This window comes from Thermostichus sp. MS-CIW-38 (assembly GCF_054058415.1).
In genome coordinates this window covers 1-48,560 of sequence record NZ_JBSSAH010000021.1, presented here as the reverse complement: position 1 = coordinate 48,560, position 48,560 = coordinate 1, and the positions used below count along the sequence as shown (strand labels likewise).

Below are 48,560 nucleotides of genomic sequence, written 5' to 3'. Positions count from 1 at the left end.
TGGCCAGGAACTTCTTGAGTTTTCTCTATCTCGTCAGTGCTCTCTTTTGGCTCAAATGAAAGATCAACACAACCTAGTTTGAATCGAAATGACTATAGATCTTCGGCCAGTGGGGTTTCCGACATGTCTTCCAGGCTCAGTTGCACCTGCCGCTGCAGCGCCTGAATCGCTTGGTATTCCTGCTGGATGCTGGCCTGGTACTGGGCGGCCAGGGCAGTGTTGCCTTCGGAAAAGGCTTGATCCCACAGTTGGGTCCAGTAGCGGTGGCGCTTCTGGCGAATTTCCAGCTCCATGTTGGCAATGGCGGCCCGCACCACCATCTGCGGACGCATCAGGGCTACGCGGGTATTTTCGTCCAACCAGAGCAGATGGCTGAGGCGCTCGTTGAGCTGCTCATCTTGGGCACAGAGGGTGCGCAAAGCCGTCAGCAACGTCTCTTCTTGCTCTTCCAGCTCCGGCTGAGCCGAGATCAGCTCCAAGATCCGCTGCCACAGCTCCCGGTGGGGGCGAAAACTAAATTGCAGCTCTCGCTCCAGCAAAGTTTGCCGAATTTCGCGGCGATACTCGCCAAAATGCAGAAAGATCTGCAAAAGATGGGACTCAGATTGCAAGAGTTTGGATCCCTTATTGAGGGAAGGTTGCCGGGGTTTGGCCCAGCGGTACTGCCGCACGGCTCGGCGCAGGTCTTCTTCCAAATCTCGACTGAGGCGACCGTTGCCGCGGCTGAGCAATTCTGCCACTTTGTGCAAATACAAAGAGCGCCATTGTCCACCCAAACCGGCCAGCAGTTGCACAAGGGCTTGACGGGCCTGCTGAAAATCGGTGGCCCGGCTCAGATCCCGACCGGCCAACACCTGTTCAATTCGCCAATCCAGCCACAGGGGGGCCTGCTCAATCAGGGTTTGCAGTTCAGAAACCGCTCGCGTCGGCGGGGCCGAGCTCTTGTACTCCCGCAAAAACTCGTCGGCATCTTTGCCCTCAGGAAGGGTGAGAATGCGCAGCTCAATTTCTCCGCGCCGCGCTTGTTCTTCAACGGCTTCAATGGCTCGGTTGGCGGCGTTCAAACCGGCCCGATCCGCATCAAAATTGAGGATCAGCCGCTTCGATTGGGTGTAGCGCAGCAGGGTCTTCACCTGGTGGGGCGTCAAAGCGGTGCCCATAGCGGCTACGGCATAGGCAACCCCCGCCTGATGCAGGGCGATGACATCGAAGTAGCCTTCCACCACCAGGACTTGATCGGCCTTGGCAATGGCATCGCGGGCAAAGTTGAGGCCATAGACCACCTGGCTTTTGTTGAAAAGCTCTGTTTCTGGAGAGTTGAGGTACTTGGGCTGTCCTGACTCCCCCAAGGCTCTGCCGGCAAACCCGATCACCCGCCCCTGCACATCGAAAATGGGCAGCATGATCCGGTTGCGAAAGCGGTCGTAGTGGCCGGATCCCTGCTGGCGGGGAACCAGCAATCCAGCCTCTTCTAAAAGTTTGACCGGTTGGCGCTTGTGGTTGACCAAGTATTCGTAGAGAGATTGCCAGCCGGGGGGAGCAAAGCCGATTTGAAATTTTTGCAAAGTTTCTTCGCTCAGGTGGCGGCTGTGCAGGTACTGGCGGGCGGCGGATCCTAGCTGGGAGCGGAGGGCATGCCGATAAAAATCGGCAGCCATGGCCAAAATCTCCAGCAGCTTTTCCCGGTGGGAGAGCTCCCGCTCATCAAGGGATCCCAAGGGCTGCGCCTCGGGATTGCGGGTGGGCAGAGGTATGTGGTATCGCCGCGCCAAGTGGCGCACGGCCTCAGCAAAGGAGAGATGCTCGGTCTGCATGACAAAGCGCAGCACATCTCCCCCTGCCCCGCAGGAGAAGCACTTGTAGATCTGCTTGCTGGGGCTGACCTGAAAACTGGGTTTGTGGTCGTTGTGGAAAGGGCAAAGCCCAACGAAGTTCTTTCCCTGCTTGCGCAGCACCACTTTTTCGGCCACCACTTCCACGAGGTCGGCCTTTTGGCGCACCAACTGAATGAAATCGGGGGGCAGACCGCTCATGGCTTCGGGGGATCCTGACCTTATAGTAGCCGGGGGAAACTCGACAGGCTGTCTTTTGACCTGGCCCAACGGGCTTGGGATAATGGGCGGGCCTTAAAGGCTAGTTTTCGGTCAGTCCCTGAGATGAAAATGCGAATGATCAACCTTTTTATCGGGCTTTTGGTGGCAGTATTTGCCCTCTTTTTAGGCCCGCAAATGGCTTCTGCTGAGCCTGATTTGGCCTTGGGAGCCAAGGTCTTTCAGGCCAAATGTGTGGGTTGTCACTTGAACGGGCGCAACACTTTGGTGGCAGCGAAAAACCTTTCTCTGGCGGCTCTTCATGAGTACCACGTAGACACCCCTGAGCTGATCCAGGCCCAAGTGAGAAACGGCAAAGGGGCCATGCCGGCTTTTGCCAAGATTCTCAAGCCGGAGGAGATCGAGGCGGTGGCGGCCTACGTTTTGGATCGCGCTGAGCACAACTGGAGTAGAGGCTAGTGTCCAAAGAGAGGACTCAAGATCCAGCCCTGCTCCAGGGGAGACCAGTGGAGCGGCTGCCTCACGAGCAGGGATGTGAAGGACAGGGATCCCGCCGCAAAATCTTGTCGGTTGGCGTGGGAGCCCATGGCTTGGTGGCGGTGGGCATTTCCGCCCATGGGGTGGTGGCCATCGGCGTGGTGACCCACGGCATCCTCTCTGTCGGCCTGGTGGCTATGGGAGCGCTCTCCTTCGGGCTGGTGTCGATGGGCTTGGCCAGTGCCGGCCTGGTGTCGATGGGCCTCTCCAGTTGGGGACAGCACAGCATGAGCATAACGGAATCCCACGGATCCCATCACCATCCCTAGGTTTTGACCAACAAACACTGCATTTTTCTCTTTCTCTACAGGTTTGTAAGGAGCATCTGCGAATGTTCAGTCTGCAAAGTTACTTGACCCTGGCCAAGAAATCTCTGCTGGCCCTGGGAATGAGTTGTTTGCCCCTTTCTTCTGCCTGGGCCCATGTCACCGTCCATCCCAAAGAGGCCACGGCGGGCAGCTATGCCAAGCTCACCTTTCGGGTGCCCCATGGCTGCGATGGATCCCCGACCGTGCGCCTGCGGGTGCAGATCCCGGAGGGATTCGTCTCTGTGAAGCCGATGGTGCATCCCCTGTGGAAAATCGAGACGGTCAAAAAGCCGCTGGAGACCCCCTATGAGTCGCATGGGAAGATGATTACCGAAACGGTTGCCGAGGTGATCTGGAGCGGCGGCTCGCTGCCCGATGAGTTCATGGATGAGTTCAGCATCAGCCTCAAGCTGCCGAATCGCCCCGGTGAGGTCATCCCCATCCCAGTGATTCAGGAGTGCGAGCAGGGCATGTACCGCTGGATTCAGGTGGCTCAGCCTGGCGAGGATCCCAACAGTTTGCCGGAGCCGGCTCCGCTGCTGAAGCTGACGGGTGGAGACAGTGGACATGGGCACGGCCACGGGCATGGACATGGGCATGGTCACGGTACCCGCTAAGCGGTCTGCTTAGGAGCATGTTTCATCCCAAAAGGGGTTTTGCTTGGATTTGGTCTGGGATCCTCTGCCTCTTGCTGTGGCTGGCCGGGATCCAGGCCGTTTTTGCCCATGCCAGCTTGCTATCCACCTTCCCGGAGGATGGGGCAGTGTTGCAGGAAGCTCCGGCCCAGGTGCGGCTTGTTTTCAATGAGCCGGTGCAGATCACACAGCTCCAGGTTTTAGACAGCAACGGACGAGCTCTGCCCTTGGAAAATCGGGTGACCAGGGGTGAGGCACCGCAGGGGGATTTGCCGCAGGGGATCCCCGAGGGAGTTTACATCGTCAGTTGGCGGGCCATTTCTGCCGATTCCCATCCGGTGAGTGGATCGTTTGCCTTCCAGGTGGGGGCAGCCGATCCTGGGCAATTGCAGGCGGCGAGGACAGCTCACGCCCAAGGAAGGGATCCCTTGTACTGGCCGCTGGTGGGGGTACGCTGGGGGATCTACTTGGGCAGCCTTTTTGTGGTGGGGGTGCTGGGCTGGTGGCGACTGTTGCGGGGGCAGCGGAGCAGTTTCGCCGATTCCGATCGCGTCAGCGGGGCGGAGCCCTTATCTTGGGCTTTTGCGACAGCTTGGATCACCCTCAGCTTGACCGTGGTGGCCTTCAGTCTGCATTTGGCCCAGCTCTACCCTTACTTTAATGGGCGAGAGCTGCTGCGTGTGATGCTTTCTCCCTACGGTTGGGGTACAGGACTGCGGCTGGTGGGGCTAGGGATCCTGATCTGGGCCTGTGAGGGAGGTGCCGTCTGGGCCAGCGGTATGGGGTCGGTGTTGGTGCTCGGCTCCTTTTTGCCCATTGGCCATGCTCTCACCAGTGAGCATCCGATGGGGACAATGGCGCTGCTGGGGCTGCATCTGGCCGGTTCAGCTTTCTGGTTGGGAGGGTTGTGGGGGCTGGAGCGCCTGCTGGGCAAGGAATCTGCTCCCTACCCATCTGTAGGCATCATCCAACGGTTTTCTGACGTGGCCACCTGGGCGGTACCGGGGCTTATCCTGGCGGGGGTGGGGATGGGTGGGATCCACCGCGGCTGGCACTGGGATCATCCCTACGGCCAGTATCTCTGGGCCAAGCTGCTGCTGGTGCTGATGATGGTGGGGCTGGGCGCCCACAACAAGTTTCGGCTGGTGCCGGGATTACAGCAAGGTGGACAGGCCGCGGGCCGGTCGCTGCGCCGGATCGTCCGCCTGGAGTTGGTGGGGCTGATGCTGGTGCTGGCCTTGACCAGCTTCCTGGTGGCCCAGGCTCCTCCCAGTCATGGAAGGCACGGCATGGGATCCCCCCTGGAATCAGGTTGGCAGACCAGTTGTGAAGAGAGCTTGAACTGGCCGGAAGGCAGCCTGCACCTGAGGATTCTGCCCTGTCGTCCTGGGGAAAATCAAATTCGGGCTGAGGTGAAGGGAGTCCCGGCCCAGGAATTGACCCTTGGGTTTTCCCTGCCAGAACACGGGATCCCCCCTCTACGCCGCACTGTAGCGCCGGATGGGCCTGGCCAATTTGTGGTGGAAAATGTGCCCCTAGCCCTGGCGGGGGAATGGCAGATCGAGGTGAGACTGCTGATCAGCGATTTTGAAGAGCGGCGAGGTCAGATCGCGGTTTCTCTCTGACTGAATTGTTACAGACATTGAAGATCGCGAAAAGAAAAAGCTGAAAAAGACCCTGGATAGGAGCTGTGGGTTGCTCCGCCCAAGGGCGTCGGCCTGTGGCAGAATCGAGCCAGCTCGTAGTGGCAAAAGGCTGCGCCGCTCAGGCGACTGGCTTGGCTATGGAAGACAAGATCAGAGCGGGAAGTGTGCTCAGGGGACGCTATCGCATTCTCCATCCCCTCGGGGAAGGAGGGTTTGGCGTAACCTACAAGGCGGTGGATCAAGACACCTTCGATAGCCCTTGCGTCGTCAAGCGCCTTCGCCCCCTCTCCACGGATCCCTATACGTTGGCCACGGCTCGCAAGCTCTTTGAACGGGAAGCCAAGGTTCTCAACCGGCTCAACCACTTCGACCAGGTGCCCCGCCTTTTGGCCCACTTCGAGCAGGATCAGGATTTTTACTTGGTGCAAGAGTTTGTTGCCGGGCATGATCTCAGCCAGGAGCTGATCCCGGGCAAGCCGCTGAGCGAGGCCGAGGTTTTGAAACTGTTGTGGGATATTTTGGAGATCCTGCGCCATGTACACGCCCACCAGATCGTCCATCGGGATATCAAGCCGGCCAACCTGATGCGCCGCGATGCCGATGGCAAGTTGGTGTTGATCGACTTTGGGGCAGTCAAGGAAGTGGGGCGGTTGGTCAGCCATGCCCCCGGCCAAACTCAGTTGGCGACGGTGATTGGCTCGGTTGGCTACATGGCGCCCGAACAGCTCAACGGCAAGCCCCAGCCCTGCAGCGACCTGTACTCCGTAGGGGTGCTGGCCATCCAAGCCCTCACCGGTCGTCCTCCCCATAAGATCCGGGATGATCCCCGCACCGGCCAACTGCTCTGGCGGGATTTGGTTCAGGTCAGCGAGGAGCTGGCCGAGATTTTGGATCGCCTGATCTGCCCCCACTGGCAAGAGCGCTTCCAGTCCGCTGCTGAAGTGTTGGAGGCGCTGCGGCCCCTGTTGCCTTTTCCCCAAGAGGCGACGCTCGGCGATGTTTCGGTGGATCAGGTTTTGGTGACGCGCCTGTTGGCCCGCGCACAGGAGAAAGCCCGCCAAGGGGATTTCCAGGGGGCGATTGCCGACTGTACGTTGGCCATTCAATTGGATCCCCAAAATAGCCGCGCCTACAGCCAGCGGGGCAGCGCCCGCTACAAAAGTGGGGACTTGGCAGGGGCCATCGCAGATTACACCCAAGTCATTCAACTGGCAGGGGACGCCCGCGCCTATTTCAACCGCGGCATTGCCCGCTACCGGCTGGAGGACTACGAGGGAGCTGTTGCCGACTACACCCAGGCTCTCGGCCTCAACCCACAATGGGCGGTGGCCTACTACAACCGTGGCAATGCTTACCGGCAACTCAATCAGCAGCAGCAGGCCATCGAAGACTATTCGCGGGCCATTGAGCTCAACCCGGAAGATGTGCGGGCCTATTTCAACCGCGGCGTGGTGCGCGGCCATCTGGGAGATGCGCAGGGGGCAGCAGCCGATTTTTCCGAGGTGATCAAGCGGGACCCTCAGGACGGGGAAGCCTACTTCAACCGGGGAGTGGCGCGGGTCCAGTTGTCAGATTTGCAAGGGGCCGTCGAGGACTACACCCAAGCGCTGCAGTTGGATCCTCGCCACGGCAAAGCCTATTACCACCGGGGCCTGGCCCGACAAGCGTTGGGGGATCCCCAAGGGGCCGTTGAAGATTTTTCTCAGGCCCTATCCCTACGGTCTGCTGAGGCCACTGAGCTACCTGAGGCAGAGGCGGCAGCCCAGGCGGATCTCTACTTGCAGCGGGCGATGGCCTACCTGAGCAGCAACGCCCTGGAGTCGGCGCTGGCCGATTGTGAACAGGCTCTCCGCCTGGATCCTAAGCTGTCGCGGGCCTATCTCTGCCGGGGCTTGGCCCGTCAGGGGCTGGGGGATCCCGGCGGCGCTCTGGCAGACTTCAACCGCGCCCTGGAGCTGGATCCCCAAATGGCCAAAGCCTACCTCAACCGGGGCATTGCCCACCTGGACTTGGGCAACATTGAAGCGGCTTTGTCCGACTTGAACCAGGCCATTGCTTTGGATCCCCAAGATGCCAGTGCCTACAGCAGCCGCGGGCGAATCCATTGGCTGTTGGGGGATCCCCTAGCGGCTCTGCGGGATTATACAGCTGCCCTGGAGCGGGATCCGCAGAACCCTCAGCTCTACCTCAACCGCGGCCAACTCCATGTTGAGCGGGAAGATTGGCCGGCAGCCTGTGAGGACTTCTCGCAGGTGTTGCAGTGGGCGGCGAGGCCTGGGATCCCACGCGGGCCGGAGCTGCTGGTTAATGCCCATCTGCGCCGCGGTATGGCACGGCAACGCTTGGGGGATTGGCAGGGAGCGCTGGCCGATTTCGACCAAGCTCTGCAAGGGGATCCTCAGTCGGGCTTGGCTTATTTCCATCGCGGCCAAGTGCGGGCTGCTCTGGGAGATGGGCTGGGGGCCATCCAGGATTACCACCAGGCTTTGGCGCTGGGGGTGGCAGTGGCCGAGGCGGATATCCGCCGAGATCTGGCGCGGGCCCAAATCCAGACGGGAGATCTGCAGGCGGCCTTGGAGCAGTTGAACGAGGCGGTGCGCTTGCAGCCGGAACGGCGGGATCTGCGCCAAGAGCGAGCTGAGTTGTGCCGACAGCTGGGCCGGTGGCCAGAGGCCATTGCCGACTACGACGAGGTGTTGCGGCAGGATCCTCAGGACTGGACGGCTTGGCTGGGACGGGGCATGGCCCATGGACAGGTGGGCAACTGGGATTCCGCCATTCAGGATCTCAGCCGGGTTTTGCAGCAGGATCCTGACCACAGGGAAGCGCTGTGGCACCGAGGACAAGCTCTGCAGCAGTTGGGTCAGACCGAAGCGGCCTTGCAAGATCTAAACCGTCTGCTGCAGCGGGATCCCCAACACAGGATGGCCCGCTTGGCCCGCGGCTCTCTGTTGTTGACGTTGGCGGTGCGCGGCACCGATGGCCCTACCAACCGTGCGGAGCAGGATCGCGTCAGCGGGACGGAGTCCTTGGAGCTGGGGTACTACGCGCAGGCTGAATCCGACTTCGACCAAGTCATCCAGGAAGAGGCCCAAGACGGGGAACAGTCCCGGCAGCTCTATCTGGAGGCCCACCTGAAGCGGGCCCAAGTCCGCCGCCTGCGCCACAACCTGGAGGGGGCAATAGCCGATTGGGATCGGGTCTTGGAGCTGGCCAGCCCAGGGGATCCAGAAGTGCTGGTCACCGAAGCCCTGTTGTATCGGGGCTTGTGTCGCCAAGAGAGGGGGGATCTGGCTGGGGCGTTGGCCGATTTCACGGCGCTGATCCAGCAGCAACCGCAGGCTTCTCAGGCTTTTGCTTTGCGGGCAAGGGTGCATCTGGCTTTGGGGGATCAAGAGGCGGCATTGGCGGATCTCAACCAAGCTCTGAGCCTCGACCAGAACTGGGGGGTGGCCGATGCTGCCCTGGCCTACCGTCAACGGGGGGATCTACACCGGCAGGCCAATTGCCCTGAGCTGGCCATTGCCGACTACACGCAGGCCCTGGCCTTGAACCCCCAGGAGCACTCTGCTTTGCTCCACCGAGCTCTCCTGTGGGATGGCGAGGGACAGACGGACAAAGCGATAGAAGACTACACCCGACTGCTGCAACTGGAGCTGGATCCCCAGGAGCGGGTCTGGGTTTTGAACAACCGCGGCTGGGCCTACGCCCAACAGGGGGATTTTTCGGCGGCCATCCGCGACTACGACCAAGCCATAACACTCTGCACTGCTGACGCGAGCGATAGGGATCCCTGCCACCTCAAGGCCCACCTCAACCGCGCCCTGGCCCGGACTGCCCTTGGGGATTGGCAGAGAGCCTGCCAGGATTTCCAGGCTGCCCTCCAGATGCAAGGGTACGAAGGTCGGCTTTTGGAAGACGTTATCGCTAGTTATTTCAAAATAGGTTGAGACACTTCCCAAAGGCTCCGCGCCGTCGCCGCGGCCACCTCCAACCTCTCTTAGAAATCGATGGGATTTGAATGGACAGTTAGAGGGATCGGCTCAAGCCCCCTCCGCCACTTCTCCCGTCTCGGGCCGCAGCAGCGGAAAGGCAATGACATCGCGAATGCTGGGGGCATCGCACAGCAGCATTGTCAAGCGGTCGATCCCCACGCCCAGGCCACCTGTGGGGGGCAGGCCGTATTCCAAGGCGGTGAGAAAGTCTTCATCCAGAAAATGGGCCTCTTCATCGCCGGCTGCCTTCAGGGCTGCCTGGGCCTCCAGCCGCTGCCGCTGATCCACCGGATCGGTGAGCTCTGAGTAGGCGTTGGCCGTCTCCCGCCCCACGATGAACAGCTCAAAGCGCTCTGCCAACCCCGGTTTGCTGCGGTGAGGCTTGGTGAGGGGACACACCTCCAGGGGATAGTCCAGAACAAAGGTGGGCTGGCGCAGGTGGCTCTCACAGCAGTGCTCAAAGGCTTTGACCAGCAACTTGCCAGGGGAGTCCTGGGGTGAGAGATCGGGGATCCCTTGGGCGGCCAAGGCCGGCAAGAGCTCTTCAGGGCATCCCTTTTCCACATCGATGAAAATGCCAGTGGCCTCCTCCACCAGCTCCTGCATCGTCACCCGTCGCCAGGGAGGGGTGAGGTCGATGGCTTCCCCTTGGTAGGTGAGCTGCAGGGATCCCCGCACCGCCAGGGCGGCGTTGCAGACCAGGGTTTCCGTCAGCTCCATCATGGTGTGGTAGTCGGCGAAGGCTTGATAGGCCTCTAGAGAGGTGAACTCCGGGTTGTGGCGGGTGGAAATGCCTTCGTTGCGAAAGACCCGCCCAATTTCATAGACCCGCTCGATCCCGCCCACCACCAGCCGCTTCAGGTGCAGCTCGGTGGCAATGCGCAAGTAGAGATCCAGATCCAGGGCGTTGTGGTGGGTAACAAAAGGCCGCGCCTCCGCCCCGCCGGGGATCACCTGCAACACTGGCGTCTCAATTTCCACAAAACCTCGCTCTTCCAGAGTCTGCCGCAGGGAGCGGATGATCTGGGCGCGGTCGAGCAAGGTCTGCTTGACCTCAGGGTTGACGATGAGATCGACGTAGCGCTGGCGGTAGCGTTTCTCCACATCCCGCAGGCCGTGCCACTTGTCCGGCAGCGGCAACAGCGCCTTGGTTAGCACCTGGTACTCGTCCACCCGCACCGACAATTCCCCTTTTTCGGTGCGCTTCAGGCAGCCCTTGGCCCCCAGCCAATCGCCCACGTCGAGGAGCTTGTCCAAGTTCTTGAAGGCCAACTCCCCCATCTGCTTCGTCAGCCGTTGCTTCTCCAGGTAAAGCTGGATGGTGCCGGAGCGATCCTGAAGGGTAAAGAAAGCCAGCTTGCCCATGACCCGCCGCGCCCGGATCCGCCCGGCCACCGCCACCTGCACATCCTCCCGCTCGCCGCCGGGCTCTAGGTCGGCAAATTGCTCCTGCAGCTCGGCAGCCAGATGGGTAACAGGAAAAGAATAGGCATAGGGCGGGATCCCTTGTTCCCGCAGGTGTTGGGCTTTTTCCAGGCGGGCGGCCCGTTGGGCGGCTTCGCTGCTGCTGGGGAGAGTGGACATGGCGGTGGATAGGCAATGGACAATGGAAGCCCCGTTAGGGACGGGATTTTTCAGGCTGCCGGCGGTGCGATCGCGTTAGCGGGACGGAGTCCTTTGCCGTGGGAACGCAGCAGCTCCAAAAGGGCTTCGGCCCGTTGGCGTTCTGCCTCAGCGCGCTGTTGTTCCAGAGCAGCCTTTTCTTCGCCGGTGGGCAAAACCTGCCCCTCCCGATCACACCAGCGTAGCCATTCGGTATTCACGACCTCAAAGGATCGCTGCCAGAGGGTTAAGCCCAGCCCGATCGCGTTAGCGGGACGGAGTCCTTTCGCGTTAGCGGGACGGAGTCCTTTGTCCTCCAGCCATGTGGACGCGAAGGGGACAAACTCACCTCCCCGCCGCTGAAAAAGGGCCAGAGGGGATCCCTGCAGTTCCCTTAGTTGCCGCAAGGGAGAGGCTACGCCCGCTGTGCGATCGTAGACCGCGTAGTAGCTGACGCCGGCGCGGGCATAGTCTTTGCGTTTGCGGCCCAGCTGATACATTTACGCTGAACACTGCTGAACATCACTGTTCAACTATGCAGCGATAGCATTCTGTTTGTTTCCAACCAGAATGGCGGTATCCCGCAAAGCTTTGAGTAGAATACCCAAAGCGCAGTTTCCGTGTCGTCTTACTACCAATTTTCTGCTTTGCTTTGGCTACCATGTTGGCAGACTCGAAAGTAAACAGAAAGATCAACTGGTAGTAATCCGTACTGAACATATTATACATTATTTTCAGTATAGTTGAGCTTATTATTGACTAGAGTCATGCTCTTCCCCTTTGCGCTTGGAGACAATCTCAATGACCACATCCGGCGGCTTACCCATCTCCCAGACCAGGTAGGTGCGATCTTCCTTGCGCTCAAAGCTGGCGGGGGGAGCCACCTCCAGGCTGAGCGTCACATCGGGCATCAGGGGAGGCAGTTTGAGGGCAGAGAACAGGCCAATATTGGCTGTGGCCAAAAAGGGGATCAGCTCCCCCGTGTCTTCGGCCTTGGGCTGGAAGGAGGCGTAGAGAGCGCTGGTGAGCAGGCGCTGCAGCTTTTTGGAGAGAATGCTGTCCGCGGGCTCATCATCCTCGATGACCAGGTCACTAATATCCGGTGGCTCTGGCAGAGGAAATGCCGCCTCCGGCATCGAGGGCTGGACTGGGCTGGAGGGTGCGGAAACCATGCTCACCGGGATCCGTTGCTGGTGTTGCTAACTGAGGGCTGGGGTTTGACTCATGCTACTGAGCTGTTCGCGCAGCAGGCGTAACCTTTTTTGAGAGTAACAAAAGTCTTCGGGAAAGTGATGAAGGCACCACCAGAGCAGCCGACGATGTTCCTGCAGCAGGCGTAGCCTCTGGAGATAGGGCGCAGCAAAACCCGGCGACGGGATGAAGTGCAAGGGGATTTTCTTGGGCAACTGCCCTCATTCTGGGCTCTGGGAACCGGGCAGAGCCACGAGCAGAGCCTCCAGCACCCGCTGCACCCGGCTCAAGCGCAATCCATAATCTGACAAAACGGGACTGTTGGGAATGATGGCGTGGCGAAACCCCAGTTTGCTGGCTTCTTTCAAGCGCTGCTCCAATTGGGCCACCGGGCGCACCTGTCCTCCCAACCCCACTTCGCCGATCAAGACCGTCAAGGGATCCACCTGTCGATCCCGGAAGCTGGCGGCCACAGCCACTGCCACCCCTAAGTCGGCAGCTGGCTCGGCTACCTGAATGCCGCCGGCAGAGGCGATGTAAGCATCGTATTTGGAAAGCGGGATCCCCACCCGTTTTTCCAGCACGGCCAAGATCTGCAAAAAGCGGTTGATTTCAATGCCGGTGGAGGTGCGGCGGGGGGAGCTGTAGCTGGTGGGGCTGACTAGGGCCTGCACTTCCACCACCAAGGGGCGGGTGCCCTCGCAGGCAACGATGGTGGCTGTTCCGGGCATGGCCTGATCCCGGCTACTCAAAAAAAGCTGCGAGGGGTTCTCCACCTCCACCAAGCCAGAGGCGGTCATCTCAAAAACACCCATTTCCTGGGCTGCCCCAAAGCGGTTTTTGACGGCGCGCAATAGGCGGTGGCTTTGGAAGCGATCCCCCTCAAAGTACAAGACCGTGTCCACCAAATGCTCCAGCACCTTCGGCCCGGCCAGGGATCCGTCTTTGGTAACATGGCCTACAATCAGCAGAGCCACCCCCAGTTTTTTGGCCAGCCGCATTAACAGGCCGGTGCATTCCCGCACCTGGGAAACGGATCCCGGCGCCGAGGTGAGTTGCCCCCAGAAGATGGCTTGAATGCTGTCGATCACCGCCACCTGCGGTTGCAGAGCCTGGATCTCCGCCACGATGGCCTCCAGGTCGGTCTCGGCCAAGAGGTAGAGCTGCTCGCTTTCCACCCCCAGCCGCTCGGCGCGTAGCTTGATCTGCTGGGCTGATTCTTCCCCCGACACGTATAAGATGGGCCCGCTCTTGGCCAGGTGGGCAGCGCTCTGCAGCAGCAGGGTGCTCTTGCCAATGCCCGGATCCCCGCCAATCAACACCAGGGATCCCGGCACAATGCCACCTCCCAACACCCGGTCAAACTCGCCATAGCCGGAGGAGAGGCGAGGGTGGCGATCTGAGGAGACCTGGGAGAGGGGGAGGGCCGACCGGGGGATCCCATTGGCGCGGTTGGACCTAGGAGCGAGGGCTTGGGCCCGTGGGGACTTGGCCGCTGGGGCGACGACCACTTCCGTCAGGGTGTTCCAGGCGCCGCAATGGTCGCAGCGGCCCAAAAACTTGGCATAGCGCTCGCCGCACTGGCTGCACTCCCAGACGGTTTTGGCCTTGGCCATAGCCGGGGACTCCTAGGCCTGGGGAGCAGCGGCGACAGGGAGGGGCACCTCCGGCAAGACCAGGGATCCGCACTGGGCGTGGTGGCGCAGCAGATGGTCGCAGAGGACCAGGGCCACCATCGCCTCCACCATCGGCACTGCCCGCGGCAAGACACAGGGATCGTGGCGTCCCCGCGCCGCCAAAACCGTCTCTTGCCCATTGAGGGTGACGGTGTTTTGAGGCTGGCGAATGGTGGCAGTGGGCTTAAAGGCTACCCGCAGGACGATGTCTTCGCCGTTGCTGATGCCCCCCTGGATGCCGCCGGAGCGGTTGCTGCGGGTGCGCCAGCCGCCGGGGGTCATGTAAAACTCGTCGTTGTGCTGCTTGCCCGTCAGGTAGGTGCCGGCAAACCCCGAGCCAATCTCAAACCCCTTGCTGGCTGGCAGGGACATCACCGCCTTGGCCAAGTCGGCCTCCAGCTTGTCAAACACCGGGGATCCCAGCCCGCGCGGCACCCGGCGGGCTACACACTCCACCACTCCCCCCAGCGAATCCCCTTCCCGCGCCGCCTCCTCAATTTTTTGGATCATGGCCGCCGCCGCTTGGGGATCGGGGCAGCGGACGATGTTGGCCTCCACCTGCTCTGCAGTTACCGAGCTGGGATCCACCTGGGCTTCCACGTCTTTTACCCGCTGCACGTAGGCCAGGATCTCCACCCCTGCCGCTAGGCGCAGGATCTTCTTGGCAATGGCCCCGGCAGCCACCCGGCCAATGGTTTCTCGCGCTGAGGCCCGTCCGCCCCCCTGCCAGTTGCGGATGCCGTACTTGGCCTGGTAGGTGGCATCGGCATGGGAAGGGCGGAAGGTGGTGGCCATCTCCTGGTAGTCCTGGGGGCGGGCATCCTGGTTGCGCACCAGGATGTGGATGGGGGTGCCCAGCGTAAAGCCCTGAAAAACCCCGGAGAGGATCTGGCAGCGATCCGCTTCCTGGCGGGGCGTCGTGATGGGGCTCTGGCCAGGACGCCGCCGATCCAGCTCTGCCTGAATGTCGGCCTCGCTCAAGGGCAGCCGCGGCGGGCAGCCATCCACCACCACCCCCACCGCCCCCCCGTGGGACTCGCCATAGGTGGTCACGCAAAACAGGACACCGAAGGAGTTGCCGTTGGCCATGGGATCCCCAAGCAAGAAGCCGTTACTCGCAGGCGGCTGGGAGAGACTGTTTTCTATTCTGCACTAGGGGAGTGGCGGGCAGTGCGGTGCAGCTGGCGGCAGCCGGCAATTCCCCGCAACACCAGGTGGGGATCCCAGCGCAGCTCTGGGTCAAGCGGGCCCAAGTGAGGGTGGAGCCACTTCCCATCCCCGCCGGTCAGCAGCAGGGGGCCTTGGGGAAAGCGGCGACGCCAGTCGGCAATGAACTCGCGCAAGCCAGCCAAGAGGGTGTGGAGGATGCCGCTGCGGATGGCAGCCACGGTGTCGTTGGCCCAGCGAGGGGGCAAGGGATCCTGCGGATCCCACTGCACTTTGGGCAGCAGGGCTGTGTGATCAGCCAACGCCTGCGCCTGCAACCCCAGGCCGGGCAAGATGGCCCCTCCCACCAGGGATCCTTCAGAGTCAGCTCCTGTGAGGGTCAGGGCAGTACCCGCGTCGATGACCAAACAGGGCCAGCCGTAGTGGATCCCAGCAGCCCACAGGGCCAAAGCCCGATCCAGCCCCAGCCCTGGGTAGGGATCCCGCAGCGGCACCTGCGATAGCTCCAATCGATGCACCCAGGGCGATGCTGGCGGCAGGGGGGCAGAGCCCACAGGAGCCAGCCACAGCTCTGTCTGCTGCGGCCAGGACAAGGGCTGGTGAGCAGGAAACCGCTCCACCTTCACCAGGGTCTCCTCCACAAACCAACCCCAGCGCACGTGAGTGTTGCCCAGCACGGCTGCCAGCCATTCACGACAGCGGTGCGAAGCGCTGAGATCTGCCCCCTCCTCAAAACTCATGCAGCAGCTCTGCCTCCACGCGAAACAGCTCCACCGGCTGGTCGGCAGGGATCCCGGCCAACCTCTTGGCAGTGGCGAGCTGCCATTCCGTCGTCAAAGCCTCTCCCGGCAGCAACACCGCTCCCCGGGTTCCAGAGCGGACAAATAGGCCCATGCGGGTGGGATCCACCTGCTCCACAGCGGCAAAAGGACTCCGTCCCGCCGACGCAATGGGCACCACCCGCCGCACAATGGCTACCTGAATGGAGGCCGACTCCAGCTCCCCGGGTTGCAGAGGTACGTAGCGCCAATCGCGGGTGACTGCCCCCACCGCCGCCCGGATGGTGGCCCTGACCAGGTCCTCGCCGCTGGGATCCAAGCTGCCCCAGCAGCCACGGGGCCGACCCTCTGTACTCACCGTTACAAAAACCCCCGCAGAGCGCCGCCAGTGGGGCGGGATCTCCTCTGGAGGTGGCAGCACCTGGCCGGTGGCGAAGTAGTAGGCAATGGCCTGACGCGCCAGCGCCGGCAGGGTGTCAGGGAGAGGTTGTCGCCGGCTGGGAGAGGGGATCCCTTCTGAATCGGACTCCGTCCCGCCAGTGCGATCCCGTAAGCGGTGCGAGGCACCCATGGACTCCGGCGGAGGAACAGGGGCAGTTGTCTCAGAAGGCTGCGGCAGGGATCCCGTCCACAAGCCCAGCCCCGCAGCCAGGAGCAGGCCGATCGCGTTAGCGGGACGGAGTCCAATCGCGTTAGCGGGACGGAGTCCAATCGCGTTAGCGGGACGGAGTCCTTGAAGACCCAGCAATCGAACCGTGAAGTGAACTCGGCAGGTGAACACCCAAGAGAATCCCGTTGGTGGTCACAACAACCGTACTCTAAAAGCTACGTCCCCGCTGCTGCAAATACTTGAAAACGGTGTTTAGATCCTTGTCGCCGCGCCCAGAACAGTTGACCACCACCCGCTGCTGAGGGCCGATCGCGTTAGCGGGACGGAGTCCTTGCTGCGGGGCCAGGGTTTTCAGATAGGCCAGAGCGTGGGCTGTCTCCAGGGCGGGGATGATCCCCTCCAGGCGCGACAGCAGCAGCAGCGCTTCCACCGCTTCGTCGTCAGTAACCGCGTAGTACTCGGCCCGCCCGATTTCTTTTAGGTAGCTGTGCTCGGGCCCTACACCGGGGTAATCCAAGCCGGCGCTGATGGAGTGGGCCTCCTGCACCTGCCCTTCTTCATCCTGCAGTAGGTAGCTCATGGCTCCATGCAGGACTCCAATCCGACCGCGGTTGAGGGTGGCAGCGTGGCGGGGCGTGTGCAGCCCTTCTCCGGCGGCTTCGATGCCGATCAGTCGCACCTGGGGATCCCGGACAAACTCGTTAAACAGGCCCAGGGCGTTGGATCCACCCCCCACACAGGCCAGCAACACATCCGGCAGCCCTCCCCATTTTTCCTGGCACTGCTGCCGCGTCTCCTGGCCAATGACATCGTGAAAGGCCCGCACCAGCTTCGGGTAAGGGTGGGGCCCCGCCACCGTGCCGATGACGTAGTGGGTGGTCTCCACGTTGGTTACCCAGTCGCGGATGGCCTCGGAGAGGGCGTCTTTGAGGGTGCGCGTGCCCGATTCCACTCCCCGCACCTCAGCGCCCAAAAGGCGCATCCGCTGCACATTGGGGGCCTGCCGCTCCATATCCAGCGCCCCCATGTAGATGACGCATTCTAGGCCAAAGCGGGCGCACACGGTTGCCGTGGCCACCCCATGTTGGCCGGCGCCAGTCTCGGCAATGATCCGCCGCTTGCCCATGCGCACCGCCAGCAGCACTTGGCCAAGGGCGTTGTTGATCTTGTGGGCGCCGGTGTGGTTGAGATCTTCCCGTTTGAGGTAGATCTGCGGGCCGCCGTAGTATTCGGTTAGCCGCTGGGCAAAGTAGAGGGGGCTGGGCCGCCCAACAAAATCCCGCAGCAGGCTGTGAAACTCGGCGCGAAAATCGGGATCCCGCCAGTGATGCTCAAAGGCTTCCTCCAGCTCCGTTAGGGCGCTCATCAGGGTTTCCGGCACAAACCGACCCCCAAACGGCCCAAACCGCCCCTGGGGATCCGGACGCACTTGAGGGTCGAGAGGATCCAAAACACGAGGGGGAGAAGCAAGAGGAGCTGAGGTCATGGCAAAATCCGTCCGGGCCTTGCAGCCTGCAATAAGAGATTGAGACGAGCTTTCCCATTCTACAGAAGTTGGGAACTCGAGAAGGGGGGGTGGCCAACCTCTCCTCTCTTTTCCTGCCGTTCTCCCCCAACAGGGATCCCGAACAATTGTCTTTGAACAGGGGGCTTCCAAGGATTTTTAAGATGAGGCCGTCAGGTTTGGGTGGCCTATGGACGAACATCTACAAGAGTTGCTGCGGCAAGAAGATCAAAAAAGAGCGGATGCAGAAATTCGTCGTACCTATGCCCTTTCTCAAAAGTCTCAGGGGGTGGCGATCTTTTTGTCCATTCTGCTTGCTTTTGCAGCCTACATTTACACGCGGCGGTGGAAAGCTCTGATGATCTTTCTGGGGTGGTGTCTCTTCATCGGCGTGTTGTTTAGCGACGAAGAAGGAGAGGTTTCTCTCCCTGGGCTGTTTCTGGCCTCCACCTGGGCAGCAGTAGACAACTGCGGCGCTATCCAGCGGGCAAGAGAAGAAATTGAACGGCTGCGCTCCGGCCAAAACCCTGATGTTGATCGGCAAACTTAAACTTGGTCGACAAAACAAAATAGTGGCCCAAAAATCGGTATTTTATTTCAAACTCTCGAAAAAGATGCTATACCTACTATTTCAAGTGGCACCCAGATACAAGCGGCGCAACCGACCCATTCTCAACGGCAGTGAAACTTGGATTCCTATTCCCTTTGTCTTTTGGGAAAGAGCTTGGACAAACCAAATTCTGTCCCCCTAGGAGAGGGGCTGGAGGTGAGAGAGCTTAGGATAGCTACAGATTAGAGCAATCAAAACCATGAAGTCTGCTGCTCGCCTAGCTTGTCTGCTTGCCGGACTGATCCTAGGAGCGGGGATCCCCGTCATTGCTCCCGCCCCCGCCCTTCCCGTTGCCCAAGCCGGTTTCCGGCCCTATCTCAATGCCCGCTTTGGCTACCGCATCGACTACCCGGCAGACTTCATTCCGCAAGGGGAATCGGACAACGGCGATGGCCAAGTGTTTCTCGGTCAAGACGGGGCTGAGCTGCGCGTTTGGGGTGGGTACAACATTTTTCAAGCAACGCCCGCCAGCGCCCTGCAGGAAGAACTTCGCCGCAGCCGGGAAAACCAGCGCCAGGTTACTTACCAAGCTGTTGGCCGGGATTTCTTTGTGGTCTCCGGCTACGAGCCCGTTCGTGTCAGCGGTGCGGAGCCCTTTGGCCAGCGGATTTTCTATCTCAAAACAGTTGTCCGCCCTTCGCTGCAAGCTGGCTTTGAGTTCGTGTACCCGGCCAGCCGGCGCGAGCGCTATGACCGAGATGTGGAAGCTATAGCCCGTTCCCTGCGCCTTGCCGATCCCTGAGCTAGACCCAAGTTGGGGCATGATCGTAGGGATCCCTGGCAAAAACGATGGTGAAGAAACCTCTGGATGATTGCCTGCTGGAGCGGATGCGGGTTGTTGGCCTGTCTTCTTGGCGCGCTTTACAGGCCCAAGCGGGGATCAGCCGCCGCGCCCTTGATCAGGTGCGCCGAGGGAAGTGGGGATCCCTGCGCCTGGAGCAACTGCAAAAGTTGGCTGCCGCTCTGCAGTGGGATTTGGGATCCCTGCTGCGCCTCAACGGGAATGACAAAATGGAATCCACCGATTCATCAGAAGTCCTCTTCTCTCTGCTGCAGCCGTTGCTGACCAGCTACCCCACTGTCCGCCAGATTGCCCAGCGCAAGCCCGATTGGCCGGCCCAAAACGTGACAGCTCTGTTTCGCTCCTTAGACGCTCTGCTGCAGCGCTGGGGGTATGAGCCCATCGGCAACCCCCTGGAGTCCGTCCCCTTTGATCCGCAACTGCATCAACCGGATCAGCTGGATATTCAAAAGGGGGATCCCGTTTACATTCGCTTTGTCGGCTACCGCCGCGGTGACCACATCCTCTGCCCAGCCAAAGTCAGCCGTTCCCTGCCTGGAGGATTGAGCTGATGGCACCTGCCCCCAAAGCGACCCTAGCCATTGATTTTGGCACCAGCAACACGGTGGTGGCAGTTTGGGATCCCGCCCAAGCAGTGCCCCGTCTCCTCACTCTTCCCGGCCTCTCTCGCCCAGACCACTCGGCTATTCCCAGCTTGGTCTACGTGAAGGGAAAAGGCCAGCTCCTGGTGGGGGAAACCGTGCGCGCCGGTCGGTGGGGGGCAGTGGATCCGCAACGGCTGTTTCAGGGGTTTAAGCGGGACTTGGTGGCGGAGTTTGTCCCTCCGCCGCGAGTTCTAGATGGAGAGCGCTACGACGCCGAGAGGGTGGCCCAAGCTTTTTTGCAGACGGTGATGGAAGCTGTCCCGAAAGAACACCTGCAGCCGCAACAGCTGGTGTTCACCGCCCCTGTCGGCTCTTTTGAGCGCTACCTCAATTGGCTGCGGGGAGTGGCCAGTGCCTGTGGCTGGGATCCCGTTCAAATTGTCGATGAAGCCACGGCAGCAGCCCTGGGCTATGCGGTTGGCCAGCCGGGATCCCTAGTGCTGGTGGTGGATTTCGGCGGCGGTACCTTGGATCTCAGCTTGGTGCGCACCCTCGCTCCCCAAGCGGGTAGCCCTGTCCTCAAAGCGGAGGTGATCGCCAAGGCCGATGCCTATGTGGGCGGGGTGGACATCGACATTTGGATTGCCGACTACCTACTGCAGCAACTGGGGCTAAGCCGACAGCAAATTGGAGCTCTGGGCTGGCTCAACCTCCTGGAGCAGGCGGAACAGCTCAAGATCGCCCTTTCCACTCAGATGGAAGCGGTGGGCAGTTGGTTTGACGACGAAGCCCTCACTGCCTATGAGTTGAAGTTAAGCCGGCAGGAGCTGGAAGAGATCCTGGAAGCTCGTCAGCTTTTGGATCAAATCCGCCAGTGCCTAGACGACGTTCTTCTCACCGCCCAGGCGAGGGGATTGGGCAAGAACCAAATTGAGCAGGTGCTCTTGGTAGGAGGCAGCTCCCAACTGCCAGCAGTTCAAGAGCTGCTGCGCTCCTACTTCGGCAAAAAGAAAGTGCGCTGCGAACGCCCCTTCGATGCTGTGGCCCTGGGCGCCCTGCAGGTGGGCCGCCAGGTGAAGCTGGAGGATCGCCTGCACCACAGCTATGCCCTCCGCCTCTGGGATCCCTTGCAAAAAGGTTACATCTACTACCCCCTCTTCGAGCAGGGCAGCCCTTACCCTTGTCGGCGGACGGAGCCTCTGATTTTGCAGGTGGCCAATGACGGACAAACGGAGATTCGCCTGGAGGTGGGCGAAGTGGCCCAGGTGGCCCAATCGGAGGTGGTTTACGACGAGCTGGGGCGCATGAGCAGCCGGCAGCTCACCCGGCAAACCGATTTCCGATCCCTAGCTCCTCTTGGATCCCCAACCGTTCGCGCTACTTCGACGGAGTCATCACCAATTTGTCTGGCCCGTTTGCAGCCCCCTGGCCGCGTGGGAGAGGATCGCCTTCGCGTCGAATTTGCCATTGATAGCTCGCGGCGCTTGTTGGTCACCATCACCGACCTGCAAACTCAGGCGCTCTTGGCAGAGGCCCAGCCTGTAGCCACCTTGAGTTAAGAGACGAAAGTAGAGAGAAGAGAGCGTCTTCACTGCAACGGAAGACAAAGAAAGCAATGTAAAGGGCACGACATGGCCACGATTCCCAACTCTCATCTCCCCTTGTGAGAGAGGGGTCGGGGGCTTGAGGAGAGTAGAGAGCGGTTGCGCCGACGGCGTGGGGTCTCAGGGGAAGGATCTCAATCATTGATATTGTTGATATTGATTATTGATTGAGAATGGCTGCATATCCAGTGATCTCTGTAGCGACTTGATGAATAATCTGAGCGATGGGATATGAATCTGATTTGCGTTTAACTACACTTCTTCTCTTGAGCTACCTTGGGAACAAATCTTGCTCTTGTCACCACCGCCCCATTTTGCCCGTCCTCCCCTCGACTTTATTCCGCCCGCCTATAGCGCCTGGGTGCTACGGCTCGTCCACGGGATCCTGCCCCTGCTCTTGCGGGTGAGGGTGCGGCGCTGGCTTCCTTCCGGCATTGCCAAAATCGAGGCCACAGGGGCGGAGATCTTGGCGCGGCTCTACCACCAGTTCCAGGAGGGTCAAATTCGCCTAGTCCTGGCTTTCCGACATGTGGAGGTGGATGACCCGCTGGTGGGCCTGTACGTTCTATCTCGCCTGGTGCCCGAAGCCGCCCGTCGACAAGGGATCCGCCTTCGAGAACCCCTTCACGCCCATTTTCTCTACGACCGGGGCATGCCCCTCTGGGGAGGGGAATGGCTGGGGTGGCTGTTGTCTCGCCTGGGCGGGATCCCTATACGCCGCGGTCGGAGGGTGGATCGGGTGGCGCTAAAGGCGGCCCGGCAACTGCTCCTGGATGGGCAATTTCCCTTTGCAATCGCCCCAGAAGGAGCCACCAACGGCCACAGCGAACGGATCAATCCCCTGGAACCGGGAATGGCTCAGCTGTGCTTTTGGTGCGCCGAGGACCTGGCCAAAGCTGGTCGCTCAGAGACCGTCATTTTGCTGCCCATTGGCATTCGGTACTACTACACGGATCCCTCCTGGACGAAGCTGGAGCGCCTGCTGGCGCGCCTTGAGCACCTGAGTGGGTTGACGCCTCCGAAGCCAGAGCCAAGATCCTCCAGGAGCCCCAACCTTCGCTACACCCAGCGGATCTGCCGCCTAGCCCAGCATCTCCTGGGACAACTGGAAGCCTTCTACGACCTACCTCCTTTTGTCTCCGAAAGAGATGATAAAGAGCCACCGCTAGAGCAGAGGCTAGCCCCTGGCCACTTCAACGCTCGCCTGGGGGGGCTGCTCCACAAAGCTCTGGAAACTGCGGAGACCTACTTCGGCCTATCTCCCCAGGGGGATTGGAACAGCCGTTGCCGCCGCATTGAAGAAGTCGCCTGGATCCAGATTTACCGAGAAGAATTGCGGCATCCTGGATCCCTGTCTCCCCTGCAGCGGGGGTTGCTCGACTGGAAAGCCCACCAGGCAACGCTCTACCTGCAGCACATGCGCTTGGTGGAAAGCTGTGTAGCCGTCCAGGAAGAGTATTTGCTGAGCAAACCCTCTTTTGAGCGGCTGGCAGAAACTGCCCTCATTCTATTTGATGTGCTGGCCCGCCTTCGAGGGGAATCCTACCCAGCCCGCCCTCGCCTAGGCTGGCGGGGGGTTCACGTGACCGTCGGGGATCCCATCTCCGTTAGCGAGCGGTTAGAGCGGTATTGCCGAGGCCGCCAGGAAGCCAAACGGGCGGTGACCGAGCTAACTCAGGATGTTTTTTCTTTCCAATTTCTTTCTTTTTCTTCCAATTTCTAGGGATCCCCCAAAGGGGGAACCAGCTTAGGTGAGAAGCCTGGCACTACTGCCGAGAGACTGCTGAAAGATAAACCACCTTCCCATCATAGAACAGAGCTGAGCCTTGGTCGCCCCGCTGGGACTCTGCTCGGTACTCCCAGCAGCAATAGGAACTCACTGTGGTTTTCCACAACCAGGTGAGGTACTGCTCCGGCCTCGCTCACCTCGGTGATGGTTGCTTCCTTGGTTTGCAGTTCTGGAAGGCGATAGGCAACTTCCTGCTCCCCCTGAGAAAAGAGAGGGAAAACCTGGAAACTGCCCTCTTGAATGGGATCGCCTATACGCAGGGTTGGAAAGTTAAGGCTGGCCATCGACTCCTCCTTCTTAAAACTTAAAAGGGTGTTGCGGAAGCTGCCCTTCCCCTTGTTGGCTTGGGATCAGCTTGCTGAATCCTGCTCCACTCTAAAATCTTTTGGGAATGCTCCCTTCCTAAAAAAAAGAGGTGAGGGGACAGCCTTCGCCTTTCGGGACTCTGGTAGCGCGGATGGAAATCATCCTGACCAAAAGAGAGGGATCCCTTTTTTGGGATCCCTGCCTCAATATCTGGGGTTGATCCCTAGCCTGAAATAATTGAAATTAATCAGCACTAGTGAGTATCAAAGCACTCCGGGACTAGTCCCGCTCAATGTACAAAAAAAGCACTGCCATGCCTACCGCAGGAAGCAGCCAACCAACAATGGGGATAAAAATCCAAGGAAGATAAGCAGCAGCGTAAGAACCGGTCATGATTTTGCTCCTCTCAAGTGATGTGACAAACTTGACAACTAATTCACCAACCCTCGAAAGATGGCGTCGATCCCGGCAAAGTTCTCCAGCAGGAAGTAGGCAGCAAACACTCCACCCATACCTCCCAAGAAAAATCCTGCCGTCAGATCCCCCCAACCCCGAGCTGTAGCCAGAGGAGCGGCCCCCGGTGTTTCCGGCTTGTTTCCGAAGGTAACGCTGCCATAGGCCGACATGCAGGCGGTTCCCAGCAGCACAATCGCCATCGCCGTAACCAGCCCGCCTAAGTTAGCTGCCTCAGGGTAATCCCGCAGCGGCCCCAGCACAATTTCTGGCCCTACCAAGAAATAGCCATGGGCCAGCCCAATTTCCAGCCCCCGCAACAGCGGCGATAAGCCAGGACGGTTGATGGGGAGATTGTTGATAAACAGACGGGTGACAGGAGAATCGCTGATGGGCGTCGAAAGATGCCCCTCGCAGGGATCGTCGTTAAAGGTGCGAATGTAATCCATGTCCGAATGTCCTGCCTGGAATTTTGCGATTCATTCTACGGGGCCTAAGTTACCCTCTCGGCAACCACCACCCGGATCGTTAAAAAAGTTCATGCTCGCTTAACACAGAGATAGCTCTTCTAATTGAGACATAAGTTTGAGACATTCCCTCGCAGAACCTGTCCTCAGCAATTCGCGCTCTTGCCCATGATCCCTGACCTGCTAACGCGAACTTCACCCTCTCCAGGGGGAGAAGAGAGAAGTCCAGATTCACCGCCTGGTTGTAACCAGTGGTGAGGAATAGCGGCAGCTTTTTCGGACTGTGTATTGAGTATTATGTGTATTGAGTATTAAGTTGAGTATTAAGGTCTGCAATGAAGTGGGATCCCTGCTGGGCAAGGGATCGATATTGCGCTGTGGTAGGTAGCCCCGAAAAAAGTGGTAGATACACTGGCCATGGGTCAACAAAGCCTAACTGAATTCGGCTAGGTCGTAAAAACCATGGGACCCTTTACCCCTACCTATTGGGGGCTACTACCAGACCGAAAACCTCAAACCTACAGACTAGAGCCTAGGCCCACATAGGAGCCATAGAAAAAGAGCCCAACTACCGTGATCACACCCAAACCGGCAACCACAGCCACTATCCACAAAGGGATCCTTGCTTGACTGGTCATAGCAACTGGTCTCCAAAAAAGACAGAACTAGCAGCAATTACATTCTCAGTAAACTTAGCAAAGGGGAGCAAGGGCTAGCCAAAAGCCAGCATTGTCCCCTGCGCTCTTTCCCAACTCCAAGAGCAGAGTGGGATCCTGGCCTCAGTTGAGAAAGTAGCTGGAGAACAACAGCCCAACCACAAACACCAGCAGCAAACCCAGGTAAAGGGAAGTGCGGTTTAGCTCCACCGGTTGGGAGTTGGGATTCCTTTCGGGTTGATCAGCCATTGGGTTCACCGTTGAATAAACTGCATTGCAGCAATAGCTCCCAAGAAGAAAACAGTTGGGATCGCCAAGGTATGTACCGCCAGCCAACGGACGGTAAAAACAGGGTAAAAAACGGGTTCATCAGATTTAGTGGCCATAGATATCACCCTACGCAAAAAGCTCAATCAACTTACAAATTGCAACAACGAATAGTCCACTTACCCACGGGCACTCCTAGCGAGTCAGCCTCTCCAGCTCCTCCAGAGCATTGAAGCGATCGCTAACGATCGGCAACTCCTGGCGCTCTGCCGTGAAATACTCATTGGGGCGCGGGGTGCCAAAAATATCATAGGCCAGGCCAGTGCTCACAAAAAGCCAGCCTGCCAAAAACAAAGCGGGAATGGTCAGGGCGTGAATAACCCAGTAGCGGACACTGGTAATGATATCGACAAAAGGTCGCTCTCCGGTGCTGCCAGCCATGAAACTCCTCCCTAGGGTAGGGGCAAAAGTGCTTTCTGAACTTTCTGAGTCTATAACACAATGATAAGGATTTGGATGCACAACTACAAGTTACGAGACCCTTGCTTAGGCCCTTTGCTGTCAAGCCGGATCCCGTCTTGCATAGGTAAAATCTCCTAAGGGATCCCTGCGGCGAACCTTCTTAGCCGAGTTTTCAGAATCTCACTGCCAAAGGGCGCAATCCCAAGGGGCATCGAGGGCTTGAGGATGGGGCGGAAGTTTGAGATAAGCTGACCCTGAGGGGATGTTGTTGGAACAGGAGTGACAGCTATGCGGTGCTCGTGGCCCCTAGCTCTGAGCTTGTGTTGGACGCTGGGCTGGTCGGGTGTCAGCTTGCCGGCTTGGTCCCAAGGGGTGGAGCAGCAAGCCTCGCTGGCCTGGACCGACCCCTACGTGGCGGCTCTGGAACGTCAGACGGATGTGGTGATCACCCAAGAACCCCTGTCAGCCACCCTGACCCGTCTGGAATTGGCCCAGTGGCTGACGGAGTTTTTCGGCTACATTCCCAATCCCAACCAGGTGCAGGAGATTCGCGACCTGGAGCCCAACACCCCCGACTATTGGACTGCCCAAGCCGTGCTGCAGGCGGGGGCCATGCGCCTATACGAGGGCAACGAGTTTCGCCCGCAAGGGGATATCACCCACCTGGAAGCCCTGGCCATTTTGGTGCGGGCTCTGCAATTGCCTGCTCCCACCCAGGCCGACATTGAGCGCTGGATGGCTCTGTACACCGATGCGGCTGATGTGCCGGAGGTAGGGCGGGCTTTTGTGGCCATGGCAGGCGAAGCGGGGCTGCTGGTGAATGTGCCGGATCCAGCTCGTCTTCAGCCCAATCGCGTGCTGAGGCGAGCAGAAGGGGCGGTGTTGTTGCATCAGGCCCTGGTGTATCGCGGTCAGCTTCCGCCCTTGCCACCCCCTGTGGCCCAGTTGCGTCCCTCCCCAGCCCGGGTGGCCGAGACTGTCCAACCCGAAATCTTCCAAACGCGGATCACTCCCGAGGGAGGAAGTGTTCCTGCAGGGGGAACCTTGACCATTGAAGCGCAGGCCACTCCCAACGGCAGGGCTACGGTTGATATCGGCGGCGTGGTTCAGGGTCTGCCGATGCAGGAGGTGCAGCCCGGCTACTACCGCGCAGTTTATAGCCTTGGTCCTCAGGATGCCGTCTTTGGCCCCGACATCAGTATTCAGTTGACCCTCAATGGCGTCAGTACCCGCGTTCAACGGCGGCTACCTCAACTGGCCTTGGGCAATGTTGCTCCTCCGCCAGTGGAATCAGTATTTCCGCCCCCAGCTCCTCTGCCGCAGCCAGCCCCTCTGACTGCAGCCAGCAATCGCTATCCGCGCATTGAGGCCATTCGCTTGGATCCCCAGCGCGACTTGGTGGAAGGGGACATTCTCACCATTGCCATTTGGGGGGAATCTGGAGGGATCGCCCAGTTTGATCTGGGGAATCTGGCCCTGAACCAGCCGATGCGGGAGGTACGACCCAACCACTACGAAGGCACCTACGTGGTAGCCCCCACCCACCAGGCCAACAATCCCACCTTGAGGATTGTGCTCACCAAGGACGGCCTCAGCCAGGAACATCGGGAGATTTTTCCTTTTTCCATCGATGGCTCCAGAGGAACCCGCTCCACCATTCAGCCGGTTTCCGCACCCGTCGCCACGGGACTGCCCCAGATTTTCAGTGTCACCACCAACAGCACCAATCTGCGCATGGGAGAAATTCTCAAAGTCACCATGCGAGGGGATCCGGGGGGGCGGGCTGCTTTTCGGATTGTTGGGGTAACGCCGGAAGTCGAAATGCGGGAGGTGGCGCCGGGCCTATACGAAACCCAGCAGCAGTTGCCCTTCAACATGCAGCCGGTCAACAACGGCATCATCGAGGTGATTTTGCAAAGAGGGGGCCAAAAGACCACCCAAACCAGCCCCTCGCCCATTACCATCGCCCCTTAGCTAGGATCCCCGAGAAGGCTAAACTGCTGCCTCAAAGGGATCGGCGCTGCGCTGGATCTGGGTAGAGAGCTTGGGGATTACCTGCAGGTTGAACTGTTGCTCGAAGACTTTTTTCTTCTCGTTTAAGCTCCACAACTCTAGGGCACAGTCGTCCTTGGGATGCCTGGGATCCAAAATCAACTCCATGCGGCGGGGGCCTTCTCCCAGGAGCTGAAAACGGCAGTGCAGGGCTTGAATGGCCTGCAGGCGGCGGCGATCCAAAGCACAGGCTATGCGCAGCAGGGGGCTCAGTTCCAGCACCACTTGGCGATCCCGCTCGTCGCTGAGGCGCTGGAAGTTCTCGTGCTTCTTCTTGGGGGGCGACTTGCGGTGGTAGCGGGCCAAGTTGGCGATCACCTCCACCTCTTCTTCGTTGAAGCCCAAGAGTTCTCCATGGCGGATCAGGTAGTAGGAGTGCTTGTGGTGGGCGGCATGGCTGATGAAGTGGCCGCAGTTGTGCAGCATGGCCGCCGCCCAGAGGAGAGCCCGCTCCCGGGATCCCCAACCATGCAACAGGCCGCGGGTCTGGTCGAAGAGGCTGAGGGCAAATTCGGCCACCCGTTCGGCATAGGGCAGCTCCACCTGATATTTTTCCGCCAGCTTGAGCACACTGCGCCGCCGCACCGAGCTGTGGTAGCGCAGCCGATCCTCAATCAAGCCTTGGCCGATCATCCAATCCACGATCAGCCCTTCCCGCAGAGCCCGTTCGCAAAATTGAACCCGCTCTACCCCCAGCAGGCTCATCACTTCCTCTAGGATCAGGGCGCCGGCCAGGATGATCTCCCCCCGTCTTTCCCCTAGGCCGGGAAGTTTTTGCCGTTCGGCCACCGTCAGGGATCGCAGCTCTTTGATGTAGCCGCGCAGGGCTTCCAGGCTGAACTCATACCCCTGCAGGCGATGGGGGAGAGCGCCCAACCGACGGCGGGCATCCAACTGGGCCAGGCACTCGACGGTGCCAGAGGTGCCCACCAAAGGCAGGGATCCCTGTTGTTGTGAAGAGGCAAGGATCCGCTTCATCTGCTCGATGGGGGATTCCAGCATGCCGCGGATGTGCTGGCGCAGGGCTTGCAGTTCGGCAGAAGTGGGCGGGTCGTGGTGCAAAAAAGCCTGGGTTAGACGCACAGCTCCCACCTTGATGCTGCGCAGAAACTCCGGCTCTTGGCCATTGCCCAAGATCAGCTCGGTGGAGCCGCCACCAATATCCACCACTGCGTGCAGCCGGTTGTGGAACTCCATCGCCGAGAGCACCCCCAGGTAGATGCGGCGGGCCTCTTCCTGCCCCGAGATCAACTCCACCCGCAGGCCCAGCTCCCGTTCAATCCGCTTCAAAAACTCCGGCCCATTGGGGGCCTCGCGCACAGCACTGGTGGCCACGGCAACAATATCCTGCACCTGAAAGCTCTCAGCAATGCGGCAAAACCGCTCCAGAGCCGTCCGGGCCCGCTCCATAGCTGCAGGCGTGAGGGCGCCCGTCTGGCTGCAAAACTCCCCCAGCCGCACGGTGGCTTTTTCGCGGGAGATGATGGTGAAGCTGGGGATACGGGGATTGATGCGCACCACCACCATGTGGAGAGAGTTGCTGCCCACATCGATGGCCGCCAGAACGGGGGCCGCCCAAGATTCAGAACGAGAAGCCGGGCTGGTTTCGGAAACTGGGGAAGCAGAGGTGACAGAGCGTTCCGTGAAGTCGGTGCGCGAAGAGATCATGGCTCGGGTAAGGGGGTCAACCCCTTTAGGATACTGTGTACTTTCCCCCCTTGTTCCGGGCCGAGTCGTGAGGTGAGGTTCGCGGTTGACTCGGCAAACAGGGGAATTGATTAGCTGGGGATCCCTGCCGTTCTCGCCCCAGCCTAAGATAGGGACATGGATATCCATTTCTTCACTGTTCTTTCTTTGTTGTCGAAGCAGGTTCCGATGTCTCAGCCAGCCGAATCACCTCAGAAGGCCAACAGCACCCTCAAACTGCTGCGCACTCACGAGTCTCCCAAACTGGAGCGCATCCGCCACACCACTTCCCATGTCCTGGCTATGGCGGTGCAAAAGCTGTTTCCCAAGGCCCAGGTGACCATCGGCCCCACAACCGACTACGGCTTCTACTACGATTTTGACCATCCCGAGCCCTTCACGCCGGAAGATCTGGATCGCATCAAAAAAGAGATGCAGGCAATCATCAAAAAGGGCCTGCCGGTGATCCGCGAGGAGGTGAGCCGTGAAGAGGCCAGGCGCCGCATCGAAGCCCTCGGAGAACCCTACAAGCTGGAGATCTTAGACAGCATTCCCGAAGGGGAGGTCATCAGCATTTACCACTTGGGGAATGAATGGTGGGATCTCTGTGCCGGTCCCCACGTGGAAAACACCCAAGAGCTCAACCCCAAAGCTTTCGATCTGCTCAGCGTGGCCGGCGCCTATTGGCGGGGGGACGAGACCAAGCCGCAGCTCCAACGCATCTACGGTACCGCCTGGGAGACCCCAGAGGAGCTGAAGGAATACAAGCGGCGGCTGGAAGAAGCCAAACGGCGGGATCACCGCAAGCTGGGCAAAGAACTGGGTCTCTTCCTGTTTTCCGATGAAGTGGGTCCGGGCTTGCCCCTTTGGACTCCGAAAGGAACTACCCTACGCTGGGTGCTGGAGGATTTTCTCAAGCAGGAGCAGCTCAAGCGGGGCTACCTGCCGGTGGTTACCCCTCATATTGCCCGTGTGGACTTGTTCAAGATCTCCGGCCACTGGCAAAAGTATCGGGAAGATATGTTTCCCATGATGTCAGAGAATGAGCAGGCGCGTGCGGCTGAACAGGGCTTTGTCATGAAGCCGATGAATTGTCCTTTTCACATCCAAATCTACAAATCCGAGCTGAGATCCTACCGCGATTTGCCCCTACGATATGCCGAGTTCGGCACCGTTTATCGCTACGAGCAATCGGGGGAATTGGGAGGTCTGACGCGAGTGCGTGGCTTCACGGTGGACGATGCCCATTTGTTTGTTCGCCCCGATCAATTGGAGGAGGAGTTTCTCAAGGTTGTCGATCTCATTTTGGTGGTTTTCGATAAGCTCAAGCTCAAGGATTTTCGCGCCCGCCTCAGCTTCCGGGATCCCAAGTCGGACAAATATCTGGGATCCCCCGAAGATTGGGACAAAGCCGAAAATGCCATCCGTCGCGCTGTGGAGAAGTTGTCGATGCCCCACTTTGAAGGGATCGGAGAGGCAGCCTTCTATGGGCCGAAGCTGGATTTTATTTTCCGCGACGCGCTGGATCGGGAGTGGCAACTGGGCACGGTGCAGGTGGATTACCAAAACCCACAGCGCTTTGATCTGCAATACGTAGCTGAGGACGGATCCCGGCAGCGTCCGGTGATGATTCACCGTGCTCCCTTTGGCTCGCTGGAGCGGCTGATTGGGATCCTCATCGAAGAATACGCTGGGGATTTTCCCTTCTGGCTGGCCCCGGAACAGGTGCGCATTTTGCCCGTTTCCGATCAGTATTTGGGCTATGCCACCCAAGTGCGGGATCAGCTGCGAGAGCAGGGGATCCGCGTTCACATCGATGCCGACAGCGATCGTTTGCCCAAAAAAATCCGCAATGCCGAGAAGGCCCGGATCCCTTTTATGTTGATCGTGGGAGAACAGGAACAAACGGCAGGAACGGTGAGCGTACGCCAGCGTCATGGGCAAGAGCTGGGATCCCTGACGGTGGCAGATTTCCTAGCCCAGCTACAGGCACTTGACTAGCTTGGGCATTCGGGATCCCTGGCTTGCGGCAACTGGGTTTTCAGAACTTGAGGATCCCAGGTTCTGAGGATCTCAAGAAAGAGCTTGAGTTTCCCTTTCTCAAGGGAAGCCAAGGGGGCTAATTGAAAAATCAGGATTTGGCCGACAACCCACCATGTTCTCTAGGGATTTTCTGGAGAGGATCCTGCAACGCTTTAGGAGCTGACGGCTAAATCGATCTGTCGCCGAATGGATTGGCCGTTACTTTGGTGAATTGATTGATAGTTACTTTGAATTGCAGTGAAATAGCCTGTCGATCTAAGCTCCTCATCTCCCGCTCTGCGATTGTAGATAACAGCACTATGAATTGTAGCTTTTACTACAGTATTAGCTTCTCTATTGGAGATAGGCTTTTGTGCATTCAAAGTCTGACCGCAGAGTGATGACTCAAGGATAGGATCCCATGCCCAAAACGCTGTTTAAAGTTGACCTGACTAAGCCAATGGATCAACAGGATCTACCGGGTCACAACCGCTGGCATCCTGATATTCCCGCTGTGGTTTCTGTAAACCCTGGCGAGGTATTCCGAATTGAGTGTAAAGACTGGACGGATGGGCAAATCAAAAACAACGATGATCCTTCCGACATTGAGCAGGTTGACCTAAGCGTTGTCCATGTTTTGAGTGGGCCTATTTGGGTTAACGGCGCCCAGCCTGGAGATATCCTGGTTGTCGATCTGTTAGACATTGGGCCACTGCCGGGAGACGAGTGGGGGTTTACAGGTATTTTTGCCAAAGAAAATGGAGGGGGATTCCTCACCGATCATTTTCCCAACGCGGCCAAAGCCATCTGGGATTTTCAAGGCATTTACACCACTTCCAGACACATTCCCCATGTGCGCTTTGCCGGCATCATTCACCCCGGCCTCATTGGCTGTGCCCCATCTCACGAGTTGCTGGCGGCTTGGAATAAGCGGGAAGCTGAGCTGGTCGCTTCGGCTCCCGATTTGCGCACTTACGGCGCGGGGCTATCCGGCAATCAGCCTGTGCTGGCCGCCTTGCCCAATCCCAAGAACGCAATTTTGGGAACTTTGCCCAAGTCAGAGTATGAGCGGGTTGCTGCTGAAGCGGCTCGGACGGTGCCCCCGCGAGAGCACGGCGGTAATTGCGATATTAAAAACCTGTCTAAAGGAACACGGATCTACTTCCCGGTTTACGTGGAGGGTGCCAAGCTGTCGATGGGAGATATTCACTTCTCGCAAGGGGATGGGGAGATCTCTTTTTGTGGCGCTATTGAGATGTCGGGCTACATCGATCTCCACGTCGATCTAATCAAGGGTGGTGTTGAGAAGTACGGATTGGTTAACCCCATTTTTAAGCCCGGCCCTGTTGAGCCACGTTACTCGGAATACCTTGTGTTTGAGGGCATTTCTGTGGACGAGCTTACAGGTAAGCAGCATTATATGGATGTTCACATTGCCTATCGACGCGCCTGCTTAAATGCCATCGAATATCTGAAAAAATTCGGCTTTACGGGAGAACAAGCTTATCTGCTGCTCAGTTCTGCACCGGTGGAGGGCAGAGTGAGTGGGATCGTCGATATTCCCAATGCTTGCTGTACGGTGGCTGTTCCTACGCAAATCTTCGACATAGATATTCTCCCTAGGTGAATGTTATCCGATGCCTCGTTCAAGGGGGTGGAATAGGAAGATGCCGCTGTATGAGTTTAAGTGTCAAACCTGTGGGGAGTTTGAGGTATGGCGGCCCTTATCTCAATATCGAGATCCGGCCTATTGTCCTTCTTGCAATCAGGAAGGGAAACGTCTCATTTCAGTTCCCATGGTTCAGCTTTCCAGCTCTTTGCCTATTTCAAAGGGGGGAAGAGAACCCAAACTGATCAAGCGTGAACAGCACTCAAATTCTGATCCAAACTCGCCAAAATATCGCTCCCAATCCTGTGGGCGACCTTGGATGTTGCACCATTAGTTATTAGACATAGTTGTTTCAGGCTAGGGTAAGACGCCTGGGCTATTGAAAAAAGCCTTCTGGCCCCGTGCATTATTGCTCCGCAGCGCTATTGCTATGCCTACGGCACCCTGACGGGAACCGCAACGCTGACGCGACGATGCGACGACGTAACGACGTGACCAACGTTTTAGGTGTGGGTGCAGTGTCCCAGTTTGAATCGAAATGACCATAGTGCTTAGAAAAAGAGAGACTCTCACAATACCCCCAGAAATGCTTTCCTCTGGCATGGCAGTTCACAACCTATGCTGGAAAAGGCGTTCAAGAAGCACCTCATGAGTGGGCCTGATCCTTCCTTGGCAGAGGGATCCCATCGCAGCGATATCGCCCTTCGTTTACAGGGGATCACCAAGCGTTATCCTCTGGTGTTGGCCAACGACCACATCGATCTGGAGGTGCGTTGGGGAGACATTCTGGCGCTGATGGGGGAGAACGGGGCGGGCAAGTCTACCCTGATGAAGATCGTCTATGGGTTGGTCAGCCCGGACGAGGGATCCATTCAAGTGGATGGGCAACTGGCCAAAATTCACAGTCCCGCCGATGCCATTCGGTTGGGAATTGGGATGGTGCATCAACACTTTATGTTGGTGGATCCCTTGACGGTTACGGAAAACGTGGTTCTTGGGGCCGAACCCGGCCATCTTTTTCAGGTCGATTTCCGTCGGGCCAGGGCTGAGGTGGCTCAGTTGATTGCCGAGATGGGCTTCCATCTGGATCCCGACGCCAGAGTGGAGGATCTGCCGGTAGGCCTACAGCAGCGGGTGGAGATCTTGAAAATGCTCTACCGCAAGGCCCGCATCTTGATTTTGGATGAGCCGACGGCAGTGTTGACTCCGCAGGAGGCAGGCGAGCTGTTTGCGTTTTTGCGCCGCTTTGCCCGGCGGGGGGGAGCTGTCATTTTCATCAGCCACAAGCTGAAGGAGGTAATGCAACTGGCCGACCGCGTCACCGTCATTCGGGATGGCAAGGTGGTGGCGACGTTGCCCACTGCCCAAACCGATGCCCAGGAACTGGCGCGGCTGATGGTGGGGCGGGAAGTCAGTCTGACCGTTGAAAAAAAGGCCGCTACCCCTGGGGAGGTGTTGCTGGATGTGCGAGATCTGTGGGTGGATATACCGGGGCGGAAGCCGGCGGTGGCGGGGGCGAGCTTCCAGGTACCTGCCGGCGAGATTGTGGGCCTTGCCGGTGTGGAGGGAAACGGCCAAACGGAATTGGTGGAGGCGATCACCGGCTTGAGAAGCTACCGCGGCCAAATTCGCTATGGAGCCGGATCCCTGTCTGCTTCGGCCCGACAGGTGCGTTGCTGGGGTCTGAGTCATATCCCCGAAGATCGCAATGTGAGAGGTTTGGTGCTGGATTTCCCCACCCGCGACAACCTGATCCTGGGGGATCACCATCAAAAGCCGTATACCGGCTGGTTGGGATTTTTTCGGGAAGAGGCCATTGACCAACATGCCCGCCAGGTGGTGGAGAGCTTCGACGTTCGCCCCCGCAGCATTTCCCTGACGGCCCGCCGCTATTCTGGCGGCAATGCCCAGAAGATCGTTGTGGGGCGGGAGCTTTCCTGTGGATCCAAGGTGCTGGTGGCTGCCCAACCGACGCAGGGGGTGGATGTGGGGGCCATCGAGGCCATTCATCGGCGCATCCTGCAGGCGCGGGATCAGGGCATGGGGGTGCTGCTGGTGTCGGCGGATTTGAATGAGGTGATCAGCTTGTCGGATCGCATTTTGGTGATCCATGAGGGCCACCTGGTGGGAGAACTCACGCCTGAAGAGGCCACCGAAGAGCAGCTAGGGCTGCTGATGGGCGGGATCCAGCATTAGACGAGGCCGGGGGCAGCTTGAGAAGATCCTGCCGCCCGTTCTTGGGCTAGGGCTGCTCGCCGTTGTTCCAACTCTTGAGGAGAGATGCGCCCGTAGGTGACGCTCATCTCGGCCAGGCGCTGGATCATGTTCTGCCGCAGCATCTCTTCGCGGTAGCGCCAGGCCCAGTTGTTCTCGGTGGTGCCGGGGAAGTTCATGCGCGCCTCTGCCCCCAGCCCCATCACATCCTGCAGGGGAATGATGGCCAGGTCGGCTACGGAAGAAAGGGCCAAGCGGATCAGATCCCAATGGATGCCCCCGGATCCCTGGCAGCCCAAATAGCGCAGCAGGTTTTGTTTTTCCCACTCCGAGCGATCCGGGTCATTAAACCAACCCACCACCGTGTTGTTGTCGTGGGTGCCGGTGTAAACGACAAAGTTGCGCTCATAGGCATGGGGCAAATAGGGGTTATCGGGCCCAGAGCCGAAGGCAAAGAGCAACACCTTCATGCCGGGCAAGCCAAATTGATCCCGCAGTTGCAACACCTCCGGCGTAATGTCTCCCAGATCTTCGGCAATCACCGGGATTTCCCCCAACTTGTCGGCCAGGGTCTGAAAGAAATCTGCCCCCGGCCCTTTTTGCCACTCCCCTTCCACAGCCGTTTCTGCATCGCCTGGAATGGCCCAGTAGCTCTCGAAGCCGCGAAAGTGGTCGATGCGCACACAGTCCACCTGCTTGAGGATGGCCTGGATGCGCCGGATCCACCAGTCGTAGCCGCGAGCCTTGAGCACCTCCCAGTTGTAGAGGGGGTTGCCCCAGCGCTGCCCGGTGGGGCTGAAATAGTCGGGCGGCACACCGGCTACTTGTAAAGGCCGTCCCTGTTCATCCAGGTGAAACAGCTCCCGGTTGGCCCACACGTCGGCACTGTTGGGGGCAACATAGATGGGCACATCCCCAATGAGCCGCACTTGATGCCGATGAGCATACTCCCTTAGGGATCCCCACTGCTGGGCAAACAGATACTGCCAAAACATCTGCTCGGTAATGGCATCGGCATAGCGATCGCGAGCCTCTTGCAAAGCCGGCGGATCCCGTCGCACCAAGGCCGGATCCCATTGGTTCCACTCTTGCTCGCCGTACACATCCTTGAGGGCCATGAACAGGGCATAGTCCGGCAGCCAGTCGGCCTCGGCAGCGCAATAGGCTTGGAAAGCTTCCCAATCGGGGCCGGAAGCTTTTTCTTTGAAGGTAGCCCAGGCGCGGTGCAACAGGCCCAGCTTGAAGGGGATCACGGTTTCGTAGTCCACCCGCTCGGCGGATCCGGCTTGGATCGTTGGCCATTGGGGCAGGTCCTGCCAACTGTCGGGCTCTAGCCAGCCGGCTTTTACCAACAGCTCCGGGCTGATGAGCAGCGGGTTGCCGGCTATGGAGGAAAAGCTCATGTAGGGGGAGTTGCCCCAGCCGGTAGGTCCCAGAGGCAGCACCTGCCAGAGGCGCTGGCCGCTCTCCACCAGAAAATCCACAAACCGGTAAGCAGCCGGCCCCAGGTCGCCGATGCCAAATGGCCCCGGTAGCGAGGTGGGGTGCAAGAGGATCCCGCTGAGTCTGCCCATGCGCATGGCCAAGCCCTTTTGCTGAAGGTGGCTTCACCGCCTATGCTGTCACTTCCAGAGCCACGGTGGACAGCTCCAGACAAGACAAAATTAGAACAAAGTTAAAAAATGAGCAGGATCCAAGGCCAAGACGCGCTTTTCCCTCTGGCCAGGGGATCCCGTCAGGCCACCTCGGGGGCAGGGCAGGCTTGGGCATACCAGTCATAGAGGCCATCACCGGTGGTGAGCCAAGTCTGAGGGCGAGATTGGATGTGCTGCAAGGCTTTTTTCAGGGATCCCATCCGCAGAGGCTGCCCGACAATAAAGGGGTGCAGGCCGATGGCCATGATGCGAGGGGAGCGCTCCCCATCCTGCCAGAGTTGATCAAACTGGTCGATGAGGGCCTGGGCAAAGGCTTCTGCCGACAGGCGGGCGCTGAGACAGAGGCTGATGTCGTTGGCCTCCAGGGTGTAGGGGATCCCCAAGAGGGGGCCGGCGGCAGTTGGGAACCAGTAGGGTTGGTCGTCGTTTACCCAGTCGGTGGTGTAGCGGATCCCGGCAGCCTTGAGCAGGTCAAAGGTGTTCTCGCTAACGGAAAACCCCGGCGTCAGCCAGCCCCAAGGGCGGGATCCGGAAACCTTCTCCAAAAGGGACAAGCTGCGCTCGATGAGCTCTTGTTCGGCTTCGCGGGCCAGGCCGCTGTGGCCGGTGGAGTTGTTCCAGCCGTGGGCCAGCACCGACCAGCCGTATTGGCGGATCCCTTCGATGATGGGGGGGTAAAGATCCACCATTTCCGCATTCAAGGCCGCCGTCACCGGGATCCCCAGCTCGGCAAACAGCTCAAACAAGCGCCAAATGCCCACCCGATTGCCGTAGTCCCGCCAGCCATAGTTGGCGATCTCAGGGGAGCTGGTGAGATGGGGTTGAATGGCCGTGCCCAGCTTGCCAAAGGTGAAGTGCTCGATGTTCATCACCACGTACACAGCCACCCGCGCCCGATGCGGTAGGCTCGGCAGATTTCGGCTGGGCAGAGCTGAGTAGGCAGGGGGCAGCATGTCCGCTCTCCAAAGCTTTGATGCTCACCAAGGGGGCAGGCTAGTCCTTTGATTTTCCTGAGGTCAAGGCCCGATGGCAAGCCTGCACTTCTGGAAGGGTGAATAGGCGACGAAAGGCGATCCCTGCTTCTCGGCAGCGATCTTCTGCCCCTTCCAGCCGATCCACCAAAGCGAGGATCCCTTCCGCCCGGTAGCCGGCTGCCCGCACCCGTTCGACAGCCTTCAAAGCAGAACTGCCGGTGGTCACCACATCTTCCAGGATCCACACCCGACTGCCTGCCGGCAACTCCGGCCCCTCGATCCAGGCTTGCGTACCGTGCCCCTTGGGCTCTTTGCGCACGATTAGGGCGGCTAGGTTGGCAGGCTCAGCCCTCAGGGAGGCCAAACTCACCGCCGTCACCAAGGGATCTGCCCCCAGCGTCATTCCGGCCACTGCCTCGGTTTCGGGCGGCAACAGTCGGTGCAGCAGGGATCCCACCCAATAAGCTCCTTGGGGGTGAAGGGTAACCGGTTTGCAGTTGATGTAGTAGGGGCTCTTCTGTCCAGAAGTGAGGGTAAAGGAGCCTTCTCGATAGGCCAGTTGGGCGAGGAGATACAACAGTTTCTCCCGCGCTTCCTCTGGGGAAAGGGTCAGGGGAGAGCAATCGAGAAGCAACACAGCAGGGATCCCCTTGGTTCAATGGCTGGCCAGAAAGAGCACTCAGGACATTTCATTATGCGGCAAATCTCCACCGAATCCAATCTCCCGTTTTTCGGCTTCACGGGAGGGATCCCTGTCCCACAAAAGATACGCCTGTGTTGGCTGGGGTCGATGTTGCTAAAAAAAGCTGTAGCCTGCTGGATACCTGAAAATCTGTTCAAACAACCACCTGGGGCATCATTTGCTCAACCAACAGAAGCAACGTGTTGGCAACAGAAGATGGCTCTTGAGCATTCAAAGTGGTGTGGGGAATCGCGCCATCTTGATTCCCCAAAATTAACAAAATGTCTTCTGGATCCCAGGCATTGGGTTGATCGACGTGGGTGATCCCAATCACGCAGGGGGCACTTGTCCTGGCTTTCATAAAAGATTGAATGGCTTGGGCGTTGCGAAATTGGCCCGGCAAGTGCGCAGGCACCAGAAGAACATAGCCGTGGGCGCGCTTAATTAAAATATCCCACATAAAGTTAAAGCGAGACTGGCCGGGAGTGCCGTAGAGATGCAGCCACATCTCTTCTTCCTCCTCTCCAATTCTCAAGCGGCCGAAGTCCATGCTTACCGTCGTGGTTTTCTTCAGCTCTGCCACCTCGTCCGTTGCTTTGCAATCGGTGTCTACTACCTCAATCTCGCTAATCGTGCGAATAAAGGTAGACTTTCCAGCTCCCACCGGCCCTGTTACAACAATTCGCAAGATATTTCCCATAAACTGGCCTCAGACTAAGCTCTAGCGACAAAGCTGAATAAAACTCGGGGGAGTGCACCGATGTGCCGCACGGGAGGTAAAGCTATCTCCAGGTTGCTTCTAAGATAATCTAAAAAAGATACCAACGCCAGCTCTGCTCCAGAGGGATCCCAGAAACTCAAGCACCTCAGCCCAAGAAGGTAGAGAAATTAAGCAAGTAGAGTAAGCAAGAGCCCACTCTAACTCAAACAACTCAAATTAAACTGTTGGCACCATTGGCAATTAACCGTTTGAATAAAGCCTCGCTCATGCCTGTTTCCTGTTGCACGGCGTTATAGGCCACCTCAAGGTAAGCTTGCTCAATAAAAGAGAGGTCAATCATGCAAACCTTGCTCAAGCTGGTGCGCAACTGTTCAGGCTTGCCTTCTTTCGCCAACTGCCGACTCACCTCCTGCACAACTGTGGCCATAGCAGGTACAACATGTTGGGGGCCGATGCCAACGCGCACATGAACTATGCCGATTTTCCAGCGGCGATCCGCATACTGGGGGCCCCAATTGTCCATGCCCGTAAACATTTCCTTGAACCATTCGGCAAAGGTTTGACCCAGCCGCTGCCGGTTGTGTTTGGCTATCACTGCCGCCATCTCGGCATCGCGATCCAGGTAGCTGTAAAAGGTATCCGCCATTTCTACAGCAATGCTGCTGCCCCAGTCGGCACTTTGCTGCAAAATCTTCCTGTCTTCATCTGTAAATTGGGTGCGAGAGATCAGAACTTGGAGCAGCTCCGAAGGTTTAATGGCCATAGTTTCCTCAACATCAGGACAAAATCAAAAACAAAATTAGATTCCGCGTCCGGTTTTCTTACTTCATCGCCTCTGCAATGCTTGCCGCGACTCGCTTAATTTCCAAAAAAAGCAAGCCCTGCTTGACTTCATGACTGGCAATTGTCAGCAAGACAGCATCGGGGCCACAACTGGCCAAAACCCCGTACCCTTTTTCTCCCTGTACAAAAACCCTCTCTATGGCTCCGCGCCCCAGCTCTTTTCCAATCCGTTCGCCCAAAGAAAGCATGGCAGCCGACATAGCAGAGGTTCTCTCTTCATCCATACCCACAGGCAGTGTGGAAGCTAAAGGTAGCCCGTCGGGGGTGACCACTGCTGCTCCCTGGACTTCCGGTGTGTTGGCAACATAGCTCTGGAGGATCGCCTGCAAAGAGGACAGATTAGCCATCCTACATCTCCCTGCTGATTCCCTATTTCTAATGTTTCTACCCGAAAACCGAAAACATGACTGCAAATATCCCTATGCTTTTATTTTTCGCGCATGCCCTTGAGGAGGGTGGCTAATCGACTGACCAGAGAAGGCTTGACGGGGCCGCCCTCATCCTGGAGACCAGGCACCCTTGCCCCCAGCCTCTCCCTCACCGGCTCGGGATTCACCTCCTCAGCAATCGACTTGGACAGCTCCCAGTGACCAGACCGAGCCAGAACCGTTGGCCCCTCACAAGGGCTGATCAACCCCAGCTTCGCCAGACGGGCGCAGGCATAGCGCACCTCCAGCAGGTCCGCCCCCAGTGCTTGAGCCAAAGCCGTCAGCTTGCGAGAAGGCGACACCTGCTCCAGGATCCCCCACTCCAGCGCAGAAAGTTTGAACAGAGGCAGTTCGGTGCTGGTACGCCAAAAGCAGCTATCGGGCTCTGGCAGGTCTTTTTCGGGCTGCTGGTCTAGCTTGAGCTGCTGCAGGGCTTCCAAGACGGCAGCGGTGGCGCTTTTGCTGAGGCCAGTCATTTCTCGGTAGGGCATGGGCACGTTGGGCAGGAAGCTGAACTGGCCGGATTCGAGGGCGAAGAGGCTGTAGAGGCCGGTTTGCAGTTGATGGCGGAACAGCTTGGCCAGGGCTGCTGGGGTAATCAACCCTTGCCGCTGCAAGCAACGCCCCAGAGGCTCTTCCGAGCCGCAAAAGGAAGCCAGCTTCTCGACCACCCGCTCGCTCACCAAGCCGGAATGGGCCAGCAAGCTCTCCAGGCGGTGTTCTTCCTGAGGTGGTAGGGCAGCAATGACCCGACCTTGGTAAAACCAGATCCTGTAGATACCTCTGGGCGCCCAGATACAGAGCTGTCCTGTTTTGCTGCCTCTCTCGATCAGCTGCAACAGATCGGGCAAGGAAAATTCTTGGAGGTCTCCAACTATAGCCATAAGAATTTTTTGAACCTCCACTTCGATGGAATGGGCGAAAAATCAATGCTTCAGTGATTTTTTAGACATCCCTATTCTTGTACGTGGACTCTCGGTCAACAACCGTGTATCTACGACCGTGTTTTTTGTAGCTCGATACTCTGCCCGCTAGCAATTACACTGACCGTCCGGGAAAATCTATCATGGAGTACAATCAGAATACGATCAGGCGGTACTCTCAATCCTCTCACAGAAGGCTTCTGGTTCGCTTTGTTTCGGCCTTGGCCTAGATCATGTTGCTTTGTAAAGTAAAACCCCTATTTTTGCTTTCTCTTTGAACAGAAGTTAGATAAAAGTTAGCAGGATCTCCCAACTTCTTTACAAAGCCAGAGGATTGTTCTCCCTCTGTCGGTTTGCCTCACTTTTCGCGCATGCCCTTGAGGAGGGTGGCTAATCGACTGACCAGAGAAGGCTTGACGGGGCCGCCCTCATCCTGGAGACCAGGCACCCTTGCCCCCAGCCTCTCCCTCACCGGCTCGGGATTCACCTCCTCAGCAATCGACTTGGACAGCTCCAAGCGACTGGCCGCTGGCCCCTCACAAGGACTGATCAACCCCAGCTTGGCCAGACGGGCACAGGCATAGCGCACCTCCAGCAGGTCCGCCCCCAGTGCTTGAGCCAAAGCTGTCAGCTTGCGAGAAGGCGACACCTGCTCCAGGATCCCCCACTCCAGCGCAGAAAGTTTGAACAGAGGCAGTTCGGTGCTGGTACGCCAAAAGCAACTATCGGGTTCGGGCAGGTCTTTTTCGGGGCGCTGCTCCAGCTTGAGCTGCTGCAGGGCTTCCAGGACGGCAGCGGTGGCGCTTTTGCTGAGGCCAGTCATTTCTCGGTAGGGCATGGGCACGTTGGGCAGGAAGCTGAACTGGCCGGATTCGAGGGCGAAGAGGCTGTAGAGGCCGGTTTGCAGTTGATGGCGGAAGAGCTTGGCCAGGGCTGCTGGGGTAATCAACCCTTGCCGCTGCAAGCAACGCCCCAGAGGCTCTTCCGAGCCGCAAAAGGAAGCCAGCTTCTCGACCACCCGCTCGCTCACCAAGCCGGAATGGGCCAGCAAGCTCTCCAGGCGGTGTTCTTCCTGAGGTGGTAGGGCAGCAATGACCCGACCTTATTGGGGATATGTAATCTCCATCACGGTTGACACTGATTTGTAAAGTTTGTACTGTGAAGGCAACCAAAATTAGATAAGTTCTGGTTATGGGCAGTACGCAGGTAAAGATCAGCGGCTCAGAATCCGGGGAAAAGTTAACCCTGGTAGGACTTGAACAGATGGATGGAGTGGGACGGGTAATCGCTGCCTTTTTCTTTTCTATTATTGGCTTAGGCTTAGTGCAGACGATAATTTTTACTGATTTGCAAGGGAGTTATTCTGCGTTCATTGATCAAGGTGATTTGGCTGAACGACTGGTTACCCCACTCATGGTTATTTTGATCAGTTTGGGTTTCATGCTTTTGCTAATCAGTTTTTCCATCCAGCAATGGTTGGAAAATTATATTAGTGAAAAATTAGGAATCACAGGCTTCGCTAGATTGGCACTTAGAATATGGCTGCTCGACAAGGTTCCAGGATTCGGTGGTGGATTGCTCATACTCCTTTCCTGGACGTTAAGTAAGTTTATTCTTGGCCCGTTGGGAGCTATTCTTCTGAAATCACCAACGGGCTTTTTTTTATATGTAGTAGGGTATTTTTTGATGTTTTTCCTCCCCGCCAGTCTTTTACTTTTTGTCTTCTTTAGCTTGATTGTTTGTTCCTACATAGCGACCTATACCTATGAGTTTGACAAAAGGGTAGGGGAATTAACCTTTTGTTTTCAAGCCTGGTTTCCTGGTCTGGTGAAAATCCAAAAAGACCCCCATCGGGATCATTTCAATTTTGTGCCAGTTTGGAACTACCGCTTGGAGGTTTATGAATGGCCGCTGAGTGCGATTCGTTCGGTTCATGCCTATGGGAATCAGCCTACGTTGGCATTAGAAATAGGCGGTGAGACGGTGTATCTGCCGCTGGTCAAACGTCCTCATCGCCGTGCTTGTGCGGAAACGCTGGCGCAACTGGGGGAATGGTTGGGGGTACCCCAAGGGCAGGATATAGATAGGCGTACGGCCAAGGAAAAGGTGCAGGTGCCTGGGGATGAGGTGCAGGGGATTCGCCGCCGAATGTTGCCCCCACAGGGTGAGGGGAAGGAGGACAATGTTCTGGCACTGGCGGTGGCTTCTGCCCTGACCATGGGCAATCGCTATGAAAGACGGCTAATCAACCAGACCGATGATCCCGCACTGCTCTTCAAAGCTGGGATTGCCAATCTCGCCACAGGGCGACAGAATAAAGCCATACGGCAGTTTGAACAGGCCAAAACCTTGAGTGAAAAGAAAATTAATTTGACCCTACAGAATCTCACGCAACGCTGTCTGAGATACGCTAGACGGCGGCGTTAAGAATAAGGGCATCTCTATACAGTCACCAAACTGTTTGTTTGAAGCTTATTAATGCTCAGCCGTGGAAACAAGCTTCTTTGTATCCTTTTTTATAAACAGGCTGTAACTGAGTGCGAAAGCCTTGAGTTAAATTGGCTCAATTCTACACTGAGGCTGCAAAAAGTTAAATCTAGTTAACATTGTCAGGCACACTCGATCGAAATGGACGAAGCTCCCCTTAAGATTTGGCAAAGATGTGTAGGGGATTCAGTGAAACTTCTGAAATAGCAATGAACTGTGACAGAAGATTTGCAGGTTTTGATGATTCTTAGCGCGGGTTGTAAGGGGATCCACTGAATACAAGAGTTCGCCTCAAAAGGAGTGAATTGAGGATTACACTGAGGGAACTCAAGGCCATGAGACCCCCAGCGATTGCCGGGCTAAGCCCAATGCCAAAGGGGGGTAGGAGCACGCCTGCTGCCACTGGGATCCCCACCAGGTTGTAGCCGACAGCCCAGAGGAGGTTCTGCTGGATCTTGCGGAAGGTGGCGCGGCTGAGGCGGATGGCTTGCACCACATCCCAGAGGCGGTTGCGCATGAGGATGATATCGGCGGTCTCAAGGGCGGCATCGGTAGCGGAATGCAGGGCGATGCCCACATCGGCTTGGGCCAAAGCCGGAGCGTCGTTGATGCCATCGCCCACCATGGCCACCCTCTGACCCTGGGCCTGCAGATCTCGGATGACTTGAGCTTTGTCTGCCGGGTGAACCTCGGCGATAACGCGGAGACCTGGCACTTGCAGAGCCTCAGCCACCTGGTGGGCCACCTCCGCCCGATCGCCGGTTAGCAAAACCACCTGCAGGCCCATTTTCCGGAGCTGTTGCAGCGTTGCCTGCGCATCGGGCCGCAAGGGATCCTGGGCTGCCAGCAGCCCCACCAGGGATCCCTCTACAGCCACGCCCACCACCGTTTTGCCGGCTGCCAGTAGCGCCTCGGCCTGGGCCTGGGTCTCCTGGGACAGCGGGATCCCCAAAGCAGCCAGCCCATCCAGGGATCCCAATACCACTTCCTGCCCTTCCACTTGGGCGGCGACTCCTATCCCCGGCTGGGTTTGAAACTCGCCGGCGGAGAGCAACGGCAAACCCTGGGTGCGGGCGGCTTGCAAAATGGCTTGCGCCAGCGGATGGCGAGTGCCGCTTTCCACTGTGGCCGCCAGTTGGAGTAGGCGATTGGGATCCAGGGAGGGGTCAAGGCTGAGACAGTCCGTCAGGTGGGGATCCCCTTGGGTGAGGGTGCCGGTTTTGTCGAAGACCACCGTTTGCAAGCGATGGGCTTTCTCCAGAACATCTCCCCCTCGGATGAGCAAGCCCCGCTCGGCTCCCAGCCCGGTACCCACCAGGATGGCCATCGGCGTAGCCAATCCCAAAGCACAGGGGCAGGCCACCACCAAAACGGCAATGGCCATCTTGAGGCTGCTGAGCAGGGGTGTGGGGTGAGGGGGATGGTCACCCAGATGCAGATGGGCGTGCAGGCTGAACCCCGCCAGGACGAAGTGCTCCGCACCGCCGCTCCCCCAAAGCGGGATCCCAATCCAGTACCAGAACCCAAAGGTGAGAATGGCCAGCGTGACCACCCCATAGGTGAAGTAGCCCGCCACCTGGTCGGCTATCCGTTGGATGGGGGCCTTGCGAGCTTGGGCCTCTTCCACCAGGCGAATGATCTGGGCCAAGGTGGTGTCTTTCCCGGTGCGCGTCGCCCGGCACAGCAGCAACCCCGATTGGTTCAGCGTTCCCGCCACCACGGGATCCCCCACTTGTTTCAGCACCGGCAAGGGTTCCCCTGTCAGCATCCCCTCGTTGACCGTGGCCTGGCCGGCAATGACTTCTCCATCCACCGGGATCTGTTCGCCGGCCCGCACTTGGAGCCAATCCCCCACTCGCACCTGTTCGACAGGGCACCATTCTCCGGTTTGGGATCCCAGATCCAGGTTCCCCTCTGGGCTGGAAGCCAGAGATCCCGCCTTCTCTGCAGGCTGAACCCGCCGAGCCAAACTGGGACACAAGCTCACCAGCGATTGCAGGCTGCTGGCCGCCCGCAGGCGGCTGTGCTGTTCCAAGGCCCGTCCCAACAGGATGAAGCTGAGCATCATGACGGGCTCGTCGAAAAAGCACTCCCAGCCCACCTGAGGGGCCAGCAACCCCACCAGACTGGCTAGGTAAGCGGATCCGGATCCCAAGGTAACCAAGGTGTTCATGTTGGGGGCCAGCCGCCGTGCCCCTCTCCAACCATCCAGGACAATGCCGCGAGCTGGGCCGACAAAAGTCAAGGTCGCCAAGCCCCAGTGCAGCCAGACATCATTAAGGAGGGGCAAGCCCAGACGGGCGAAGAGATCCAAGTGTCCGGCGGCAGAAATCAGCAGCAAAAAAGCGGCGGTGAGCGCTTGGCGAATGTGGTGTCGGGTCTGCTGTCGCTGCCGAGAGAGGGGATCCGCAGGCACATCCAAGGCTTCTTCCCACCCACCGGGAGGGGAAGAGGGATCTTGAGAGTGCTCCGCACCGCTGACGCGAACGGAACTCCCGCCGGAGAGGGCCTCACCCTCTGAACTGTAGCGGCTGGGAAACCCTGCCTCTGTCAAAATCTGGGCCAGGTGCTGCGGGTCGGGCCGGATCCCAGGGGCAAACTCCACAAGGGCCGACTCGGTAACCAGGTTAACGCTGGCCTTGACCACCCCCGGCTGTCTCAGCAGGGCCTGCTCAACGGTGCGAACGCAGCCGGCACAACTCATGCCCCCCACCTGGAGAATCAGGGATCCCTCCTGAGAAGGCGCTGTGGGCCCATTCTGGTCAGCCGGATCCCTTGGCCTGTCTGCTTTGTGGGTCAAAGTGCTCCGCACTGCTGACGCGAATGCATCTGGGATGGCCATCTTTGTTCTCCCGTGGTTAACAGCCCCCTCGCCCTACTGGCCAGTTATGTAGCGGTAGGACAGGGCTCTACATCCCATTTTTTGCCAAACTCAATCGTAGGACTGGGATCCCGGCGACAAAGTGCTCCCCACCGCTAACGCAAACGGCAAGGGAACAGAAAGCAACAACTAGGCAGCGCGGGCAGGCGGGGACATAAAGCTGGGGGGAATGGACTCGGGAACATACCTTTGCAAAATATCCTCGATGGTCTGCATCGCTTCCGCATCCAACGACCAGCCCCAAAGGCCGGATATTGCCTCCAGATGATAGGGCTTGCGTGCCCCCCACAGTGCCACACTCACCCCTGGTTGATCCAGCAGCCAGCGCACCGCCAACTGAGCCAAGGTCTTGCCATAGCGATCCTGAGCAAACCGGCTCAATGCCTCTGCCGCCTTTAGGTACTGGGAGTAGCGCGGTTCAACAAACTTGGGATCGATCCCGGCGCGCATGTCCCCTGGGGGGAAGGTGGTTTGCGGCGTCATCCGTCCGCTCAGCAGACCTCGGCAGAGGGGGCTGTACACCAAGGTGTGAATGCCGTGCTGATACATTTACGCTGAACACTGCTGAACATCACTGTTCAACTATGCAGCGATAGCATTCTGTTTGTTTCCAACCAGAATGGCGGTATCCCGCAAAGCTTTGAGTAGAATACCCAAAGCGCAGTTTCCGTGTCGTCTTACTACCAATTTTCTGCTTTGCTTTGGCTACCATGTTGGCAGACTCGAAAGTAAACAGAAAGATCAACTGGTAGTAATCCGTACTGAACATATTATACATTATTTTCAGTATAGTTGAGCTTATTATTGACTAGAGTCATGCTCTCGACAGTAGGGCAAGACCTCTGCTTCAATCTGCCGCTCGAACAGGTTGTAGGGGGGCTGGGCGGTGTGCAGAGGAGCCACCTGGCGAAACCGATCCATCTGTTCTGGGGAAAAGTTGCTGACCCCAATGGCGCGGATCTTGCCTTCCTGCAGCAGGCGCTGGAAAAAGGCGGCTGTTTCCTCCAGGGGCTCTAGGGGATCTGGCCAGTGTACCTGGTAGATGTCAATGACCTCCGTCTGCAGGCGGCGGAGGGAGTTTTCCAAATCCTGAGCTAGCCAACTGAGGCTGCAGTTGCGCACCACCTTGCCGTTGACCCACTGCAGGCCGGCCTTGGTGGCAATGACTAGGCGATCCCGGCAGCCGGCATCCCGGATGGCCCGTCCCAAAAGCACTTCCGAAAGGCCGCGGCCGTAGGCCGGAGCGGTGTCAAAGAGGGTGATGCCTAGGTCAATGGCCTTGCGGAGAGTGGCGTAGGCCTCCTCAGGATCTGCTGGCCCCCACCAATCCCCCGTCATGCTCCAGGTGCCCAGCCCCACGCGGCTTAGTTTTAGCCCCGTCTCGGCAAGATCGATGAACTCCATGGCAACTTCTGCGAGGCGGTCTCCTCCCGCATGCTAGCAACCGTCAGCAGGTGGGCAGTCCCCCTTGCGCCAACGACCTCCCTCTTTTAGCTGCCTTGGGAAACAGCAACCAGGCTTTTTCCTCTGCTTGTTGGGGAGAGAGGCTCAGTAGAGTAGTGATTCCAGCTAGATCACTCACTGGTAGAGCATGACTCTAGTCAATGATACGCTGGACTATACTGAAAATAATGTACAGTATGTTCAGTATGGCTGCTTGGTATGGCTAGGTATGTAAAACC

At 58.4% G+C, this 48,560-nt stretch carries 44 protein-coding genes and 2 pseudogenes; 16 read left to right on the top strand and 30 right to left on the bottom strand.

The annotated features are described in order from the left end of the window. Nucleotides 1–92 precede the first annotated feature (92 nt). Entirely contained in the window at nucleotides 93–2,033 is a 1,941-nt protein-coding gene (gene dnaG / locus ACVWXZ_RS08755) for a DNA primase (protein ID WP_457482404.1), read from the bottom strand. A gap of 135 nt (nucleotides 2,034–2,168) precedes the next feature. Between dnaG and ACVWXZ_RS08750 the strand changes: the two genes are divergently transcribed. From ACVWXZ_RS08750 to ACVWXZ_RS08730, 5 genes are all read left to right on the top strand, one after another. Beyond that, nucleotides 2,169–2,510 (top strand): c-type cytochrome, encoded by a 342-nt coding sequence (locus ACVWXZ_RS08750; protein ID WP_011433133.1) that lies wholly within the window; start codon nucleotides 2,169–2,171, stop codon nucleotides 2,508–2,510. Beyond that, entirely contained in the window at nucleotides 2,510–2,857 is a 348-nt protein-coding gene (locus ACVWXZ_RS08745) for a hypothetical protein (RefSeq protein WP_457403486.1), read from the top strand. The genes ACVWXZ_RS08750 and ACVWXZ_RS08745 overlap by 1 nt, the downstream gene beginning before the upstream one ends. Nucleotides 2,858–2,919: 62 nt before the next feature. Then, nucleotides 2,920–3,513 (top strand): YcnI family protein, encoded by a 594-nt coding sequence (locus tag ACVWXZ_RS08740; RefSeq protein ID WP_457403485.1) that lies wholly within the window; start codon nucleotides 2,920–2,922, stop codon nucleotides 3,511–3,513. 17 nt (nucleotides 3,514–3,530) lie between these two features. Then, nucleotides 3,531–5,156: a copper resistance CopC/CopD family protein gene (locus ACVWXZ_RS08735; protein WP_457403483.1), complete on the top strand. Its 1,626-nt coding sequence runs from the start codon at nucleotides 3,531–3,533 to the stop codon at nucleotides 5,154–5,156. Nucleotides 5,157–5,251: 95 nt separating this feature from the next. After that, on the top strand, nucleotides 5,252–9,127 hold the full coding sequence (locus ACVWXZ_RS08730) for a tetratricopeptide repeat protein (RefSeq protein WP_457403482.1): 3,876 nt from the start codon (nucleotides 5,252–5,254) through the stop codon (nucleotides 9,125–9,127). Between the two features lie 93 nt (nucleotides 9,128–9,220). Here the strand turns inward: ACVWXZ_RS08730 and lysS are convergent, their stop codons facing one another. From lysS to trpB, 9 genes and pseudogenes are all read right to left on the bottom strand, one after another. Continuing rightward, complete coding sequence (lysS, locus tag ACVWXZ_RS08725; protein WP_457403481.1) at nucleotides 9,221–10,756, bottom strand: lysine--tRNA ligase; 1,536 nt, start codon at nucleotides 10,754–10,756, stop codon at nucleotides 9,221–9,223. A 50-nt stretch (nucleotides 10,757–10,806) separates the two neighbouring features. Next, nucleotides 10,807–11,274: a hypothetical protein gene (locus ACVWXZ_RS08720; RefSeq protein ID WP_457403479.1), complete on the bottom strand. Its 468-nt coding sequence runs from the start codon at nucleotides 11,272–11,274 to the stop codon at nucleotides 10,807–10,809. 33 nt (nucleotides 11,275–11,307) lie between these two features. Next, nucleotides 11,308–11,491, bottom strand: a pseudogene (locus tag ACVWXZ_RS08715) (hypothetical protein); the annotation flags it as partial. Nucleotides 11,492–11,526: 35 nt separating this feature from the next. Further along, nucleotides 11,527–11,946 carry a hypothetical protein gene (locus ACVWXZ_RS08710; RefSeq protein ID WP_457403477.1) on the bottom strand — a complete coding sequence of 140 codons (420 nt, stop codon included), beginning with the start codon at nucleotides 11,944–11,946 and terminating at the stop codon, nucleotides 11,527–11,529. A gap of 240 nt (nucleotides 11,947–12,186) precedes the next feature. After that, on the bottom strand, nucleotides 12,187–13,581 hold the full coding sequence (gene radA, locus ACVWXZ_RS08705) for a DNA repair protein RadA (RefSeq protein ID WP_457403476.1): 1,395 nt from the start codon (nucleotides 13,579–13,581) through the stop codon (nucleotides 12,187–12,189). A gap of 12 nt (nucleotides 13,582–13,593) precedes the next feature. After that, nucleotides 13,594–14,730: a chorismate synthase gene (gene aroC / locus ACVWXZ_RS08700; protein WP_414351901.1), complete on the bottom strand. Its 1,137-nt coding sequence runs from the start codon at nucleotides 14,728–14,730 to the stop codon at nucleotides 13,594–13,596. Between the two features lie 53 nt (nucleotides 14,731–14,783). After that, entirely contained in the window at nucleotides 14,784–15,548 is a 765-nt protein-coding gene (locus ACVWXZ_RS08695; protein ID WP_457396222.1) for a pantothenate kinase, read from the bottom strand. Further along, nucleotides 15,538–16,158, bottom strand: a complete 621-nt coding sequence (locus ACVWXZ_RS08690; RefSeq protein WP_414407326.1) for an AMMECR1 domain-containing protein — start codon at nucleotides 16,156–16,158, stop codon at nucleotides 15,538–15,540. Before ACVWXZ_RS08690 ends, ACVWXZ_RS08695 begins: the two co-directional genes overlap by 11 nt. Nucleotides 16,159–16,405: 247 nt before the next feature. Beyond that, complete coding sequence (trpB, locus tag ACVWXZ_RS08685) at nucleotides 16,406–17,683, bottom strand: tryptophan synthase subunit beta (protein WP_457403475.1); 1,278 nt, start codon at nucleotides 17,681–17,683, stop codon at nucleotides 16,406–16,408. Between the two features lie 208 nt (nucleotides 17,684–17,891). Here trpB and ACVWXZ_RS08680 point away from each other — a divergent pair, with 208 nt between their 5' ends. The 5 genes from ACVWXZ_RS08680 to ACVWXZ_RS08660 all read left to right on the top strand — a co-directional run bounded on the left by ACVWXZ_RS08680 (nucleotide 17,892) and on the right by ACVWXZ_RS08660 (nucleotide 23,024). Then, nucleotides 17,892–18,251: a hypothetical protein gene (locus ACVWXZ_RS08680; RefSeq protein ID WP_457403474.1), complete on the top strand. Its 360-nt coding sequence runs from the start codon at nucleotides 17,892–17,894 to the stop codon at nucleotides 18,249–18,251. Nucleotides 18,252–18,510: 259 nt separating this feature from the next. Beyond that, entirely contained in the window at nucleotides 18,511–19,053 is a 543-nt protein-coding gene (locus tag ACVWXZ_RS08675; RefSeq protein ID WP_414351906.1) for a hypothetical protein, read from the top strand. Nucleotides 19,054–19,100: 47 nt separating this feature from the next. Beyond that, complete coding sequence (locus ACVWXZ_RS08670) at nucleotides 19,101–19,664, top strand: helix-turn-helix domain-containing protein (RefSeq protein ID WP_457394672.1); 564 nt, start codon at nucleotides 19,101–19,103, stop codon at nucleotides 19,662–19,664. Next, complete coding sequence (locus tag ACVWXZ_RS08665) at nucleotides 19,664–21,256, top strand: Hsp70 family protein (protein ID WP_457482403.1); 1,593 nt, start codon at nucleotides 19,664–19,666, stop codon at nucleotides 21,254–21,256. The genes ACVWXZ_RS08670 and ACVWXZ_RS08665 overlap by 1 nt, the downstream gene beginning before the upstream one ends. A gap of 340 nt (nucleotides 21,257–21,596) precedes the next feature. Then, nucleotides 21,597–23,024 (top strand): 1-acyl-sn-glycerol-3-phosphate acyltransferase, encoded by a 1,428-nt coding sequence (locus ACVWXZ_RS08660; protein ID WP_457482402.1) that lies wholly within the window; start codon nucleotides 21,597–21,599, stop codon nucleotides 23,022–23,024. A gap of 83 nt (nucleotides 23,025–23,107) precedes the next feature. Here ACVWXZ_RS08660 and ACVWXZ_RS08655 read toward each other — a convergent pair whose 3' ends face one another. From ACVWXZ_RS08655 to psbE, 7 genes are all read right to left on the bottom strand, one after another. Next, nucleotides 23,108–23,374, bottom strand: a complete 267-nt coding sequence (locus ACVWXZ_RS08655; protein WP_457396232.1) for an ARPP-1 family domain-containing protein — start codon at nucleotides 23,372–23,374, stop codon at nucleotides 23,108–23,110. Between the two features lie 301 nt (nucleotides 23,375–23,675). After that, nucleotides 23,676–23,789, bottom strand: coding sequence for a photosystem I reaction center subunit VIII (locus ACVWXZ_RS08650; RefSeq protein ID WP_011433114.1), 114 nt, complete (start codon nucleotides 23,787–23,789; stop codon nucleotides 23,676–23,678). A gap of 38 nt (nucleotides 23,790–23,827) precedes the next feature. Next, nucleotides 23,828–24,298, bottom strand: a complete 471-nt coding sequence (locus ACVWXZ_RS08645) for a photosystem I reaction center protein subunit XI (protein WP_011433113.1) — start codon at nucleotides 24,296–24,298, stop codon at nucleotides 23,828–23,830. 536 nt (nucleotides 24,299–24,834) lie between these two features. Continuing rightward, nucleotides 24,835–24,954, bottom strand: a complete 120-nt coding sequence (locus ACVWXZ_RS08640) for a photosystem II reaction center protein J (RefSeq protein WP_011433112.1) — start codon at nucleotides 24,952–24,954, stop codon at nucleotides 24,835–24,837. 141 nt (nucleotides 24,955–25,095) lie between these two features. Beyond that, on the bottom strand, nucleotides 25,096–25,221 hold the full coding sequence (locus ACVWXZ_RS08635; protein WP_011433111.1) for a photosystem II reaction center protein L: 126 nt from the start codon (nucleotides 25,219–25,221) through the stop codon (nucleotides 25,096–25,098). Nucleotides 25,222–25,226: 5 nt separating this feature from the next. Next, nucleotides 25,227–25,358 (bottom strand): cytochrome b559 subunit beta, encoded by a 132-nt coding sequence (gene psbF, locus ACVWXZ_RS08630; RefSeq protein ID WP_011433110.1) that lies wholly within the window; start codon nucleotides 25,356–25,358, stop codon nucleotides 25,227–25,229. A gap of 76 nt (nucleotides 25,359–25,434) precedes the next feature. Beyond that, nucleotides 25,435–25,680 carry a cytochrome b559 subunit alpha gene (gene psbE / locus ACVWXZ_RS08625; protein WP_011433109.1) on the bottom strand — a complete coding sequence of 82 codons (246 nt, stop codon included), beginning with the start codon at nucleotides 25,678–25,680 and terminating at the stop codon, nucleotides 25,435–25,437. 309 nt (nucleotides 25,681–25,989) lie between these two features. Between psbE and ACVWXZ_RS08620 the strand changes: the two genes are divergently transcribed. After that, on the top strand, nucleotides 25,990–27,675 hold the full coding sequence (locus ACVWXZ_RS08620; protein ID WP_414408682.1) for an S-layer homology domain-containing protein: 1,686 nt from the start codon (nucleotides 25,990–25,992) through the stop codon (nucleotides 27,673–27,675). Nucleotides 27,676–27,693: 18 nt separating this feature from the next. On the opposite strand, the gene ACVWXZ_RS08615 is transcribed toward ACVWXZ_RS08620, so the two are convergent. Next, entirely contained in the window at nucleotides 27,694–29,421 is a 1,728-nt protein-coding gene (locus tag ACVWXZ_RS08615) for a Ppx/GppA phosphatase family protein (RefSeq protein WP_457482401.1), read from the bottom strand. A 207-nt stretch (nucleotides 29,422–29,628) separates the two neighbouring features. On the opposite strand from ACVWXZ_RS08615, the gene thrS reads away from it, so the two are divergent. The 4 genes from thrS to ACVWXZ_RS08595 all read left to right on the top strand — a co-directional run bounded on the left by thrS (nucleotide 29,629) and on the right by ACVWXZ_RS08595 (nucleotide 35,266). Next, a complete protein-coding gene (thrS, locus tag ACVWXZ_RS08610; RefSeq protein WP_457482400.1) occupies nucleotides 29,629–31,440 on the top strand; it encodes a threonine--tRNA ligase in 1,812 nt (603 codons plus the stop codon). 442 nt (nucleotides 31,441–31,882) lie between these two features. Further along, nucleotides 31,883–33,088 carry a formamidase gene (fmdA, locus tag ACVWXZ_RS08605; RefSeq protein WP_414341590.1) on the top strand — a complete coding sequence of 402 codons (1,206 nt, stop codon included), beginning with the start codon at nucleotides 31,883–31,885 and terminating at the stop codon, nucleotides 33,086–33,088. A gap of 10 nt (nucleotides 33,089–33,098) precedes the next feature. Continuing rightward, nucleotides 33,099–33,404, top strand: a complete 306-nt coding sequence (locus ACVWXZ_RS08600; RefSeq protein ID WP_414341588.1) for an FmdB family zinc ribbon protein — start codon at nucleotides 33,099–33,101, stop codon at nucleotides 33,402–33,404. Nucleotides 33,405–33,718: 314 nt separating this feature from the next. Continuing rightward, nucleotides 33,719–35,266, top strand: a complete 1,548-nt coding sequence (locus ACVWXZ_RS08595) for an ABC transporter ATP-binding protein (protein WP_457482399.1) — start codon at nucleotides 33,719–33,721, stop codon at nucleotides 35,264–35,266. On the opposite strand, the gene malQ is transcribed toward ACVWXZ_RS08595, so the two are convergent. The 8 genes from malQ to ACVWXZ_RS08555 form a co-directional block, all read right to left on the bottom strand. Next, the gene (gene malQ, locus ACVWXZ_RS08590; RefSeq protein ID WP_414341584.1) at nucleotides 35,263–36,864 is read right to left on the bottom strand and encodes a 4-alpha-glucanotransferase; all 1,602 of its coding nucleotides are present in this window, start codon (nucleotides 36,862–36,864) and stop codon (nucleotides 35,263–35,265) included. The genes ACVWXZ_RS08595 and malQ overlap by 4 nt on opposite strands. 155 nt (nucleotides 36,865–37,019) lie before the next feature. Continuing rightward, nucleotides 37,020–37,892 (bottom strand): polysaccharide deacetylase family protein, encoded by an 873-nt coding sequence (locus ACVWXZ_RS08585; RefSeq protein WP_457403469.1) that lies wholly within the window; start codon nucleotides 37,890–37,892, stop codon nucleotides 37,020–37,022. A 40-nt stretch (nucleotides 37,893–37,932) separates the two neighbouring features. Next, the gene (pyrE, locus tag ACVWXZ_RS08580) at nucleotides 37,933–38,550 is read right to left on the bottom strand and encodes an orotate phosphoribosyltransferase (protein ID WP_414408097.1); all 618 of its coding nucleotides are present in this window, start codon (nucleotides 38,548–38,550) and stop codon (nucleotides 37,933–37,935) included. A 199-nt stretch (nucleotides 38,551–38,749) separates the two neighbouring features. Further along, the gene (locus ACVWXZ_RS08575; RefSeq protein WP_414356695.1) at nucleotides 38,750–39,295 is read right to left on the bottom strand and encodes a GTP-binding protein; all 546 of its coding nucleotides are present in this window, start codon (nucleotides 39,293–39,295) and stop codon (nucleotides 38,750–38,752) included. A gap of 232 nt (nucleotides 39,296–39,527) precedes the next feature. Beyond that, nucleotides 39,528–40,079: a protoglobin domain-containing protein gene (locus tag ACVWXZ_RS08570; RefSeq protein ID WP_457482398.1), complete on the bottom strand. Its 552-nt coding sequence runs from the start codon at nucleotides 40,077–40,079 to the stop codon at nucleotides 39,528–39,530. A 58-nt stretch (nucleotides 40,080–40,137) separates the two neighbouring features. Further along, nucleotides 40,138–40,506, bottom strand: a complete 369-nt coding sequence (locus tag ACVWXZ_RS08565) for a roadblock/LC7 domain-containing protein (protein ID WP_457482397.1) — start codon at nucleotides 40,504–40,506, stop codon at nucleotides 40,138–40,140. A gap of 80 nt (nucleotides 40,507–40,586) precedes the next feature. Beyond that, a complete protein-coding gene (locus tag ACVWXZ_RS08560; RefSeq protein WP_457482396.1) occupies nucleotides 40,587–41,471 on the bottom strand; it encodes a DUF4388 domain-containing protein in 885 nt (294 codons plus the stop codon). Between the two features lie 397 nt (nucleotides 41,472–41,868). Next, entirely contained in the window at nucleotides 41,869–42,603 is a 735-nt protein-coding gene (locus tag ACVWXZ_RS08555) for a DUF4388 domain-containing protein (protein WP_457482405.1), read from the bottom strand. Between the two features lie 98 nt (nucleotides 42,604–42,701). On the opposite strand from ACVWXZ_RS08555, the gene ACVWXZ_RS08550 reads away from it, so the two are divergent. Further along, the gene (locus ACVWXZ_RS08550; RefSeq protein ID WP_457482395.1) at nucleotides 42,702–43,937 is read left to right on the top strand and encodes a hypothetical protein; all 1,236 of its coding nucleotides are present in this window, start codon (nucleotides 42,702–42,704) and stop codon (nucleotides 43,935–43,937) included. Between the two features lie 307 nt (nucleotides 43,938–44,244). Here ACVWXZ_RS08550 and ACVWXZ_RS08545 read toward each other — a convergent pair whose 3' ends face one another. From ACVWXZ_RS08545 to ACVWXZ_RS08530, 4 genes and pseudogenes are all read right to left on the bottom strand, one after another. Next, nucleotides 44,245–46,839, bottom strand: a complete 2,595-nt coding sequence (locus ACVWXZ_RS08545) for a heavy metal translocating P-type ATPase (RefSeq protein ID WP_457482394.1) — start codon at nucleotides 46,837–46,839, stop codon at nucleotides 44,245–44,247. 168 nt (nucleotides 46,840–47,007) lie between these two features. After that, complete coding sequence (locus ACVWXZ_RS08540; RefSeq protein ID WP_414331959.1) at nucleotides 47,008–47,427, bottom strand: aldo/keto reductase; 420 nt, start codon at nucleotides 47,425–47,427, stop codon at nucleotides 47,008–47,010. A gap of 33 nt (nucleotides 47,428–47,460) precedes the next feature. Further along, a pseudogene (locus tag ACVWXZ_RS08535) lies at nucleotides 47,461–47,644 on the bottom strand (hypothetical protein); the annotation flags it as partial. A gap of 35 nt (nucleotides 47,645–47,679) precedes the next feature. Further along, nucleotides 47,680–48,282 (bottom strand): aldo/keto reductase, encoded by a 603-nt coding sequence (locus tag ACVWXZ_RS08530; protein WP_457403462.1) that lies wholly within the window; start codon nucleotides 48,280–48,282, stop codon nucleotides 47,680–47,682. Between the last annotated feature and the right edge of the window lie 278 nt (nucleotides 48,283–48,560).

Bases quoted from the DNA above. Each gene is read 5' to 3' on its own strand.
- dnaG (WP_457482404.1), bottom strand. From the start codon at position 2,033: ATGAGCGGTCTGCCCCCCGATTTCATTCAGTTGGTGCGCCAAAAGGCC.
- ACVWXZ_RS08750 (WP_011433133.1), top strand. From the start codon at position 2,169: ATGATCAACCTTTTTATCGGGCTTTTGGTGGCAGTATTTGCCCTCTTT.
- ACVWXZ_RS08740 (WP_457403485.1), top strand. From the start codon at position 2,920: ATGTTCAGTCTGCAAAGTTACTTGACCCTGGCCAAGAAATCTCTGCTG.
- ACVWXZ_RS08735 (WP_457403483.1), top strand. From the start codon at position 3,531: ATGTTTCATCCCAAAAGGGGTTTTGCTTGGATTTGGTCTGGGATCCTC.
- lysS (WP_457403481.1), bottom strand. From the start codon at position 10,756: ATGTCCACTCTCCCCAGCAGCAGCGAAGCCGCCCAACGGGCCGCCCGC.
- ACVWXZ_RS08720 (WP_457403479.1), bottom strand. From the start codon at position 11,274: ATGTATCAGCTGGGCCGCAAACGCAAAGACTATGCCCGCGCCGGCGTC.
- ACVWXZ_RS08710 (WP_457403477.1), bottom strand. From the start codon at position 11,946: ATGGTTTCCGCACCCTCCAGCCCAGTCCAGCCCTCGATGCCGGAGGCG.
- radA (WP_457403476.1), bottom strand. From the start codon at position 13,581: ATGGCCAAGGCCAAAACCGTCTGGGAGTGCAGCCAGTGCGGCGAGCGC.
- aroC (WP_414351901.1), bottom strand. From the start codon at position 14,730: ATGGCCAACGGCAACTCCTTCGGTGTCCTGTTTTGCGTGACCACCTAT.
- ACVWXZ_RS08695 (WP_457396222.1), bottom strand. From the start codon at position 15,548: ATGAGTTTTGAGGAGGGGGCAGATCTCAGCGCTTCGCACCGCTGTCGT.
- ACVWXZ_RS08690 (WP_414407326.1), bottom strand. From the start codon at position 16,158: ATGGGTGCCTCGCACCGCTTACGGGATCGCACTGGCGGGACGGAGTCC.
- trpB (WP_457403475.1), bottom strand. From the start codon at position 17,683: ATGACCTCAGCTCCTCTTGCTTCTCCCCCTCGTGTTTTGGATCCTCTC.
- ACVWXZ_RS08680 (WP_457403474.1), top strand. From the start codon at position 17,892: ATGGACGAACATCTACAAGAGTTGCTGCGGCAAGAAGATCAAAAAAGA.
- ACVWXZ_RS08675 (WP_414351906.1), top strand. From the start codon at position 18,511: ATGAAGTCTGCTGCTCGCCTAGCTTGTCTGCTTGCCGGACTGATCCTA.
- ACVWXZ_RS08670 (WP_457394672.1), top strand. From the start codon at position 19,101: ATGGTGAAGAAACCTCTGGATGATTGCCTGCTGGAGCGGATGCGGGTT.
- ACVWXZ_RS08665 (WP_457482403.1), top strand. From the start codon at position 19,664: ATGGCACCTGCCCCCAAAGCGACCCTAGCCATTGATTTTGGCACCAGC.
- ACVWXZ_RS08655 (WP_457396232.1), bottom strand. From the start codon at position 23,374: ATGGCCAGCCTTAACTTTCCAACCCTGCGTATAGGCGATCCCATTCAA.
- ACVWXZ_RS08650 (WP_011433114.1), bottom strand. From the start codon at position 23,789: ATGACCGGTTCTTACGCTGCTGCTTATCTTCCTTGGATTTTTATCCCC.
- ACVWXZ_RS08645 (WP_011433113.1), bottom strand. From the start codon at position 24,298: ATGGATTACATTCGCACCTTTAACGACGATCCCTGCGAGGGGCATCTT.
- ACVWXZ_RS08640 (WP_011433112.1), bottom strand. From the start codon at position 24,954: ATGACCAGTCAAGCAAGGATCCCTTTGTGGATAGTGGCTGTGGTTGCC.
- ACVWXZ_RS08635 (WP_011433111.1), bottom strand. From the start codon at position 25,221: ATGGCTGATCAACCCGAAAGGAATCCCAACTCCCAACCGGTGGAGCTA.
- psbF (WP_011433110.1), bottom strand. From the start codon at position 25,358: ATGGCCACTAAATCTGATGAACCCGTTTTTTACCCTGTTTTTACCGTC.
- psbE (WP_011433109.1), bottom strand. From the start codon at position 25,680: ATGGCTGGCAGCACCGGAGAGCGACCTTTTGTCGATATCATTACCAGT.
- ACVWXZ_RS08620 (WP_414408682.1), top strand. From the start codon at position 25,990: ATGCGGTGCTCGTGGCCCCTAGCTCTGAGCTTGTGTTGGACGCTGGGC.
- ACVWXZ_RS08615 (WP_457482401.1), bottom strand. From the start codon at position 29,421: ATGATCTCTTCGCGCACCGACTTCACGGAACGCTCTGTCACCTCTGCT.
- thrS (WP_457482400.1), top strand. From the start codon at position 29,629: ATGTCTCAGCCAGCCGAATCACCTCAGAAGGCCAACAGCACCCTCAAA.
- fmdA (WP_414341590.1), top strand. From the start codon at position 31,883: ATGCCCAAAACGCTGTTTAAAGTTGACCTGACTAAGCCAATGGATCAA.
- ACVWXZ_RS08600 (WP_414341588.1), top strand. From the start codon at position 33,099: ATGCCTCGTTCAAGGGGGTGGAATAGGAAGATGCCGCTGTATGAGTTT.
- ACVWXZ_RS08595 (WP_457482399.1), top strand. From the start codon at position 33,719: ATGAGTGGGCCTGATCCTTCCTTGGCAGAGGGATCCCATCGCAGCGAT.
- malQ (WP_414341584.1), bottom strand. From the start codon at position 36,864: ATGCGCATGGGCAGACTCAGCGGGATCCTCTTGCACCCCACCTCGCTA.
- ACVWXZ_RS08585 (WP_457403469.1), bottom strand. From the start codon at position 37,892: ATGCTGCCCCCTGCCTACTCAGCTCTGCCCAGCCGAAATCTGCCGAGC.
- ACVWXZ_RS08575 (WP_414356695.1), bottom strand. From the start codon at position 39,295: ATGGGAAATATCTTGCGAATTGTTGTAACAGGGCCGGTGGGAGCTGGA.
- ACVWXZ_RS08570 (WP_457482398.1), bottom strand. From the start codon at position 40,079: ATGGCCATTAAACCTTCGGAGCTGCTCCAAGTTCTGATCTCTCGCACC.
- ACVWXZ_RS08565 (WP_457482397.1), bottom strand. From the start codon at position 40,506: ATGGCTAATCTGTCCTCTTTGCAGGCGATCCTCCAGAGCTATGTTGCC.
- ACVWXZ_RS08560 (WP_457482396.1), bottom strand. From the start codon at position 41,471: ATGGCTATAGTTGGAGACCTCCAAGAATTTTCCTTGCCCGATCTGTTG.
- ACVWXZ_RS08550 (WP_457482395.1), top strand. From the start codon at position 42,702: ATGGGCAGTACGCAGGTAAAGATCAGCGGCTCAGAATCCGGGGAAAAG.
- ACVWXZ_RS08545 (WP_457482394.1), bottom strand. From the start codon at position 46,839: ATGGCCATCCCAGATGCATTCGCGTCAGCAGTGCGGAGCACTTTGACC.
- ACVWXZ_RS08540 (WP_414331959.1), bottom strand. From the start codon at position 47,427: ATGTATCAGCACGGCATTCACACCTTGGTGTACAGCCCCCTCTGCCGA.
- ACVWXZ_RS08530 (WP_457403462.1), bottom strand. From the start codon at position 48,282: ATGGAGTTCATCGATCTTGCCGAGACGGGGCTAAAACTAAGCCGCGTG.